The organism is Microcoleus sp. PH2017_08_TRC_O_A (genome assembly GCF_020738665.1).
GTDB lineage: Bacteria > Cyanobacteriota > Cyanobacteriia > Cyanobacteriales > Microcoleaceae > Microcoleus.
This window is the reverse complement of the sequence record NZ_JAEQCE010000015.1, coordinates 1-57,671: the sequence shown is the minus strand read 5'-3', so window position 1 is coordinate 57,671 and position 57,671 is coordinate 1. Positions and strand designations below refer to the sequence as shown.

Here is a 57,671-nt window from a genome sequence, read left to right as displayed (position 1 = left end):
GTGTAGCCGCGGTTTCTAACCGCCGGGGCCTAACTAACAACCAACAACCAATAACTAACAACAACCAACAACAACCAACAACAACCAACAACCAACAAAAACCATGAAAAAAGTAATGTTCGTGTGCAAAAGAAACTCCTGTCGATCGCAAATGGCAGAAGGATTAGCTAAAACCATCGGCAAAGACAAAATAGCCGTCACCAGTTCCGGTTTAGAATCAAGCAGAGTTCACCCGACAGCAATTCAAGTCATGTCAGAAATCGGCATTGATATCACCGATCAAACATCTAACGCCTTAAGCGAATTCAACGCCGAAGATTACGATGCAGTAATTTCTCTCTGCGGCTGCGGCGTGAATTTACCTGAAGCGTGGGTATTGCGAGAAGTATTTGAAGATTGGCAACTCGACGACCCCGACGGACAACCAATCGAAACTTTTCATCGCGTTCGAGGTGAAATTAAAGCAAGAGTTGAGAAATTAGTTGAAACCCTCAAATAAGACTTCTACGACCTATCTGAGTTGTAGAATTACCCGGCGATTGAAATCGCAACTACAAAAACACTCACGCGCCTGCGCGGGTTGAAGAATCAAGAATTTCTCTTCAGTCTGCGGAGGCAGACTTTGCTTGTGTAGCCGCGGTTTCTAACCGCCGAGGCTTTGTACCGAATAATTCAAATCTGTCGCTGTCGCTTCCCTTGAATTCATGCTAAATTATCAGAGACGTTCCACCAGAACGCCTCTAAATTCGTTGCGAGCACAGACTAAAAAATTTAGCACATGATTCAGACCGCAATCACGCCTTTCAAAAATAAACTCAACTCAGCTTTAACTAAAAAGCCGATCGCAGTTTTACAAATTAATCTAGGGAAACGCTGCAATCTCGCTTGCAGTCACTGCCACGTAGAAGCTAGCCCAACACGAACCGAAGAACTTTCCCCAGAAATATGCGAACAATTAATTGAAATCATTCGCCGTTTTCCTCAAATTCAAACTGTTGACCTCACGGGCGGTGCTCCCGAGATGCTTTACGGTTTTAAACCGTTGGCGGAAGCTGCAAGGGCCGCAGGTAAAGAGGTTATTGTTCGTTCTAATTTGACGATTTATTTTGAGAAAGGCTTTGAAGATATTCCCGAATACTGCGCGCAACACCAACTCAGAATTGTGGCGTCGCTTCCCTGTTACCAAGCTAATAATGTTGACAAAATGCGCGGCAGCGGTGTTTTTGACAGTTCGATTCGGGCTCTGCAAAAGCTGAATCAGTTGGGCTACGGAAACAACCCAAATTTAATTCTAGATTTGGTGTACAATCCGCAGGTTCCGACAACAGATAAGTTTTCGCTGACGGCGGAACAGGGCAAGTTACAGCAAGATTATCAGGTGTATTTAGCCGAACATTTTGGGATTTGTTTTAATCACTTGTTCGCAATTACTAATTTGCCTGTGGGACGGACTAAGTTTCATTTGGAACACAAAAAACTGCACAAGCCTTATCTGGGGTTTTTGGAAAATAATTTTAATCCTGGTACTCTGGATCATTTAATGTGTCGGAACGAATTGTCGATCGACTATTTGGGCAATGTTTACGACTGCGATTTTAACCAAATGGAAAATCTGCCGGCGAAAACTGGCAGCGGGGAAACTATAACTGTTGCTAAATTGCTGGAATCTGGTAGTTTAGATGTAATTCAAGAGGTGCAAACTGCTGCTTATTGCTACGGCTGTACGGCGGGTAGCGGTTCTAGTTGTGGCGGTACGTTGATTTGAGAAATACAGGACATGGCAGTGCCATTTCCCTACCCTAGAAAATGAAATACAGTAGGGACACGGCACTGCCGTGTCCCTCCCTACACGGCACTGCCGTGTCCCTCCCTACACGGCACTGCCGTGTCCCTACCCTGGAAACGACGATGTATGCAATTTAGACGGGGAGTTTAGGTAATGAATGATTTGCGATCGCCCGATGACAAAAATCCACCATCAAATAAGTGGAAGCTGTTTTTAGGGATTGGTTTAGCTGTGGCTTTGATTGTGGCGGCCAAGTTTTTCAATTTTCAAGGAATTCTGACAAATGCCCTGGAGTCGATCGCCAATCTCGGCCCTTGGGGCCCCGCAGCTTTTATTCTAATTTACATTATAGCAACAGTTTTATTTATCCCCGGTTCCTTGCTGACTCTCGGTTCTGGCGTTTTGTTCGGAGTTGTTGGTGGCACGGTTTGCGTTTCCATCGGATCGGTTTTGGGCGCTACTTGCGCTTTTTTAACAGGTAGATATTTAACTCGCGATTGGGTTTCCAAACAGATAGCAGGTAATCTCAAGTTTCAGGCGATCGACTCCGCCGTTGCTTCAGAAGGATGGAAAATTGTACTTCTGACGCGGCTTTCGCCAATTTTTCCGTTTAATTTGCTCAACTATGCTTTTGGAGTAACGCAGGTGTCTCTCAGAGACTATTTTTTCGCATCTTGGATCGGCATGATTCCCGGAACCGTGATGTATGTTTATATCGGTTCCCTGGCTGGTAGTTTGGCTGCAATTGGATCGCAAGGGCGATCGCGCACTACTGCTGAGTGGGCTTTGTACGGCATTGGTTTAATAGCAACGATCGCCCTCACCGTTTATGTAACCCGCTTGGCCAAAAAAGCTTTAGACGCAAAAATTTCTCCTTGAAGCCATAGCGCAAATTTGTCAAATTGTCAACAGGGATTTCACCCTACATTATAATACATTGCTAATTTAAAAAACTCCGTATTTTCTCTGTGTTATTTACAAGAATTTTGTTATAAAAACGAGATAGATATTAAAGATATAGCAATTCTCAAGTGATTCAGGTCACAGATTGGCAATTCGTAAGATCACTGACAAGTACCTCACGAAAATTGACAACCACTATATCTTAAATCACTAATATCAAGTAAGCAAAGGGAAAGTCTGAATATCAAGTTGATGCTAAAACCGAATGCTATCGCGCGATCGGAATTTATTTGTCAAGTCAGAAATGTAATGCCATTTCTCTCAAACAACGTCACTTTCAACAGTTGACAGTTGACAGTTGAAAGTTGACAGTTTGAGAGCGACCTCTACCTAGAAGTCAGAGGATTGGAGTAATGAATAGTCTGATTTTCATTTCTCCCGATCGGGGAGAGGCTTTCAACCAATTCTTTCTGGTAAACTCTGTTCTTCATCCCAAGATTAATCAGTCATTTTCAATTGTCTAATCAAAAATCTAAAAACAAAAAGTGGTATAACCCCTGATTGGTATAACCAATGAGGACTCAAACCCTCACTATTTATCTAATATTAATTCTGCCGGATTACGAATAACAAATGCCGTTTGATCTATTAGACTCTCGACGAGAACATTTGATGATGCAAAACCCAGCAAATCAAGCCCGAACTGTGTCTGTGCAGCCACCCCATCAAACAAAAAAGCTGCGCCGCTTGTGGCAAAAAATAAGTAATTCTGCTCAATTGCGGTGGCAGCAAGCGCACAGTCTTTGGCAGCACAGACGGCAGCGCCGCCATTTGCTGACCCTACTAATACTGGGCAGCACGGCTTTAAGCATTAGCACCACTGCTTGCATTAGCTATTTCGTAGTGCGCGGACTAATCCTCGACAATTTAAAGGCAATAGCACTATTAAAATTAGAAAAAGGCAGTGAAGAAATCGATAAGTGGCTCAGCAGTCGCAAAGCAGAAATAGAAACCATTGCTTACTCTCCTACTGTTCGCACTCTCGATTGGAAATTAGTTGAACCAATTTTGCAAGGAGAAACCTACAGGTTAAAAGAGTATTTCTTATTGTCATTAGTTCAAGCCGATGGATCGGTGCAGAACACTTTAGGCACTAACACCAACACCAAAGACCGCCAACACTTTCAAAAGGCGATGAACGGAAATGTCAACGTTTCCGACCCGCTGATCGGACGCAGCAGCAAGCTTTCAGCAATCATTATTGCAGCTCCACTTTGGGCATTGCCCCCCAATCCCAACAAAGTAATTGGAGTTCTTGCAGGCAGCATTAAAGTAGACCGAGTAGCCTCTGTAGCTAACAGCTTGCAATACGGTTCTGACAGCTATGCTTTTGTGCTTAATTCAGCAGGAGTGCCAATTATTCATCCCAACAATAAATTAATCGGAACTATCGACCTGCCAGCCCCAACTTTTTTAAAATCACAAGACCCAGGATTAGCAGCAATTGCGCGCAATATGACCAGCCATCAGACGAATATCGAACTGGTAAAAATAGATGACAAATGGGTGTATGTAGCCTATGCTTCCCTCAGCGAAGTTAACTGGTCAATGGCTCTAGTAATTCCCCGCGAAAATATTGAATCCCAACTCCAAGCATTAAATTTGCTGACATCCGTCGTCGGCGGACTGCTCGTCCCGGCAATGCTAGCAGCAATTTGGCTAATTTACTCCTCCGAAAACAATCGCGTTCAAGCGGAGCGAGAAGCCATGCTAAACCGCATTGCCGGACGCATTCAAGATTCCCTAGAATTAGACAAAATTGTGCAAAGCACCGTGGAAGAAATAGTGAATTTGCTGCACCTAGAACGGGCGGCTTTTGGTTGGCACGAACCGCAAAATAAAACCTTACAAATTTTGTGGGAATCATGCGAATTTGAGTGTCCCAAAGAAGCGATCGAGTTCGACCCTTACTTTTCGGAAAATTCGTCACTCCGCAGCGATAAATGCAAGCTAATTATTCTGTCGAGCGACACTGGGATCCAGAGTGCAAGTCAACCGATCGAACTTAAAGCTAATAGCTATTTAGCCGTCCATGTTCAGACTAAAAACGAGCGACAGGGTTATTTAATTTGCAGTCATGCTACCCATTGGTTTTGGAGCGGGGAGGAAATCCAATTGTTAAAAGCTGTGGCAGACCAACTGGCAATCGCCATCAATCAATCTCACCTTTACAGCCAAACCCAAGACCAAGTAAAACTGCTCAATAGTGCCTTAGATGAACTCAAAAAAACACAAACTCATTTAGTGCAGAGCGAGAAAATGTCATCCCTGGGTCAAATGGTGGCCGGGATAGCTCACGAAATCAACAACCCGGTTAACTTCATTTCGGCTAATTTGCCTCACACCACCAAATATACTAAAGATTTGTTAGATTTGGTGAGTTTATACAAAAAAACCTTCCCAGAAGTGACTCCGGAAATAGAAGAGTTTGCCGAAGCAATTGAGTTGGAATTTATCGAGGAAGATTTGCCGCATATGTTGAATTCTATGAAAATAGGAACCGAACGCATTCGCACCATAGTTCTTTCTTTGCGAAACTTTTCTCGCCTCGATGAATCTGACAAAAAACTGGCGGACATTCACGAAGGTATCGAAAATACCTTGCTGCTGCTCTCCAACCGGATCAAGAATGGGATTTATATAGTCAAGAGATACGGAAAAGTGCCTTCAGTCGAGTGCTATCCCTCTCAGCTAAATCAGGTGTTTATGAACTTGCTGAGCAATGCGATGGATGCTTTGAAGGAGATCGATCGCCTGGATAAAATCATTACTATTTCTACGGGAGTAGTTCGACAAAATGGCGGTAAGTTTCTGAAAGTGACGATTGCCGACAACGGCCCGGGCATTCCCGAAAGCATTCAAGACCAAATTTTTAACCCATTTTTTACTACAAAACCAGTCGGGCAAGGTACTGGTTTGGGATTAGCAATTAGCTACAAAATTGTAGTAGACGGACACGGCGGCAGTATCAAGATTGCTCAGCCTAAGGGCGGGGGGACGGAGTTTTTGATAAAAATTCCGATCGCGGAGGGGTATCAAGAGGCAAGCAGGAAGAGGGAAGGAACGCCACGGATGAGTGCAACGCAGGTAAAGGAGCTTTCATGAATGCTAAATTGGCTGGCTTTGGCTAAAATTAAAAGAGTTGTTGTGCAAGGAGTTTTATGGCTGTTGGCAAGGATACAATTTTTGAGCGCTTTTTGTCGCCCCTGATACGACTGGCGATCGACGAACAAGCACTGAAACGACTCTACGAAGGTATCGACTGGGAAACAGCGGGCGATCGCCACCGACAACCAGACCTAGTTTATCCCGAATATTACAGCAGCCAAAACTTTCACGGCATCGAAGGCGGCTACCTCAACCCCAGTGCAGCGGTTTCCTACGATCCAATTACGCAATACGTTTTGCCTCCCCACGAAACAGTCGTCAGACAAGGCTTAATAGACGGTGTGCGGGTGAAGCCGCGCCGAATCATCGATTTGGGATGCGGCACTGGCTCAACCACGCTGATGCTCAAACAAGCCTTTCCGGAAGCGGAAGTTGTCGGCCTGGATTTGTCGCCATATATGCTGGTAGTCGCCGAAATGAAATCGCAAAAAGCCGGCTTAAATATCGAGTGGTTGCACGGAAATGCCGAAAGCGTTGCTTTTGCTGACGGCAGCTTTGATTTAGTTGCAGCTTCCTTGCTGTTTCACGAGACGCCACCTGCGGTATCGCGGGCAATTTTGCGAGAAAGTTTCCGATTGCTGAAGGTTGGGGGACAAGTGGCAATTTTGGACGGAAACCAAAAAACTTTGCGGCAGACAGAGTGGCTGACTGATATCTTTGAAGAGCCTTATATTAAGTCTTATGCCACTGGTAGTATTGATGCTTGGGCGGGGGCTGCTGGATTCGCGGCGGTGCAAACTCAGGATTACTGGTGGGTGCATCAGGTAACGCAGGGTGTGAAACCTCTTCCTGGGGAAGATTTGGAACCGGTGCGGGCGGCGAAGGTGTGGAATCCGATCGATTTGGTTCCTGATTTGGATGGCGATTTACCGGGAATTCCAGCTTACAGTTGACAGTTGACAGTTGACAGTTGACAGTTGACAGTTGACAATTGACAGTTGACAGTTGACAGTTGACAGTTGACAGTTGACAGTTGACAGTTGACAGTTGACAGTTGACAGTTGACAGCTAACAGCTAACAGCTAACAGTTGAGAGTTGCTATTCAATAACGAATAACCAATAACGAATAACCAATAACCAATAACCAATAACCAATAACGAATAACGAATAACCAATAACGAATAACCAATAACGAATAACGAATAACCAATAACGAATAACCAATAACGAATAACGAATAACGAATAACGAATAACGAATAACGAATAACGAATAACCAATAACCAATAACCAATGACTAATAACCAATAACCAATAACCAATGACTAATGACTCTAAAAGCAGTTTTATTTGATTTTAATGGCGTTATTATTAATGACGAGTCGATTCACGAGAAAATAATCGATCGACTGATGCTAGATGAAAATCTCCAACTCAAACGTGGGGAGTTTCGGGAAGTGTGCTTGGGAAGGAGCGATCGCACTTGTATTACCGAACTGCTGAAGCGCCGGGGACGATATCTGACAGAAACATACCTCGATCGCTTGCTGCTACGCAAGGCCCAAGCTTATCAGGAAACAATCAATAGTTTGGAAAAATTGCCCATTTATTCGGATGTGGCAGAATTTATTGACAAAATTCGGGTTTCCGGACTAAAAATGGCGGTAGTTAGCGCGGCAATGCGATCGGATATAGAATTGGTGTTAGATCGATCGGGTTTGGCTGCAAACTTTGAATTAATTGTCGCAGGCGACGACTTGATGGCGAGCAAACCAGCACCCGACGGCTATCTGTTGGCGGTGGAACTTCTCAACCAGAAATATCCCGGATTTAACTTGCAAGCGATCGAGTGTTTGGCATTAGAAGATACCTTTGCAGGGATAGAAGCGGCGAAAAAAGCGGGGATTCAGGTAGCGGGGGTGACTCACACTTACCCGTTTCACATGATCCAGCGCCAAGCTAATTGGACGGTGGACTATTTTGCTGATTTAGAGTTGGACAGAGTAGCCCAACTTTGCTCGATCGCCCCGACTCCACCAGCAGCATAAAACACTTGACGTTTTTAGCAGTTACGTGCTAACGTAGTTGACTGTCTGCCAAATTCAATACAAATGCGACCTGTAAGCCTTTGAGATTTGGCAATCGGGCATCTAAAATGTTAAATTAAAAGTCAATCAGGGGAATTAGCTCAGTTGGTAGAGCGCTGCGATCGCACCGCAGAGGCCAGCGGTTCGAGTCCGCTATTCTCCATAAAATCAGGGATATTTCTACAAATTTTGGGCGGGTGAGGTGGTTTGAGATTGGCTTGCGTGCGATCGAGCAATTTCTGCCTAACTCCCAACATTCATCAGGTATCGCTATAAAAAAAGCGGGTTTCTAATTTCAGACTGATTCCGGAAAAGACGTATTTGGGTTGACAAACGGGTTTCTGTCGCAGTTACTCTCAATCCCCACCAAACCTTCAATTTGTCAATAACAATAAGTTTTGTATCTAAAGGTACAACATTCTTCTAAAGCGAGTCTTAATATCAAGTCGCTATGTGTTATTATTCTCAATCATCTGACAGAGCTATTCAGGAGTAACTAGAAAAAATGACAAAGCGATTCGATCGGCGGAAATTTCTCTTATACAGTTCTGCTACCCTCACATCAAGTTTATTTCTAAAAGCTTGTAGAACTCCCACTCCAACCGCAACCCCAGCCGCTTCTCCAACAGCAGCAGGAACTACACCAGCAGCACCAGCAGCCAGCAGTGGGAACACGATCAAAGTAGGAATTTTGCATTCCTTGAGCGGCACAATGTCAATCAGCGAAAAAAGCGTTGTGGAGGCTGAACAATTAGCGATAGAAGAAATCAATAAAGCTGGCGGCGTCCTCGGAAAACAAATCCAAGCAATAGTAGAAGACGGCAACTCAGACTGGCCGACTTTTGCCGAAAAAGCCAAAAAATTGATCGATCAAGACAAAGTTGTCACCGTCTTTGGCTGCTGGACATCCGCCAGCCGCAAAGCAGTGTTACCAGTATTTGAAGAAAAAAATCATATGCTCTGGTATCCCGTACAATACGAGGGTCAAGAGTGCTCCAAGAATATCTTTTATACCGGGGCTGCGCCGAACCAGCAAATCGAACCAGCAGTAGACTGGCTGCTAGCAAATAAAGGCAAAAAATTCTTCTTAGTCGGGTCGGACTACGTTTTCCCCCGCACCGCAAACACTATTATCAAAGCACAGCTAGCAGCCAAAGGTGGCGAATTAGTTGGGGAAGATTACATACCTTTGGGCGGTACAGAAGTCACGCCAATTATTACTAAAATCAAGGCAGCTTTACCCGAAGGTGGTGTCATTTTCAATTCCCTCAACGGCGACAGCAACGTCGCATTTTTCAAACAGTTGCAGGGCGCAGGTTTGACCCCGGACAAATATCCGTCAATGTCAGTCAGTATAGCAGAAGAAGAAGTAAAGGCGATCGGCGTAGAATATCTCAAAGGCCATTACGCCGCCTGGAATTACTTCATGACTGTGGAATCTCCGGCAAATAAAAAATTTGTGGAAGCTTTCAAGGCAAAATACGGCAAAGACAGAGTGACTAACGACCCGATGGAAGCAGCTTACATCATGGTTTACCTGTGGAAGCAAGCCGTCGAAAAAGCAGGAACACCAGACGATTTGGAAAAAGTGCGGGCAGCAGCTTTGGGTCAAACTTTTGACGCCCCGGGTGGCAAAGTAACCCTGGAAGTTAACCATCACCTTTCTAAATTTGTGCGGTTGGGCGAAGTGAGAGAAGATGGTTTGTTTAACATCACTTTTGCTACGCCAGAAGCCGTGAAGCCGATTCCTTGGAATCAGTTTGTCGCTGAAACAAAAGGTTTTTCTTGCGATTGGTCTGACCCCGCAAAAGGCGGCAAATTCAAGGCACCATAAGTAGCCAAGACCAATTTTATTTAATGTTGGCAACAGATATTCGATCCCCCCTAACCCCCCTGGTGGGAGGGGGGACAATATCTTGATTTCAAAGTCAACCCCTACTCCCCTTATTAATTAAGGGGGATTTAGGGGGATCGAGACTTGGCTACCAGCGCTATTATACAGATGGTTTTAGTTCTAAGTTGAGACGCATGAAATAAAACCTACCTCTACAAAAAATATTTATTGTATGTAAAAAAGTAAGAGGAAAAAAATGGCGATCGACTTATTGGACGGTTTATTTAATGGCATTAGCATCGGCGCTGTTTTGCTAATTGCAGCCCTGGGATTAGCGATTATTTTTGGGCTGATGGGCGTAATTAATATGGCTCACGGCGAGTTGATGATGTTGGGGGCTTATACAACTTTTGTAGTGCAGAATTTCTTCAAAGGTATCGGAGGATTTGCCTTTGAAACTTATATTTTATTTGCCATTCCCCTCGCTTTTTTAGTGGCGGCATTAGTAGGATTAATTCTCGAACGGGGAGTGATTCGTCATCTCTACGGGCGGCCGCTAGAAACTCTGCTGGCGACGTGGGGCGTAAGTTTGATTTTGCAGCAGTTTGTTCGCAGCGTCAGTTGGGGGCTGGTAACGGGAATTGCGGTGTTTTGTTTGCTGTTTTTTGGCGGCTTGCAGGTGCTGAAACGGCGCCCCGATTTCGATCGCACTCGCAGCACATTTATCGCCATAATTTTGCCTCTGTCTCTCGGTATTTCCTGGGCAGTGAGCGCATTTTTAGGGGAAACTTACAAACTGGCAGTAACTCAACCTTGGTTTGGCGCTCAAAACGTTGATGTGACTGCGCCTGCATGGCTGCGCGGCGGCATCCCGCTGGGAACTTTTCAGTTACCCTACGCCCGACTTTTTATTATTGCGCTGACAGGCATTTGTTTGGCAGGAATTTACCTATTTTTGCAAAAGTCTGTGTGGGGATTGCGGATTCGCGCTGTGACGCAAAATCGCAGCATGAGCGCTTGTTTGGGAATACCTACCGAACAAGTAGATGCGCTGACTTTTGCTTTGGGTTCGGGATTGGCTGGTGTCGCTGGGTGCGCGATTAGTTTGATTGGTTCTGTAGGGTCAAATACCGGACAAAATTATATAGTCGATACCTTTATGGTGGTGGTTGTGGGCGGTGTGGGCAAGATTATGGGGAGTGTAGTTGCTGCAATGGCGATCGGCACTGCAAATTATCTCATCGGATCGGGAACACTTGCATTAATGTTTGCTCCTGTCAAGCCTTTAGCTGATTTTTTCACATTTTTCGCCACCACCAGCATGGCAAAAGTCATGGTATTCGCCTTAATTATGGCTTTTCTGCAAGTGAAGCCGGGCGGAATTTTTCCGCAAAAAGGACGGACTGTTGAGAATTAAAAACTACAGCTTTGAGCGGCAAAAAAATGAAGAATACAGAAAAAAAGGCTCTGTTTAAAGAAGCAGCAATTGTAGGGGCGATCGCCATAATTGCGATCGCGATCGTCCCAGGAATACTTGCTGACGCTCGTCTCAACCAATTGGGACGATTTTTAGCACTAGCGATTGTAGCTCTCGGTATAGACTTAATTTGGGGATATACAGGTTTGCTCAGTCTGGGACATGGCGTATTTTTTGCGATCGGTGGCTACGCCTTCGCCATGCACCTAAAACTGCAAATTCCCCCAACCGCCAGCAGTCAATTACCCGAATTCATGAACCTCTACGGCGTCACCGAACTGCCCTGGTTTTGGCAACCATTCTATTCATTTCCCTTCTCAGTCATCGCCCTATTCCTCATCCCCGCCATCTTGGGCGGACTTTTAGGTTACTTAGTATTCCGCAATCGCATTCGAGGCGTTTACTTTTCAATTCTCACCCAAGCAGCCACAATTGTATTTTTCAACTTCTTTAACGGCCAGCAAAAACTGATTAACGGCACCAACGGACTCACCGACTTTAAAACCCTATTCGGAGCCACAGTAAACGGCAGAGATACTCAATATATTTTCTACATTCTCACCGTACTATTTCTAGCAGCAACTTACGCCCTCTGCCGCTGGCTGACAAGCGGGCGTTTCGGGCGCTTGCTACTAGCAATTCGCGACGACGAAGTGCGCCTGCGTTTCTCCGGCTACAATCCCACAGGATACAAAGTTTTAGTATTTGCAATTTCCGCCGGCTTAGCCGGGATTGCAGGCGCTTTATTCACCGTACAAACGGGAATTATTTCGCCAAAGGCAATGGATATAGCATTTTCCATCGAAATGGTAATTTGGGTAGCAGTAGGAGGTCGCGCCACATTATCAGGAGCAATATTGGGAGCGCTGCTAGTCAACTTTGGCAAAAGTTTCTTGAGCGAACAATTCCCCGAAGTGTGGCTGTTTTTCCAAGGCGCATTATTCCTAATAGTAGTCACCGTGCTGCCCGACGGCCTAGTCGGATGGGTGCAAAATCAAGATTTTGAGCAAATCCGTCGCTTGTTCAGAAAACCGAAGTACGCATCTACTTACCCCAGCCTGGAACAAGACCCCGAAGTGCAGCACGAAAAAGAAGAACTTGAACATTGATTGCAAAAATATCGTGTATATATAAGTAGGCGGACATAAATAAATGTCACCCGGAAGAGAGAAACGAAGCAATCGCCATAGACTTGACACCAGCTTTCCTGCGGCTCGCTTCGCTAACATGACTCGCTCCCCAGATGCAATATATATGTCCACCTACTTAGATATCAGTAGCAAGCAGCTTCGTTTTTTTAACTTGAGGGGAAACGTATGGCAGATATTATTGACTACAAAATCTACGGCGACGATTTGCAACTCATCGAGATTGAACTCGACCCCAAAGAAGGCGTCAGGGCCGAAGCAGGAACCATGACATACATGGAAGGCGACATCCAAATGCAAACATCCACAGGTGGTGGCCTATTTCAAGGTTTCAAGCGGATGCTGACAGGAGCGGGTTTTTTCATTACCACCTTTGTCAACGCCGGAAATCGCAAAGCCCGCGTCGCTTTTGCCGCACCCTATCCGGGTAAAGTAATTCCCCTCGATTTAGGCAAACTTGGCGGTAAATTTTTGTGTCAAAAAGACTCATTTCTCTGTGCCGCCAACGGGATTGAAATTGAGGTAGCTTTCACCAAGCGGCTGGGTGCCGGTTTCTTTGGCGGAGAAGGCTTTATTCTGCAAAAATTACAGGGTAACGGGTTAGCTTTTGTTCATGCGGGAGGAACAATCGTTGAGAAAAATTTGGGAGTTGGCGAAGTGTTGCGGGCGGACACTGGTTGTTTGGTAGCTTTTGCGCCGACGGTAGATTACGATATTCAGTTTGTGGGCGGCTTTAAAAATGCTTTATTTGGTGGCGAAGGCTTGTTTTTAGTCAAGCTAACCGGGCCGGGTAAAGTGTATTTGCAAAGTCTGCCACTCTCGAAGTTGGCTGAGCGGATTATGGCTGCAACTCCAGCTCCAGTAACGAGCAGTTCTAATAGTTTTAGCTTCGAGTAAAAGGTTCGTAGTGAGGACTTCAGTCCGCATTTAGCTCAAATACTCGTTACCAGGCTAAGAGGTTTTTAGTGAAGACTTGAGTCCGCATCTTACCCAAATACTTGTTACCAGGCTGTACCTGATAACCAGCAAAAACCAGCAAAAGGGAAACAGCCTGGGAACAAGTAAATGTATCCAAAACAGGCGAGGCAGAGCCTCTGGACTTGGGATAAGGGGTATAGCGAAAGGAACCAGTAATCGCAGGATGTGACTCATTGAGATTTGGAATGACTTTGGAGAAATTTGATAAGATTTAAATTTCTATTATTTCTACTTACCAGATCCAGTGGAGTTTGACCAGAATCATTTTTAGCATTAACATCAGCTCCTCTTTGAACCAGTAATTCCACTGTCAGAAAGCTCTCTATACTGGCAGCCGCGTGCAGTGGAGTACCAATATCAGCCTTGGCATTAATATTTGCACCTTTGGCTATTAAAAGTTGTGTTAATTTTATGCCATAATATTGAGTCTTAGCTGCTATATGCAGTGGAGTCCGGCCCCGAATATCCTTAATATTGATATCCGCGCCCTTGGAAATTAATAGTTCGGCCATTTGAATGTTGTTAGGCCCGAAAATAGCCACTGACAAAGGAGTTTGTGAACTATTATTTTTCGCATCAACCTGCGCTCCTTTAGTAATTAATAAATCTGCTAATTCGATCGTATCGTTTCCTATCATACTAGCAATCAAGTGAAGTGGAGTTTCGCCGCCTTCCGATCTGAAATTAACATCTGCTCCCTTATCAATTAGTTGTTCGATAAAATATTTGTTTCTATTGACACTCAACAAGGCACATCTCAGCAGGGAAATTTTAATATTTGAACCCTCGGAAAGCGGCTCTGGGTTGCCTCCCCATTTGAGATAATTTATAGCAATATCGCTGTTTCCTGTGCGAATTGAATCACACAGCCTTGAGGGGGTACCTCCCAAGAACTGAATTATTGTATACTTCAATGAAATGGGAAGAACAAAAACTGCAATTATTATTATTAAAGTTCCAGTTCCGCCGGCTATTATTTGCGATCGCACTTTTGGCGATAGATTCAAATTTTTGCATCGATCGCGAAGGATTGTTAGTAACGAACTTTTACCAGTAATGTCAATAGGCTGAAGGGCTTTCAGCGCCGCTTCTGCATTAGGAAAGCGACGTTTGGAGTTAGGCTCCACCATCTTCTTGAGCCACTTAATAAACAGTGGATTCAGTTGGGGTGCTATTCCCTGAAGATTGAAGCGACTGTTGTCATCAACTAAATTCCCAATATTAGCCGATCGAGTATTAGTCACCAAAGCGATTAAACTCGCCCCCAAGCTGTAAACATCTGAAGCTTCGCTGAGGGGACGATTAAATAACTGTTCTGGAGACATAAACCCCATTGTCCCCGCACAGACGCTGCTGATAGCATTTTTTTCTTTGCCAATCCGAGCAAAGCCAAAGTCTACTAGGTAAACATTTTTTTGTTTGTCTATTAAAATGTTTTCTGGTTTGATGTCCCGATGAATCACTGGCGGAACATGACTTTGTAAGTAAACCAAAATTTCTAAAAGAGAAACAGCGATTTGCTTCATTTCCTCTGGTTTAAAAGTACGGCGCTTGTCCAGGGATGAAGCATCTTTGTATTCTTGTACCAAACAAAATCCGGCTGCTGTTTCAAAAGAATCCCTGTAGCCAGGGATGCGCGGATGATTCAATGCTTTGAGGACTTCTATTTCTTGTTGGTAAGCTTTAAATCCCGACCAATTAGAATCTTGTTGGGCGAAGCGAAATTCTTTGAGGACTACCTTGATTGGCGGGTTGACACTGGTATCAAGTCCTAGAGATGTGACGCGCCCTCCTTCTGGGTTGCGTCCTAGTTCTTTGACTGTTTGGTATCGATTTTGCGCCGTCATCTTGCCCGCTCCTCCTATTTTGGCGTTTTCTGCAACAGCCTGTTTCTCCGGCGGTTGAGCGAGAAATGGAGTAGAGGCGATCGCATTTTAAGAGTCTGTATTTTTTTAGCTTGAAAGTACCTGCACCAAGCTGTTGCCATATTATAATACCAGAATCACAGACTCTTCTGAAAAATCAACAATCCTTAACAAAAAGGAGAATAATTACAAAATATCATGTTAAACTGGTTGTAAAATAGTCTTAAATATCTAATCTAGTACGTTGCCTAATGCCAGCACTGTCAAGGTGTAATTAACTTGTTTACGCTATCGCAGCGATTGAACAGTAGCAGTTATGTAGGGTGCGTCAGTCAGTAGATGTTTCGGCTAGCTCAAAGACTATAGGCTGACGCACCTTCCAAAGACAATTAAGGACAAGCAGTTATGTAAGGTGCGTCAGCCCGCAGATTTTTCGGTTTTTCCAGAGACTGTTTACTGACGCACCCTACAACTAAAATTCAGGAAAATCAAGAAAAATCAGTTGTTGTATATTGCGGAATTAAAGTTATGAAGGGAAAAGTATTAGAGATAGAAAATTTGACTGTTAGTTTTGATGGTTTCAAAGCCATCAACGGTTTAAATTTCAGCATGGATGCGGGGGAACTGCGAGTTATCATTGGCCCTAACGGTGCGGGGAAAACAACTTTTCTCGATTCGATTACGGGGAAGGTGCAGCCGACGGAAGGGCGAGTGATATTTAAGGGCAAAAATTTGCGCCAATTGTCCGAATATCAGATTGCGCGTCTGGGTATTGGCCGCAAGTTTCAAACGCCGCGAGTTTACTTGAATTTAACGCCGCGCGAAAATTTGGAGCTATCTTGCAACGGCAATAAAAATGTATTTCCAACTCTGTTTAAGCCTGCTCCTGCTGCTGAAAAGCGCACGGTGGCGGGTTTGTTAGAAACTATTGGTTTGGTTGCTAAGGCTGATGTTTTGGCTGGTTTGCTTTCTCACGGGGAAAAGCAGTGGTTGGAAATTGGGATGTTGGTGGCGCAATCTCCTGATTTGTTGTTGGTGGATGAGCCTGTGGCGGGTTTGACTGATGAGGAAACTGTGTTAACTGGAGAGTTGCTGATTTCGCTGGCCGAAAGTCATTCGGTGTTGGTAATTGAACATGATATGGAGTTTGTGCGGCAAATTGCGCGGCAGGTGACGGTGTTGCATCAGGGTGCTGTTTTGTGCGAGGGAACGATGGATGAGGTGCAAAATGACGATCGGGTAATTGAGGTATATTTGGGAAAACCAGAAGAGTGAAGAAGTTCGGCAACGGATTGTGTAACGGATGTAACGGATTACCGATTACTAATTACTAATTATCAAACATATGCTGCAAGTTTCTGATTTGAATGTTTACTATGGCGAAAGTCACATTTTGCGCGGTGTCGATTTAAGTGTTAATGCGGGGCAAATGGTTTGCTTGATCGGCCGCAATGGTGTTGGCAAAACTACTATGCTAAAAACCCTAATGGGCTTGCTGCAACCTCGCAGCGGCACAATTAATTTTGGCGGACAATCTATTGTCTCTAAGTTGACTCACCAGCGGGCTAAATTGGGGATTGGTTATGTGCCTCAAGGGCGCGAAATTATCCCGCGTTTGACTGTTAAAGAAAATTTATTGTTAGGGTTGGAAGCGAAACCAACTCTGACCAAAAATCCTGAAGTTCCTGATGAGATTTTTGAGTTATTTCCGGTTTTGAAGACTATGCTCGATCGCATGGGGGGCGATTTGAGCGGGGGACAGCAGCAGCAGTTGGCGATCGCTAGGGCTTTGATGGGTGAGCCGAAATTGCTGGTTTTGGATGAACCGACGGAGGGAATTCAGCCGTCGATTATTTTAGACATTGAAGCTGCTGTGCGCCGGGTAGTTGCGACTAGGGGAATTTCGGTTTTGTTGGTGGAGCAACATTTGCATTTTGTGCGGCAAGCTGATTGGTATTATGCTATGCAGAAAGGCGGGATTGTGGCTTCTGGAAGCACTAGCGAGTTGAGTGATGAGGTGGTTCAGAGGTTTTTGGCTGTTTGATTTATATTTTTGGACTTATCAATACCAAAGAAACCGGGTTTTTTATGCGATTAAGGGTTTTGATGCAGTAGCTTCGTAAAAAAAACCCGGTTTCTGCCTCTAGGAAAGATTTTGTGATTAATTTTTTCGGCCGTCTGGCATGGTTGTGCCGGCCATGCTGGCTCGATCGATACTAGCGCCATCTATATTAGCATTCCGGAGGTTCGCATTTGACAGATTTGCGTCTCTGAGGTCGCAAAATCGCAAGTCTGCACCGTCTAAATTGGTTCCTGTCAAGTTGGCTTTTCGGAGGTTGGTGTTGCTGATTCTCGCTCCGATTAACTGGGCTCCGCTTAAGTCTGTGCGAGCCATATTGGTGTTGACAAAATCTGAGATCTCGAAGGTACTACCGCTGAGGCTGGCGTCTGATAAATCTGCTCCTGTGACGATCGCATTTTTTAAGCGTATGTTAACTAATTTTATAGCTCGGAGGTCGCAACGGACGCAGCTTTGGGTTAGCAACAGCGTTTCGACGTTGGCGTTGATTTGGTCAATTTGTTGCTGGGAGAACCTTTCGGCAAATTCTGGGGAGACGTAACCGAGCTTTTTGGGATCTTCTGCTTTTGGTTGGGGTGTTGGTGTTTGGGGTGTTGGTGTTTGGGGTGTTGGTGGTTGAGTTGTCGGTGGTTGGGGTATTTGTGGTTGGATGATTGGTGGTTGAGGTGTTGGTGTTTGGGGCGTTGGTGTTTGCCCGATCGCCCTTAGTTGCAGCCCCACCTTCGGATATTCTAGAGTGGCGGCAGAAATTAGCAGGGCGATCGACAGTATTGTGATTTTTTTCATAAATAAATAACTTCTTGCTTGCAAGAATACCATTTACAGCAAATTCTCTGTAAAGATGGTACACTCAATCGAGTATATTAAGCCAAAAATAAAACATTCCTGATTTCAGTCAAAAGTGTTACGGTATGCGATCGCAAATAATTAACCTATGCCTTACAGTAAATTTACTCTCAGCAAAGCTGTAGAGGATTTCAATCTTACGATCGTTGAAGGCGCGCGTTTCTTCCCCGAAATTGCGCCAGTCACTCCTAGTCTTTTGCTTCAGGATACTCTTAAAGAAACGATTCCATGGGCGATCGCAGTCAGCAGTGAAAAAGCTCGATCTGAGGGGATTATCAATCCTGTGTTGCTGGAAGTCAAACGGCAGCTTCAAGGGCAGATTAGCGTTTTTTCCGGCGAAGAATTCAATGTAGAACCGGAGGCTGAACTCACAGGCTATGTGGACTTTCTCCTAAGTCGTTCCCCGGAACAACTATTTATTAAAGCCCCTGCGGTTGTCTTAGTGGAAGCCAAGAAAGAAGACCTTAAACCAGGTTTGGGGCAATGCCTTGCAGAAATGGTTGCCGCTCAACGTTTTAACCAACAAAAGCAACAGCCGATATCGACTATTTACGGAACCGTAACTAGCGGTACAGTTTGGCGGTTTCTTAAACTAGAAGAGCAATGCGTATCTATCGATCTTACTGATTATTCTCTGCTTCCGGTTGAGCAAATATTGGGCTTCCTCGTTTGGATGATGACTGAAAATTGCTAGATATTAGGTTGGGCTAAATAGAGCCAAATTCAGATAAAAAACTTCGGAACCGTCAGGGGCGCGAATCAACTTTTCTATTACCGCAGGTAGTTGCTGTTGGCGGTACAACTCTGGAATTTCGCAGAAACTTTCTTCGGCAATTTCCAAGATTTTCGGCATATCAGGAATGGGAATTCCCAAGCGATCGCTTTTATTTAAGCTGCAAACAATCAGGTAGTTGCAGTCAGCAATACTCCGACTGCTAGGAAATATTTTAGATAAATTAATCAGGGTAATTAGTTCTTCTTGGTGCCGAACTAAACTTTGACCGCTATCTAAAAAACCGTAGGGATTAAAGTCTTTGACAACACGCTGCACTTTTTCTATAGGAACCGCATAATTAACGTTTCCCAGTTCAAAGGACACAAGTTTTCGAGGAGGAGTTCTGACAGCGCCTTGTTTCTTGCTGCGAAAGCGGCGATTGTAATTCGTGTGAGTCATGCGATTTTTGATTTTAGATTGGGAATCTATTCGTTACCAGGCACTGCTGGGAAATAGTATTTTTTTCTAGGTATGTAGTTGCGCTTCAGCGCTCTTTGTATATATATGAAAGAGCGCTAAAGCGCAACTACGTACCTTTATTTAATGTTTGATTAATTTTGGTATTGCTTCTAAAAGTTGAGATTCACTGTAAGGTTTCGTAAAATATTGATTGGCGCCTAATTCCATTGCCATTTGTCGGTGTTTTTCGCCGCTGCGGGATGTCAGCATGGCTACGGGAATCTTAGCAAACCGCTGGGTCGATCGCATAGAGCGCAATAATTCAAATCCATCCATCCGGGGCATTTCAATATCGACAATCGCCAAACTGCAATCAAGACCATTTTGCAGCTTTTCCAGGGCATCCAAGCCGTCTTTAGCCTGAACTACGCGGTAGCGGGCACGAGTCAGCATCAGAGACAACAACTGCCGAATTGTATAGGAATCGTCCACTACCAAAATCTGGGGCGACTGACTCGAAGTCGGCGCCACTTGTGGCACTTTACCAGACACAGGGGCGATCGAACTATTGGATAAAGGTTGACCCACCAAATCATCCACATCCAAAATAGTTACAACTTTACCGTCCCCCAAAATCGTACTCCCCAAAACCCCGCGAGGCTTGGATAGAGGAGGCGGCAAAGGTTTAACCACAATTTCCTGCTGGCCGATCAGGCGTTCCACGGCCACCGCCAGCATTCCTTCGGTAGAAGCCAAAACCAAGACGGGAATGTGATCTTGAGTCAAAGGGTCTGGAGAGGGGCCATCGGGCCCGACGACGCTGTATTCGAGCAAATCTTGCAGTCGCACCAAACGAATAAATTCATCCCGCCACCACAACATCGGCTGATTGCCGGCGGTGTGAACTTCCGAAGCTTTAATATGCAGAATTTCCTCGACTGCATCTAGCGGTACTGCTATTTTATTGCGATCGGTCTTTACCATCAAAGCCTCAGTAATCGACAGCAACAATGGCAGTTTGATGATAAAACTCGTACCTTTTCCCAGGCGAGAATCCACCTTCACAGTCCCCCGCACAGTCCGCAAATTTGTTCGCACCACGTCGAGTCCGACTCCTCGCCCGGAAAGATCGCTCACTTCCTCGGCAGTGCTGAAACCGGGCCAAAATAGAAAATCATAGAGTTCGGCAATCGAAAATTCTTGGGCTTGTTCTTCCGTCGCTAAACCCTTTTTAACTATTTTGCGGCGAATGATTTCCGGGTCAATACCTTTACCGTCATCGGCGACAGTAATAATAGTTTGGCCGCCTTGGTGGCGGGCTTCGATTTCAATTTGACCGCTGGCGGGTTTGCCAATTGCTTGCCGAACTTCGGGCATTTCGATGCCGTGGTCAAAAGCGTTTCTTACTAAATGTACCAAGGGATCGCGCAAAGCGTCGAGCAAACTTTCGTCAATTTTGGTATCCCTTCCTACTAACAGCAGGTTGACATCTTTATCGTAGGTGAGGCACATATCCCGAAGCGCCCTCGGTAAGTGGTCTACGGCGCGACTGAAACTCACGACTCGCAACTGCATGACGCGGCTGCGAAGTTGTTCGGTGATGCGGCGCAGTTGGTCGGTACTGCGCTCGAATTTCATTGCTAAGGTGTCTAATTTGGTGGCGGATTGAGAAATTGCTTCGGCGGTTTCGATGACTTCTGCGGCGGTTGAGTGGAACTCTGTATAACGATCCATCTCTAAGATATCGAAGTGAGAATGGTCGATCGAGGATTTGTCGTTAACAATCAGTGGAAATTCTGTTTCATATCCTGCAAGTTTTCCTAATCCCGAATTGCCGTTTCCTCCTCTCCAGTCTGCAAAACTCAGTCTGTCGTATTCTTCGCGCAACTGGCCGCCGAATTGATTTAAATCTACGATACTGCGGCGGATGCGTTTGACTTCGCCGCGCAATTCGGATTCTTGCAGTTCCAAATTTGTACGGTTGATGACTAATTCTCCGACCAGATTCACTAATTCTGTTAACCGTTCTAAGTCTACGCGGATTGTTGGTCGCTGCGGGTTGGGGAGGGGGGGAGAGGGAGAGAGGGGAGAGGGGGAGAGGGGGAGAGGGGGGGAGGTTTCGGATGTTTGTGATTCGTTTGGGGGTGGGGGGGAGATTTGGGGGAGTTCGTTAGCGCAGCCCTCGAAGAGGATCGCCCTTCCGTCTAATAGCTGCTGGCGTGCGGTTTGCAACGACTGGGCGATCGCCCAACCCTCCGACTGCAACCGCTGTAAAGTCAAATCTGGAGAGTCTATCAAATCTCTGAGGGGTTCAGCGACTTTCCCAAAATCCGGCAATTGCAGCATTCCAGCCAAGCCGGAGAGTTGGTAATAAACCTGGTTGAGGGCGGTGACGCTTTTTGGCAAATCTGCCTCCGAAGCTTGGGAAAGCTCAGTTTCTAGGCGATTGAAGATTGGCGGCAATTCGTGTTCAAAAATCAGTTTCAGGGTTTCCGGGGCTGCCGATCGACTGGCTGCGGGAACGGGCGGCGGCCCCGGCTTGCCGTACTTGGCCTCGAACTGGGCATGAATTTGGGCGATCGCCTCCAGGTTTGACCTTTGATCGGGAGTGCTGACATCCGAGTGGTGAATTGCTTCGGCCGCTATCTTTTTGAGAGCATCCACCCCTTGCAGCAAAACAGTTATAGTGACCGGTTCCAGGGCCGACAAGTCCGTGCGATCGCGCAAAATGACAAAACAGTCCTCCAGCGTGTGAGCCGCCGCCGACACGTCTTGAAAGCCCAACATCGAACCCGCACCTTTAATCGAGTGAGCGGCCCGAAACATTTCTTTAACACCCGCTTGTCGCCCTTTCAAATCTGCGCCTTCCATCGCCAGCAGGTGAGTTTCCATTGATTGGAGAAACTCTTGCGTTTCTGCGGTAAAAGCATCTATTAATTCGTTTAAATCATCATCATCCATATATAGCAGTTGACAGTTGACAGTTGACAGTTGACAGTTGAGAGCTTGCCGTGAGCGTAGTCGAATGGTTGACAGTTGACAGTTACAAGGTACGGGAATCAAACCGTTTATGCTATAGGGTTCTAAGCTCTATTCATCAGGTTATTTATGTGAGCGCCGGATGTGGCGGTTGCTATAAATATGAATATCGGTGCCCAGTACTTTTGAACTATTACCGATAACCTCGGTTTTTTATTAATCCTTTGAACTCAACGAACTTTCTTTCGTTATTTCCGATTGCAAGCCAAGTTGTTGCCGCACTGCTTGCAATGATTTTCCTCTTTTTGCCTTCGGACGATCGCTTGGAGCCGGCACATCGTCAGCAGAAATAACTGGCTTTTTTAGAGCAGCCAGGAGTTGGTTTAATTCTGCTTGAAGTTCTGCCAATGATTCTCCATAAGGTGCAGTTTCTTTTTCGGCGCAGGCTGCGATCGCACCCGTATCGTCATAATACACCGTGCGAATTGTGTACCCGCCATCCTCAAAAAATACTCGATAATCCCAGTTCATCATAGTTCTTCCTCTTCCCCTTGAAATATGTATTTATTCCCAGGCTTGCCAGCGATGCGCTCTATACTGACAATTTTAACTTGCTGCTCAACGTTGTACAAAACGCGATATAGCCCCACTCTCAATTCCCATTCTGCTGTATTGTTTGGACGCAGGGGTTTCCGGTTGCGCGTCTCCGTAGTGGGTTCATAACAAAGGTTAGCTTCAATACCGTCAACAATTACATTCTGTTCGTGTTTTTTAAACCACTGCAAATCCTCAATTGCTTGGTCTGTAAACTCGATTTCAAACACGATAGCTGCACCTTAAAATATTCCAAATACCGATCTATGCTAGCATTCATCATCGCACACTGTGACTTCTTAACGGGAGCCTCTTAATATCATCTCCGAAAAGGATGACCCTAATAAGATTGGTTTGTAGTGAGGACTTTAGTCCGCATCCATAGAAGGACTAAAGTCCTCACTACAAACCTTTGACTAATAACTAACTGCGGAAATTAGCCACCGACTTTTGCAATTTGCTGACAGAACCGGATAAATCATCAAGCGATGCTTTGACATCGGAACCTTTTTGGGCAGTTGTATTTGCAATCTCATTGACTTGCTGCATACTGTTAGAAATCTCCTCAGCCGAAACAGTTTGTTTAGCCGAAGCGCGAGTAATATTCTGCACCAAAGCATTCATTTCTCGACTAACTTCGATGATGGCATTCAGGTGAGTTTTAGCTTCGCTTGCTAGCTTAGTACCTTCCACTACCTCCAGTGTCCCCGATTCCATTGCCTTCATCACGCGGCTGATTTCTTCTTGAATTGTACCCACAATTTCCGAGATTTCCTCAGTCGCGCCGGCCGATCGCTCTGCCAACTTCCGCACCTCTTCGGCGACAACCGCAAAACCTAAACCTTGTTCGCCGGCTCTGGCTGCTTCAATCGTAGCATTGAGAGCTAACAAATTGGTTTGGGAAGCCAGTTGAGAAATCGAAGTGACAATTTTGCCGATTTGTTGCGAAGATTCGCCCAAACGCTTCATCATTTTTGAGGTAGAGGCGATCGTCAACCGGAGCTCGTTAATGCCTTCGACAGCGCGATCGACCGCCATACCGCCGACTTCTGCGGTGTGAGAAGACTGCTGAGCAACGGTTTCGGCGCGCACCGAAACATCTCGCACGTCGCGGATCGAATTCACGATTCGCTCGATTTCCCGCATGATTGCAGATATTTTTTCTGCTTGAACTTCCGCCTGTTGAGTGAGTTCGCTGGTATTGTTAATTGACTCGCCAGTGGCAGATGTTACCTGTTCGGCTAAAGTTTGAATTCCCGTTACCACCTTCCGCAGAGAACCAATTAAAAAGTTAAAAGAGTCGGCGACAGCACCTAAAACGTCATTCGTTACTTCCGCCCTGACTGTCAAATCCCCTTGAGCTGCGCCTTTAATTTCTCCCAACAGTTTGAGGACTTGCTGCGTCATCGAATCGGCTTCAGCTTTGCGTTCGGCTGCAAATTTTTCCAGTCCTTCCTCTGCCTCTTTGCGCTCGGTAATGTCAAAGCGGATGGCGATATATTTGACTATGGTACCGCTAGTATCGAAGATGGGGGCGATCGTGGAATCTACCCAATAAAACGAGCCATCTTTGCGCCGATTTTTGATTTCCCCTTTCCACACCAAACCGCGAGAAATTGTCAGCCACATTTCGGAAAAAAATGCTTTGGGATGGTAGCCAGAATTGACAATGCGGTGGTCGCGGTGCAGCAGTTCTCCCATGCTGAAACCGGATATTTGGGTGAATCTTTCGTTAACGTAAGTAATTATGCCTTTGAGGTCAGTTTCGCTGACGATCGCAGCTTCATCGAGGGCATTTTGCCGCGTTTTGAGTTCTTGCAGCAAGCGTTCCTGTGCCTCGGCCAACTGCTGCATCTGCTGCTGCGATGCTTTTTCCTGGGTGACGTTGCGGCAAACGACTACACCACCTTTAATTGCTCCTGTTTCGTCTTTGAGCGGCCGGCCGTTAATTTTGACCCACAGGCCCTCAGGCTGGGCTGCGTGGCGGGTGAAAATATCTACATCGTCAACGGATTCTCCTCGAAGCGTGCGTACTAAAGGGATGTCGGCTGTGGGATAGGGAGTGACGGTATCGGGCAAAAATACACCGTATTTTGCCGCCCACTCGTTGGGGAGAGCATCTGTGGAACCCGAGCCAAACATATTTGTAGCGGCGGGGTTGAACAACACAAAATTGCCATTGGCATCGGCAGCAACCACGCCGTCGCTAATGCTGTTAATTAGCAGTTGCAAGAGATTGCTTTGCCCTCTAAATTCCTCTTCAGAACGGGCTAATTGGGCTGTTGTTTCTTGCAGTTGACTAATTGTTTGTTTGCTTTCGGTAATGTCGCGCGCGACTGCATACATGATCTTTTCTTCTATTAGCGGTCGCGATTTCCAGGACAGCCATTTGTAGGAACCGTCTTTGCAGCGGTAGCGATTTTCAAAAGATATTGTTTCGGCACCGCCGGCTACTTTTGCCGTTTCTGCCAAGGTTTTTTCCACGTCTTCGGCATGGACAAAATCGATAAAAGATTGGTTTTGGAGTTCTTCTACTGTGTAGCCGAGGGTTTTTGCCCAAGCGGGATTGAGACGCTTGAATTTGCCTTCAAAATCGGCAATGCAAAGCAAGTCTAGGGACAGGGTGAAAAATCGATCGCGCTCTGCTTCGGCTTTTTTGCGATCGGTAATTTCGATCGCCACACCGCCAACACCGATCGGTTTCCCGTCCTCTCCGGCCAAAGGAAAGTAAGAAGCCAGCCAATCTCGGATTACGCCCGGTTGATTGACGGTTGTACCTGCAACCTCAATATTTAAAAGCGGCTGGTTGTTTGCCAAAACCCCCTGCAAAATCGGCTGTAGAGTATCGACCATTTCCGGTATCACTTCTCTGACGGTTTTGCCTAGGTGTTCGGCAACTGAGACGCCGGTCGTTTCGGCCAAACTTTCGTTGACTTGCACGAACCGCAACTGCTCGTCAAAAATAAACATTGAGGCTGGGGACGCTGCGAAAAATGCGTCAAAGCGGGATTGACGCAAAACTAATTCTCGTTCTAGGGCTTTGCGATCGGTAACTTCCAGAACGAAAGCACCGATACCAAGGGGTTTGCCGTCCTCTCCCGGCAAAGGAAAGTAAGAAGACAGCCAATCCCGCACCACATCTGGGTGGGCAGTGGTAGCGTGGGAGACTTCGAGATTTAAAATCGGTTCGTTGGTACTCAAAACCTGCTGGTACAGCGGGCCGAGAACCGGTGCCATTTCCGGTTCGGCTTCCCATAGGGTTTTGCCGATGTATGCTGAAGCCGGCTGACCTCCAAGTTCGGCAAGCTTTTCGTTGAACTGCATGAACCGCAGTTGGTCGTCGGTGATGAACATTCCCGCTGGTGCTGCGGCGAAAAAGGCATCAAAGCGAGCTTGACGCAAAGAAAGCTCTCGTTCTAGGGCTTTGCGATCGCTCAGATCGCGGCCTTCTGGAATTAATAGCACGACTTTGTCGCTCTCGTCTTTGATGGGTTTGAGGGAGAAGTCAAGGGTTGCGAGGAAACCCCCGGTAAGTAGGACTTCCGCTTCGTAGCGAACTACCTCGCCGGCGGCGGCTTTGGCGACAGCTTCTCGTACCTGTTGCTTGACTTCTGGGGAAATCTGCCACCACGGGGTTTCCCAAAACGGCTTGCCTACTACCTCTTCAATCCCCACCTCAGCGGCAAGGAGGGCTGTTTGGTTGATTTCCAAAACAGTACCGTCTGGCTCTAGCAGCCCCATGAATTGTAACGATTGGTCGAAAATGGCTCGGAACAGTCTTTCGCGATCGCGCAGCATTTCTTCTGCCCGTTTGCGATCGCTGATGTCGCGGGTAACTGTTGCCAACCCCATCGGCTCTCCTGTTTCTGGGTGTTTGACTGTAAATACGCTGTAGTCAACGGGAATGCGATCGCCGGTGCGAAAGTGCTTCAACCGAAACTCGCCCCGCCAAGAGCCAGTCTCCATGACGCACGGCATAATTTCTGCTGTGAATTGCTGGAGGTCTTCTGGAAAAAAGAATTCCCCCGTATTCTTAGTTTTGAGTTCTTCGGGAGAGTTGAGTCCCACTAGCTTAATGCCAGCGGAGTTCAGGTAAAATGGCTCTCCCTCCATTGTTGCCATCCCGATAAAATCCGAGCTACTTTCGACGATCGATCTCAATCTTTGATTTTCGATTTCGGATTGCTTGCGCCCTGTAATGTCGTTGTTGGTTTCTAAAATTGCTTTGGGTTTTCCCTGTTCGTCTCGCTGCAAATTCCAGCGGCTGAATACGGTAATTTTGGTGTGGTACTTCGTGGTGTGAATCAGTTCTCCTTCCCAATAATCCCGCTCTGCTAACTGTGCCGATATTATTTCTAAAGGCTGGGGAAACATGGTGTGAAAAAGAGTGTGGGTCAGTTGACCCAAAGCTTCTTGTTTCGTGAAGCCGTACATTCTCTGGGCGCCTTGGTTCCAATAATTAATCGTGCCGTCAATGTCTCGAACAATCAAAGCATCGCTGGCAAGGTCGAGCATTTGCAAGTTCTGCTGCAAGGCTTGTTCGGTGCGCTTGCGTTCTGTAATGTTGCGGGCGATCGTTGACATAAATTCAACTTCTCCGCTCTGGGATTTGTGGGCAATAATTACTTGGGAAACGGGTATTTCTTCGCCGTCTAAAGTCTGCCAAATTGTCTCGCCGCTCCACACCCCGTCCCGGCAAGCTGCGGGGATACCAACTTCCATCAGAGTGTCCATACTTTTGGGCGATGTTACGTCAGAAATACTAATTCCGGCTAAATCTGAGTCCTTGCCAACTCTCAACATTTCTCTGGCTGCGCGGTTGAGATAGATGCTGCGCTGTTGGGAGTCTGCCATGCCTACCCAGTCGGTGGTGGTTTCTAAGATTGCTTTGAGCCGCAATAGTTCTTGTTCGGATTCGCGCCGTTGTGTGATGTCGCGCGAGAAGCCGAGAACGCCTAGAATCTTGCCTTCTGCGTCTTTGAGGGGCGATTTTTGGGTGTCGAAGATGTGTACTTTGCCGTCTGCTAAGGAGGCAATGTCGTTGGGGTTATGGACTTCCTGACCGTTGAGTACGGCTGTGTCATCAGCGCGCCAGCCTTTAACTTGTCTTTGAGGATCTGTTTGGGTATGGAAGTTGCCGAATATTTGCTCTGTGGGTACGTTGAGTTCTAGGTCATCTTTGCCTAGCATTTCTGCTTGGGTTTTGCCGAAGGCGGCGGCGAAACCTGCGTTGACTAGGCTGTAGCGGAAGTTTCGATCTTTGACGAAGATCAAGTCTGGGGTAGCGTCAATAACTGTTCGCAGCAAGTTTTGGGAGCTTTCAGCCTCGGCGAGTGTCTCCCGCAGTTGTTCTTCCATACGCACCCGGTTGGTGATTTCTCTAATGGCGCAAACGAGGACTTTGCTGCCGCCGGCATCTACAAAGGTAGATTTTTTGACCGACAGAAAACGGGTATTTCCGTCCGGTTCAGTAATGGTTTCTTGGGTTTCGCTGCTGGTGTTTGCCCAGAAAACTAATTGGTTTTTTTCTTCATATATGTCTGCTTGTTCTTTGGGCAAGAAGTCGCGGTAAGCTTTGCCAATTAGTTCCGATCTGCTGCGACCGATGTATTGACAAAAGGCATCATTTAATGCTAGCCAGCGGTGCTGTTCGTCTTTGACATAAATCGGGTCAGGGATGGTGTTGATGATGTTGTTTAAAAATTGTTCAGAGGCTTTTAATTGCTCTTGAACAGCGGTGCGATCGCGAACTTCCTGTTGCAATAGTGCGTTGGTTTGCTGAATCTGCTCGGTTCTGTCATTGACTCGCTGCTCTAGTTCTGCGGTTAGCTGCTGCAATTTGGCTTCTGTCTGTTTGCGCGCTGTTATGTCGCGGCCTTCCGCGAGAATTTGAAATACTTCTCCTGTTTCATTTAACAGGGGCTTAAATGATATGTCAATTACTGTCACCTGGTTGTTGGCTCCGGTGATTTCGTATTCTTCCCGTACAAACTTGCCTGCCGAGACTTGTTTAATGTTGGTTTTGAGGCGCTGCTGGTTGGTTGGGGATGATGCCCACCAAGGTGTGTGCCAAAATTTTAGCCCCAGCACTTCTGATGGTTCCAAATCGCCCAATTCTAATGCTGTCTGATTTGCTTCGATCAGAGTGCCGTCTGGGTTCAATAATGCGATTAGTTGAAAAGCTTGGTCGAAGATTGCCTGAAATCGCTGGGTTGTTTCGCTGAGGGCTTGTTCTGTTGCTTTTTTGGAGGTAAGAATTTGGGTGGAACCTACTAAGAATTGGTAGCGGTTGGACAGACTCAAAAAGGCGATCGCCGGAATGACAGTTATCCAATCCGATACAGTTTGTGCCACATGGGAGTGCGGCAATCCCAGGTATTCGGCTGCGTGGCCGCTGTGGCCGAAAGCGCAGCTCCAAAATATGGCTGCTGTGACTGTGGCGAAGATGTCGAACCCGAATTGACGGTTTCGCCACAAACCTAAGCTGATTAGCGAGGCGATCGCAAAGTAACAGAAACAAATAATACAATTGGCAATCCCAGCTACCAGCGAAATAGAAAAGTCAGGTAATGTCAGGGTGAATGTCGTGGCGATCGAACTATAGATAAAATTCATGATAAAATTAAGAATTGGTAAATTAAAGGCGATCGATTTTAGATTTTAGATTTTAGATTGACTCCATATTCTTCCTTTGTCAATTGTCAACTGCCTAAAAACCTCACTGTCAACTGTCAACTGTCAACTGTCAACTGCCAACTGCCAACTGTCAACTGTCAACTGCCAACTGTCAACTGTCAACTGTCAACTGTCAACTGTTTAATTACCAGCGTTCGGAATGGGCGATCGCCTCGACATCCACTATCATTAGCAAGCGTCCTTCGGAATTGTACAAACCTTTTAAGAAGGGAGCCAAGTCGGGACTGACATCTACTGCTGAGACAGTGCGATCGGGATTTAGAGACAAAACTCCTTCGACACGGGAGACAGCCAAGCCCATCCGCATTTTCGACAATCTCACATCTCGCGGATCGGGCGCTTCCACCACTAAGATGCGGCTGCTTGGGTGGTGGGTGTCAACCGGATCGAGCCCAGCAAACCGTCCGAAGTCTGCTGCTGCTAGGATTTCGCCCCGCAAGTTGGTTAATCCCAACAAAAATGGCAGGGTGTTAGGAACCGGGGAAATCGGTTGTTCGTTGAGGGAAAGAACTTCCCGCACTGCTTCTAACTCTACGCCAAAGAGACTGCCTCCTTGACCGAAAAGGAGAAATTGCTTTGTTCCAGTTGTCTGATTCCCCGCCGCCTGGGTAGCAGTTGTTTTCATTCCTGATTTTTTGTTTCTAGTGTATCTTACAAATGAGGAATTTGCTTTGCTAGGAAAGCCGATCGCTCCGAGAGTTTATCTGGATCGGTTTTACAGGATCAAATGGTTAAATAAATAGCGGGCTGGGCAACTGGAATGATTTCTCTAATATATCTACCACTTTTAAGGAATTTAGAAACCATGTTTGTTGAAAAAAAAACTGGGTTTCTCGCTATGATATTTGGTGAATGCTACTGAACACTTGATATAGCACAAAAGAGTGTGAGTGAGGTCAAGCGCGATTACCAATTACCTATTGCCAATTACCTCACTATTAGGAGAACGGCTATATTAGACCTCTTGCAAAAAAAATATATGTTATCCTTAAAAGTTTGCTCAAGTTTAGGTCAAACTTTGAATTATGGGGTTGATTGGCATCTCCTTAAACTTGTTCAGCCTGCTAGATTATAAAATTGTCTAAACTTTCTATAATAGCACAAAATTATTTTGCAAGAGGTCTATTTTGTTTAAGCCCAAAGCAGTCGCTGCACGATGTTGACGAGTTGCTGAGGCTCAAATGGTTTGCTGACGTAAGCATCGGCGCCTAAATCGGTTCCCCAAGCTTTATCGATATCGGTGTTTTTATGAGTACAAAATACTACTGGCAAGTGTGCAGTGGCGCGATCGCCCCGCAATTCTCTGATCACTTCAAATCCGTTCATTCGCGGCATCACTACGTCTAACACCACGAGATCCGGCGGCACTTCTCGGATCAGCGCGATCGCTTCTTCGCCGTCACCAGCCCGGATCACCTGCATTCCGGCATCTTGAAGAATGCGACAGATGATTTCCAGTTCGCTGGGAACATCGTCCACTACTAAAATTTTTGACATAATTTCACACTTCCTTACTATTGTTCACGGCGGATAATCTCGCTCCAGAAGCTGCTGGGGTGATGGCTTTCGCCCCGCTTCACTACGGTTATTTGATTGCGCCATTTTGCAAACAAATCAATGCACTTCTAAATACAATATAGCCGGTCACATAGCCTCAGCGAAGAAGGAAGAAGGAAGAAGGAAGAAGGAAGAAGGAAGAAGGAAGAAGGAAGAGGGAAGAAGGAAGAGGGAAGAAGGAAGAGGGAAGAAGGAAGAGGGAAGAGGGAAGAAGGAACAAGAAAGAGGGAAGAATAAGCCAGAATAAGCCAGAATAAGCCAGAAAGAAGAAGTCCGATGAAGTCGGAAGAGAAAAAAAGCTATCCCTGCCTCCGTGACTTCCGTGTCGCGAATCAAGGGAATTGGGAATTCCCAATTCCCACTTAAGAATGAGAATTAAATAACTTACACAAGTTTGTGGGGTGGGCGGGAGAGCCCGTCCAAAAAGGGCGGGATCTCCCGCCCACCCCACAATAACAATTAAAATTGTAAGTTATTTAATTTGCGATCCTTAGCCGCATTTAAGCTTCGATAATTACTCGCAAATTGCCGCGTTTTTTCATCACCCGACAAGCGGTTGAGGAACCAGATCTCTCAAATTCCAAATCTAGCAAAGTTGAGCCTATCCTTAAGTTGTTTAGCGACAACTTATTAATCGATTCTGGTAAGGCTGGATCGATAATTCGCAGTTGGTTGTTAGGGGCATCGGGAACTAAATTTAACATCATTTGCAACAGTTGAAAAATGCTGCCAGTTGCCCAAGCTTGGGGCGAGCAAGCTACAGGATACTGCACGGGGCGATCGCTCTGGCTGTTGCGCTCGTAGCCGCAAAAAAGTTCGGGGGGACGCTCGTAGGGTTGCAGCAAAGTCATGTCAAATAAGCCTTGAGCTACTTCTAGGGCTTGTTCGACTCGGCCGAGCGATCGCAATCCCATAGCTGTCAAAGCGTTGTCGTGCGGCCAGACTGAGCCTGTGTGGTAGCCTATGGGATTGTAGGCGGGAGATAAGGAGGATAGGGTGCGAATTCCCCAACCGCTAAACATATCTAGGGCTTGCAATCTTTCAGCTACGCTGCGAGCTTTTTCTCGCGACAAAATGCCGAGGTGCAAACAGTGTCCCGGATTTGATGAAATGCTGTCTACAGGTTTGCCTTGGCCGTCTAATGCTAGGGCGCAATAATCTAAATCTTCGATCCAAAAATCGCGGTTGAATCGGGTTTTTAGGTCTTTTGCTTCTTCTAGCCAGCGATCGCATAAATCGATGCGTTTCTTGATGCGGGCAATCTCTGCCAGCCTGGTTTTGGCAGCGTAAACGTAGGCTTGGACTTCGCAAAGGGCGATCGCTCCTTCTGCAATGACGCCCGATCGGTTGACGATGCAATCTCCCGAGTCTTTCCAGCCTTGATTTGCTAAGCCGCGCTGGGATTTTTTGTAATAGCTGAGGTAGCCTGTGGCGGCACATTTGCGATCGATCCATTCCATCGCTGCCAAAGCATTTGGCCACAAAAGATCTAAAGTTTGGCTGTCGTATGTCCAGGCGTAATATTCAGCGTAAAGCATCAACCACAAAGGCGTAGCATCGACTGTTCCGTAATAGGGAGTGTGGGGAATTTCGTTGCAGCGAGCCATTTCTCCCATGCGAATTTCATGCAGTATTTTGCCCGGTTCTTCGTCGCGCCAATCGTCGTCGGTTTTGCCTTGATAGTGAGCTAAGGTTGTCAGAGTTTGTCTGGCTAAACTTGGATCGAGAATTAAGATTTGAGCAGCGGCGATGATGGAGTCGCGCCCGAATAATGTCGAGAACCAGGGAACTCCGGCTGAAATTGCTTTGCCTTTGCCAAAGGTTTGTCGTAGGGAATAAATGTCTTGTTCGGCGCGTTTTAGGAGTCGATTAAAGGTGTTTTTATCTGACTTAATTCTGGTAATTTCGGTCAGCCATTCTCGCTCTTCTAAAAGTTCCGCTGCTTTGGCTTGAACTAGGTTTACGGGAGTGGTAACTTGGGAGATCGATTTGCCGTCGATCAGCATTTTGAGCCGATATCCCAATTTGATTGCTTCGTGGGATTTTAGGGAGATGCGCCATACTGCTGTATTCCCCTGAAACAGTGATGGTGGCTGGTTGTAAAACTCGATCCGAGATTCCATTACTAAGCCGTCTAAACCTTGGTAGGCAAGGGTTAAATCTTGTTGAAGATCGCAGAAAGGATATGGGGCGATCGCTCGATCGCCGATCGAGTTTTTTGCTGATTCTTGAATTGGCACATTTGGGTTTTCTACTGCCGGATTTTCACCGTGGCTATTGCCGTTTGCAGCGTCAGGAAAAGCTGCTTTGTCTGCAAATTCGCTGGGGGATGCTCCGTCGGTTTTTTGGGGCATCAGGCGCAGGAGTTTCCCGCGCTGGGAGCGGCCGTAACCCCGGACTTCAAATAAGTCTAAGAAATCTGAGCTGAAGCTGAGACTTATTTCAAAGCTGACTGGTTTTGTGGTGAAGTTGGTGATTTCTATTTCTTCAAATAAACCGCCGTTGAGCACCATTTCTCGCCTGATGCCGATGGTTTCTGCCTGGATGCGATCGTCAATGCGGGGATTGGAGCATAAAACTGTTTGCAGGTAGCCTTTTTCGGCGTTGCTGCTGAGCAAAATTGGCGATCGCCCTTCTATTTGCAATTCTAGGCGGCTGAGGAAGCGCGTGTCGTGGCAAAACAACCCAAAGCTAGACACGTTGTCGTCTTCTAAGCAGCCTGAGATGTTGCCGAGGGTGTCAGTAATCAGAAATAAATCATCGTCTTTGAGGGTGAGTGTTGGTTGAGGTCGATCGGCGATCGCGCAAGGCCACTCGGTTACGGGTAACTCCGCAGCAGCGACAAATGTTTTTCCTTCTATTTCATAGGTATCGGTCATTGTTTACAAAAAGTGGATTCCCAGCTTTCAAAAGTTTAATTTTCTTGAGCTTTTGACTCTTGACTTTTTGGCATTAAATTTTGAGACGAAGCACCCTGATGTAATGCTTCACTATTGAGATCATACCATTTTTTTTCAACTGATGCCAGCAAATAGTTGACTTCCTAAAATAAATTTCATTTTTCTTAAATCCGGACTAAAAAGTGAAGTGCTCGGTAAAAAATCAGCATGATATCGACCAACTAATACAGCAGTTTTTAATAGACTTATTGCAAAAATAGCTAGGACGGGCTAGAAGCCCATCCCACATTTTTTTCTTGTGGGATGGGCTTCTAGCCCGTCCCCAAAATAGCTAGGACGGGCTAGAAGCCCATCCCACATTTTTTTCTTGTGGGATGGGCTTCTAGCCCGTCCCAAAAAATTAATTAAAAAAACTTTTGTAATATTATCTAATCTTCTGAAATACATTAGGGACATGGCAATGCCGTGTCCTTCTTCCTCTTGCTGCTGAGAATCTTCTACTGAAAGTTCGAGCCTGTTTTACGACAACTAAAATGACAATTAATTAAACTCAGGTAAAAACCGGGTGTTTCCATAAAACAACCCGGTTGATTGAATGTGGTAAGTAAATTTTCGATAACTAAACCTGCCTTGCGTTTAATTTGTCCTCGCCCAGCTATCTGCCGTGCAGTTCTAATTCTGTCAAATGATGCGCGTGACCGTTTTGAGAAAATCGCTCTTTTAAAATTTGTCGGTAAACTGCTTCATAGCCATCGACCATTGTTTTAACGCTGAAGCGATCGATCGCGTGTTGGCGACAAGCGCTGCGATCGAGTTCTCGGGCCGGCTCGATGGCGGCGATACATTCTGCCACGCTTTCGCACAGAAAACCCGTTTTTTCGTGAACAATAACTTCGGAAGTCGAGCCTAATTTCATGGCAATTACGGGCGTTCCCGTTACCATGGACTCAATCATGACTAACCCGAAAGGTTCGCGCCAAGTAATCGGAAATAATGTGGCGACTGCACCGCCCATCAGCACGCTTTTTTGGGCGTGGTTGGCTTCGCCTAAATATTCTATTTGCTTGCCGTCAATGTGCGGCTTGATTTCTTGCTCGAAATATTCGCGATCGACAATATCGACTTTGCCGGCAATCTTTAAATGCCAGCCGGAAGCCTTAGCAATTTCTATGGCTAAATGAGCACCTTTTTCGGGCGAAATACGACCGAGAAAAGCTAAATAAGGAGGATTGTCCGGCTGCGGGTGAAATTCGTAAGTCGCCGGATCGATGCCGTTATAAACTGTGGCGACGTAGTTGAGATTTAATCTATCTTCCCGCTGAGAGTTAGAAATACTTAGATAGGGCTGAGTGCGGGCCAAGCTAAACATCTTCTCGTTGTCTGGGGTAAAAATGCCGTGGAGGGTGTGAACTGTGGGCGTTTTTACTAAGTGCGAGTAAGACAAAGCTGTGCAGCCTACGTGGGAATGAATGATATCAAATTCTCCGGCTTTTCCATATACTTTGCTCAGTTGCATCATATCGTAAATGCCGTATTCTTTAACAGTGGGATCGAGACGCAGCGCTCTGGGGTGAACTGATTCTAAAGTAGCAGAAGTAATTGAATCGCCGGAGGCAAATAAGGTGACTTCATGTCCCCTTCTGACTAATTCTTCGGTCAAGAGGCTGACCACCAGTTCAATTCCTCCGTAAGCTGGGGGCGGAACTCGCTCGAACAGGGGGGCAATTTGGGCAATTCTCATCACAAACCTTCTAATTTTATTTACTGTAAAATTTCCTACGCGATTGAGGATTGTTACACTAGGTAGTGTTAGCAACTTCTCTTAACTTTTAAGTTACTGTCGCGCACAACTAAATTTAATAACAATTTACAAATTTAGTCTATGCTACTTGAGAGGGAGATTGTGATTTCAGTTGACAGTTGACAGTTGATAATTGACAGTTGAGTGCGACCTCTACCTGGAAGTCCGAGGATGGGAGTAATGAATAGTCTGATTTTAATTTCTCAAGGGCGATCGGGCTTTGGGCTTTAAACCAATTCTTTCGGGTAGGGCGATCGCACTTTTGTTCTTCTTTTTTGAGTTCACAGGGCTACTGCTGCACGGACAAGTTGAGTTGACTTCTGCCGAAAGAGAGAATAACACGCAAGCGATCGATTTTTCCCAGTCGTACCTTCCCTGAATATCGAAAATTGTGTAAAATATTACAATCACAGGACAGACGCGCGGGCGAGCCAATCAACCGGGTTTTTCAATTATGATCGATCGCACACTTGCGAGAGATTTCTCTACAAGAGTCGGTTGAAAGTTGACAGTTGACAGTTGACAGTTGAAAGTTGACAGTTGACAGTTGACAGTTGACAGTTGACAGTGACTTCTACATGGAAGGAATATAGTGCAATACCGTTTACTTAAGACAGATCCCCCCTAACCCCCCTTGAAAAAGGGGAGTAGGGGGTGGGACAAGAATGCTCTCAAAGTCCCCCTTCTTAAGGGGGATTTAGGGGGATCTCCGGCGCATAAATAGTGTTAAGTCAACCGTATTGGAATATAGTGCTGTCGCGAACTCGCAAGTTGTAGAATACGCGAGCTCTTGCGTGCTCGCACTATAATAAAAAAATGCTTTTCGCAAAACAGAGATGCTCCCCTTTAAACCAATTCTTTCTGGTCAAAAATTGCATCATGCTAGTGCAGCAACTTTATAGCAAACAAATTATAAATATGAGCGTTCAGTTTCGCCAAATTCAACTACCGGAAAATCCCACCCAGCCACTGCCAGAAAAAACAAAAAATGCGGGAAGCTTTGTACAGAAAAGCAAGCCAAATGTTCCCGAAGTGAAAGCAAGTGTTTTGCGAGAAATGGCAGAAATTATAGCAGATATTGAGAGCGATCGAGCTGACAGTATTACTCCTCTAGAATGGACTTATTGTCTCTGGGCTAAATCTCAATGGGATCTAAAAAATCCCGTGAAGCGAAGCTATCCCGTAGGGAATCGCACCAGAGAAATATCTCAAGCTATTTGGCTGGTAGCTCAGAACAATGTGCGCCTGAAACAGCAGTTGTTGTGGCGTTTGGCGCTGCATTACAGCCACCAGTTAGAAAATCCTGTTTCTAGCAATGCTCCCGCCCTCGATCGAGCTTTGGTAGAGTGCTTTGCCGACTTTGCCAATACAGCGACTGGCACCGATGCTTTGCCAGTACAAATCATTAAAATACTGACCCGCGATTTACCGGATTACGAGCTAGCAAAATTGACTTGGCAATACCTAAAAACCCCAGTAGAACTATTAGGAAAAGCTCAGTTACCCGCAAGTATCCCCGTAGTCGATCGCGCCGGGCCACACCTTGCCGGAATTTTTGCCAAAAATCAGGTTGCCGATTTGTCGGGTGTAGAATGGCTGCTCAGGTGCTTGAAGGAAATGCCACCAGCGTCGCAACTTGCAGCAGTTGAAGAGTTGTTAGTTAAAATTTCGAGCGATATTCTCAAAAATCAACGGCCGAAATTGGTTGAGTGGGTGCGAGACGAATATTATCCGAAATTGCAGTTACTTTCGGCTCCCGCTCAAGAGTCGCTGAGGCGATGGATTGGCGGACTAAATTACAGTTATTTCCAGAAAACAATCGATTTGGTGGCCCGGATGCTGCGGCTGTCTGATGCGGAAATTAAGCAGTTGGAGGAGCGCCGGGATTTTTGGGCTAATTATACCGATCGCCTGCTGCGGGTGCGGTTGCTGTTGCCGCAGTCGTCTGTGAGCGCGATCGGCTACCAGTTGCCCTTTGATGTGGATATCTTGCCGGAAGACGGCAATCCTCCAACGGAAGTTTGCATTTTTCAGTTGGAGGGCTATTGCGCGATCGAGTTTTTCCGGGGCACCGGCGCCGAAATTCGGTTGATTAAGCGTACCAAAGAGAGCGATCGGCTGTTGTTTGTCAAAAAAGAACTGTCTGTTAAGCGCATCAGAAAATTAGGTGGCGAAGTGCACGATCGCGTTTTCATGTGGCAAAGTTCTTGCGAAAAGTGGCTGAAGCAGAAAAAAATTATGCCCAATGAGGGGACTAAATCTTTTCAGGGAATGTCGCAGTATTACGGCAAATATGATTCTACAAATGGCTTGAGAATGCCGGAACCTCAGGAACAAAAAGAGCGGGAAGTTTTATTGAAAAAGTGGCAGAAAGAAATGGAAAGTTTGGCAGCAGAGAGCAAATAGTCAGTTGCCAATACTATCTAAAGTAATAGTTGAATCGGGAGAATCTCAGTTTAGTATTACTTAAGCGCACAAAAAAGATGAGATGACATCAAATGTTTGAGCGTGGTTGTACCGTAAAATTTTGCACCGCATTCATCTCCTCGTGCGAGACTTGCAGTCCGAAAAATTTTAGCGAGGGACGTTGGGGGCGATACCGCTGTCAAGTCTCAACCTTTTTCCTCTCTACGGCTGCTCGGTTCAAGCTGTGGATGCGTTTTTGATCTAGCGTGCGATTCATCGGTGAGAAAGATACTGCGATCGGCTATAATCAAGAGTTAGAAAAAAAGAACACCGATCGCGCAAAAATATGGTTGCCACTCAGAAGAATCTCAACATAGCCGCCCTGGAAGCAGAATACAGTCAAAAAACACCGCGAGAAATTCTCAAATTTGCCCTAGACAATTTTGACAATATTTCAATCTCTTTCAGCGGTGCCGAAGATGTAGTTCTGATCGACATGGCATCAAAAATTACCAAAAACTTCCGCGTTTTCACCCTAGACACGGGACGGTTGCACTCAGAAACCTATGAGTTTCTGGAGCGAGTTAGAAAACATTACGGCATTAAATTAGAAGTAATGTTTCCCGATTCAGCAGAAGTACAAGCCCTAGTAGATGAAAAGGGATTGTTTAGTTTTTATGAAGACGGCCACAAAGAATGCTGTGGCGTGCGGAAAGTCAAGCCGCTTCGCCGCAAATTAAATACTCTCGATGCTTGGATTACCGGTCAGCGCAAAGACCAAAGTCCCAGTACCCGCAACGGTATTCCGGTGATTGAAGTTGACGGTGCTTTTTCAACTCCAGACCATGAATTAATTAAATTCAACCCCTTAGCAAACTGGTCTTCGGCAGAGGTTTGGGAATACATTCGCGCTTTGGAAGTGCCTTACAATAAGTTGCACGAACGCGGTTTTGTCAGCATTGGTTGCGAACCTTGTACGAAACCTGTATTGCCAAACCAACACGAACGCGAAGGTCGTTGGTGGTGGGAAGAATCGACGATGAAAGAGTGCGGTTTGCACGCTGGTAATGCACAAAAATAGTTGACAGTTGACAGTTGACAGTTGACAGTTAACTAATGGGAGCATCTCAGTTTTGCATTTATTATAGTGCTGTCCCCGCTCGCGAGCTGTACAATACTCGCGAGCTCTTAAGCTCGCACTCAAAGAAAAAATGCTTTTTACAAAAATGAGATGCTCCCTAACTAATGACTGAGGACTGATGACAACTAACAACTAACAACTGACAACTGACAACTGACAACTGACAACGGAAAAGTTTTTAAGCCAGGTACTTATGCTCGCCTCAACTAGCGAATTGCTGAACACAGCCCGGAGAAATGCTTACGCGATCGGCGCTTTTAACGTGTACAATCTCGAAGGAGTAAAAGCCGTCATCGATGCCGCCGAAGCGCTGCAAAGTCCTGCGATGCTGCAACTTCACCCCAGCGCCCTCAAATACGGAAAATCGCCTTTAGTTGCGCTTTGCATGGAAGCAGCGCGCAAGTCCTCCGTGCCGATCGCAGTACACTTAGATCACAGCACCTCAGAAAAAGACATTCACCTCGCCCTCGCCGCCGGTATCAAGTCCATCATGGCTGACGGTTCTCCTTTGTCTTACGAACAAAACTTGATATTTACTCGCGAAATGACTGAGTTATCCCACGCTAACGGTGCGGTAGTTGAAGCGGAAATCGGCAGAATTAGCGGCACGGAGGACGGTTTGACAATTGAAGAAAAAGCGGCCAAGATGACCGATCCGGTGGAAGCTGTAGAGTTTATTGCAGCAACTAAGGTGGATTTTTTAGCGGTAACAATTGGCAACGTTCACGGTAAATATTTCAGCGAACCGAAACTCGATTTTCCGCGTTTGGCAAAAATCCGGGCTTCTGTTTCGGTGCCGTTAGTGTTGCACGGCGCTAGCGGTTTGCCGGAATCGATGATTAATCAATCTATTAAATTAGGTGTGTCTAAGTTTAATGTAAATACGGAAGTTCGCGATGCTTATATGGATGTGTTGAAAACTAGCAATTCTTTGTCCGATCCGGATTTGTTGGAAGTTATGGAAAAGGCGATCGCTGCTATGCGATCGGTGATTGCGGGTAAGTTGCAACTTTTTGGTTCTGCTCGTAAGGCTTATTTGCATCAATCTCCTTACGCGGAAGGATTTACGGCAAATAGTGTCAGCAAGAAACAAGAAAATCGGGCGGTTCAAATGAAAAACCGGGCGGTTCAAACCGCGTCTACACAGACAAAACCTGCCTCCGCAGGTTGAAGAAAACCGGGCGGTTCAAATGAAAAACCGGGCGGTTCAAACCGCGTCTACACAGACAAAACCTGCCTCCGCAGGTTGAAGAAAACCGGGCGGTTGAAACCGCTTCTACACAGACAAAACCTGCCTCCGCAGGTTGAAGAAAACCGGGCGGTTGAAATAGAAAACCGGGCGGTTGAAACCAGGTTTACACAAACACTCACGTGCCTCCGCAGGTTGAAGAAAACCGGGCGGTTGAAATAGCTTAATTCCAAGCATATTGGGTTAAACTTACGCGATCTTCTTCAGTCCGCGGAGGCGGACTTTGTTTGTGTAGACGCGGTTTCAACCGCCGTCTTTTCTAACGGTTTAAAAACGGAGGCGGACTTCGTTTGTGTAAACCTGGTTTCAACCGCCGTTTTTCTAACGGTTTAAAAATCGATCGGGATCGATGCCAGATTCCCGCAACCGCTGAATCAAAGACTGCAATTGAGCTTCCGCTGACTCAGCGCGCTGCCGTTGCTGTTCCGCTTCAGTCAGAATCCAGTTGCCATCAACATCATACCAGCGCAACCACAGGCGATCGATTCCCTGAAACTCCCCTTGCCACAAACCCAAGCCCAAACCTAGATCCGGAATCCAGACTCGCGAGTCAGATAATTCTAATTCTTGATAGTGTCCGGCATTCAATACAAATACTCGCAACCTGTTAGTATAGCGGCTGAAAACAGCATAAACAGGAACCCGCAAAATCTGCTCGTAAACCTCCCATTTACTGGGCGGTTTCTCATTTGTCTGGGCCTGTAAAACTTGCCCGTTACCCGCAGCATTCGGCTGATTTCCTGAATTTTCGTCATCGATATTTGCACCTAAATCTTCTTTTTCGGTTCCCGGTGAAAGCAGTTCCACAATTACAAAAGGATTCACGCCTTCCTGCCAAGTAACGTAACTCATCCGCAGTTCAGATCCATCGTACAGTCTCGGAACTCCCACAACTCCAAACCAATCGGGGCGTTTGTGCCACAGAGGGTGCTGCACGTCATAATAAAGGTTCATGTCAGTGCCGCTAAATATCTCAGAAGCCTGATAATTGCGAGGGCGAAACGCCAGGGTTAACAACTGCGGCTGCCAATCGTGAAATTCGTCTGGCTTCCCAGGTTCCTCCGAATCTTCGCTAGGTAAATCGTACATCGTCGGCAGCGTTTCTCTGGGCGATCGCGGCGGATCGCTTTGCGGCACTGGATATTTAAAAGGAAACATATAATATTGAGAAATGACTGCATTTATGCTAACATCATTTTAATACTGCTAAGGCGTTCCAGCAAACCTTCTCAAAGTCTTATTGATCTCATTTCCTCCTCTGTGTCCTCTGCGCCTCTGCGGTTCATTTTCCTATTAATTCGCGGAACTCATAAATATTTTATTAACTGCCAGTAATTGACTCAAACTTCTGTACTATGCTCAACATTCCTCAACTGATTGCTCAAGAACTTTCCATCAATCTTTCTCAAGTCAATAATGCTCTGGAACTTTTTGCGGAGGGCGCAACTATTCCGTTTATTGCCCGCTACCGCAAAGAACGCACCGATTTGCTGAACGAAATTCAGTTGCGGGATATTTCCGATCGCTTCACCTATTTGACGGAAATTGAAGACCGCAAAAAGTCGATTTTAGAGACGATCGCCTCCCAGGGCAAACTTACGGCCGAATTGCAAGCCAAAATTGAGTCGTGCTTGCAAAAAAATGAACTCGAAGACCTTTATCTGCCTTACAAACCCAAGCGGCGGACGCGGGCGACAATTGCTAGAGAAAAAGGTTTAGAACCGCTGGCAATTTTTATTAAGTGTCTGAATTTGCCGACTGCTAAACCAGCCGATATCGAAGCGGAAGCAGCTAAATATATTTCGGAAGAAAAGGGAGTGAAGACAACAGAAGAAGCTGTCAAAGGTGCTGGGGATATTTTGGCGGAAGCAATTTCCGAAAAAGCTGAATACCGAGCTTATTTGCGAGATTTTTTAATGAAGACGGGGGTTTTTGTCTCGAAAATTAAAGATGATTTCCCGGAAGGAAGTACGAAATTTGAAATGTACCGCAGTTACCAAATTGCAGCGAGAAATGTTCAGTCGCACAATATGTTGGCGCTCTTCCGCGGGGAAACGGAGGGGGTTTTAGATTTAGATTTAGCCTTTGATGAATCGGCGGTGATGGCTTATTTGGAATCTCAGGAAATTAAAACTAGGATACCTGAAGTTAAGGAGTTTTATCGATCGACCTTGAAGGACGCTTTCAACCGCCTGATGAAGACTTCGCTGATGACGGAAGTGCGATCGCACCACAAAGCAGAGGCTGATATCGAGTCCATCACCACCTTTGAAACCAACCTCCGCGAGTTGCTGCTGTCGGCGCCGGCGGGCATGAAGCCCACACTCGCGATCGATCCGGGATTTCGCACCGGGTGCAAAGTTTCCGCCCTCGACGAAACCGGGCAGTTTTTGGAATATCAAGCCATTTTCCCCCACCAAGCCGCAGGCCAGAGACAACAAGCTGGTAAAATTGTCAAGCATTTGCTGGAAAAATATAAAATTGAATTAATCGCGATCGGCAACGGTACAGCTTCCCGCGAAACCGACGACTTTGTGTCGGAAGTTTTGGCAGATATGGACAAAAAACCGATTAAAGTTATGGTGAACGAATCCGGCGCATCGATTTATTCAGCGAGTGATGTGGCGATCGCCGAATTTCCAGATCTCGACATCACAATTCGCGGCGCAGTCAGCATCGGTAGGCGTTTACAAGATCCTTTAGCCGAACTTGTCAAAATAGACCCGAAATCGATCGGAGTCGGTCAATATCAACACGACGTTGACCAAAAACTGCTCAAAAAGAAACTCGACGAAACAGTCGAAAGCTGCGTTAACTACGTCGGAGTTGACTTAAACACAGCCTCGAAAGAACTGCTGACCTTTGTATCGGGAATGACAGCAACAGTTGCCAAAAATATCGTCAATTACCGCAACGAAAACGGCGCCTTTAAAAATCGCCGCCAACTCCTGAAAGTTCCCAAACTCGGGCCAAAAGCTTTTGAACAAGCAGCCGGATTTCTCCGCATTCGCGGCGGCGAAAACCCGCTGGATAATACAGCAGTTCATCCTGAAAGTTATCCTGTTGTCCAGGCGATCGCCAAAGATTTAAGTTTGCCGCTGACCGAAATAACACAAATATCGGCAAAAGTCAAGACTGTAGATATCAAGAAATATGTGACCGAGAAAGTCGGAGAACCAACACTCCGAGACATTATTTCCGAACTAGAAAAACCCGGAAGAGACCCGCGCGCCGAGTTTAAATATGCTACTTTCCAAGCCGGAATTAACGAAATCTCCGATTTGCTAGTTGGGATGGAATTGGAAGGCATTATCACGAATGTAGCTAACTTTGGGGCCTTTGTTGATGTGGGAGTTCACCAAGATGGTTTGGTTCATGTTTCTCAATTAGCCGATCGCTTCGTGGACGATCCGAAACAGGTTGTGAAAGTCGGACAAGTTGTGAAAGTGCGGGTTTTGGAGGTGAATGAAAAGTTAAAGCGGGTGAGTTTGACCATGAAGCTGCAAGAAAAACCGCAACCGTCAAATAGCGCGAGGCTTCCCGCCCCGCGCCGGCGTTAAAACTAGCGATCGTATCGTGTGCGATCGATTAACCCCAATAAATAAAGTTCGTAGTGCGGACTTCAGTCCGCTCTTAGGATCGCAAATTAAATAACTTACAATTTTAATTGTTATTGTGGGATGGGCGTCCCGCCCGTTCAAAAAGGGCGGCTCTCCCGCCCACACCACAAACTTGTGGAAGTTATTTAATTCTCATTCCTTAGACTGCGGACTGAAGTCCGCACTACGAACCCTTTTTGTTATAGTAATCTACCGGATATGGTATCCACACGACAGACAGATTTTATCGAGCTTTTTCAGATTTGCCAACGAGATCGAACAACCCTTCAGCAACAGCTTGATTGCCGTCTTTATCAAGGTGGACACTATCAAACTTAATGTACATCGGAGCAGAACGACCTTCTTTTTCGGCAATTTGCGATCGACCCCGACGAACTGGTTCCGTACCATCGAGATAGGCTACACCGAGTGACTGACTAATTTCCCCAAGTCTCTTACCCGCGTCGATAGTCAGCCGATTTTTTGGCACTCGCTGCTCGTTGTCAAAAAAACCGTCAAAAGCAATAAAGCGAGCAGGTAAGTAAACTACAACGAGCGATCGACCGTCAGCAGCAACGGAGTCTCGGAGTACGCTCAAATCTTCTTCAAACTGCTTCCAAACGCGTTCGGGGAGATCTGGAGGCACATTAGCCTGCTTCCAGCCAGAGGCTACCGTTGCGCCCAAAGGAACTTCCGGGTTGATGTTGTTATTTGATAAACCTAGCAAGTACAAGCATTTTTGGGAGTTGATTCTCAGCCAGGAAGGAGAAGCTAAGACGTGAGTAACTTGTTTTAATCCGTTTTTAAAATTGTCCAGTTTGGATTGAGGGGCAGGATCTAGATAGGGGTTTTTCGGTGCACCTTTGTCCTCGCGGCGAAACCACGTCATTGAGACCATGTTGTTGTCTACAGCCAGCACTACTATATCTGGTTTGTAGGCCGACCACTGGTTGCGATAAACATAGTTAATTTCTTTGACCGTATAACCTTCTATAGCGCTGTTGATATAGGTTGCTTTGGCACCATTTTTCTGAAAAACAGTTGCTAGTTGAGCTGGCCAAGTATCTTCTGCACCAATCCCAGTCCCAAATGTTGTTGAATCCCCCATCCCGAGGATTCGCACTTCGCCAGGGGGTTTCTGAACCGGCAGCAGGGGGCCGCGATTTCCCGCACTGCTCATCGCGATGGGACGACCTCCTGTAAATTCGCGATCGTAAACGTTATTTTTGTACTCAGGAGCAATAACTTGCAGCATTCCTTCCAATAATAAAGCTGCTAACAATAGCTTTGACAAGTCTACGGTCGTGCGGCGAAATGCGGTTTTTATATGGGAAAGTGCTTGGTCATTAAATATTGGGAGCATAACTGATCGATCCGATTAGAACTGGAAGTAAATGAAATTTGAACTTGAGGCGCCGGCAAAGGTAAATATCAGCGCAATTGCGATCGTACAAACAATCCACTTGAGCAAATTTGGGTGTAGCTGAGCCCAGCTCATCCATCGTTGCTTCACATCCCCCCATTGAATTAGCAAAACTAGCGCCAGGTAGAATATCGGGCGATAGTCAATAGGTATCCGGCCATCAGCAAAAGTCAATATCCGCTGAAATACCACACCCGCACTGTTCAAATCAGATGATGCAAAGAGTACCCAAGAAGTACAAATCACAAAAAAGGTCAACAGCCAGTGCAGGAAATAACTGGCTTTCGACTTAGGTGCAGAGGAGAGTCCAAACGCTCTTTCCATTGACAGCATTGCCCCTTGCAAACCTCCCCAAGCAACCCAGTTCCATCCAGCACCGTGCCAGAGCCCTCCCAGCAGCATAGTGATCATTAAGTTTCCATAGGTACGGAGTTGGCCCTGCCGGTTGCCACCCAGGGGAATGTAAAGATAGTCGCGCAGCCAATTTGACAGTGAAATGTGCCAGCGGCGCCAGAAATCAGTAATGCTGTAGGCCATATAAGGCTTGTCAAAATTTTTCGGCAGTTCTATTCCGAATAGACGGGCAGAACCGATCGCCATATCTGAATAACCAGAAAAGTCGCAGTAGACTTGAACTGTAAAGGCGAACGTAGCTAGTAACAACCCCAACCCGGAAACGCTCTGGGGCCCACTAAACGCCTCACTGGTAATTGATGCCATCGGGTCAGCTATATAAACTTTTTTCAGCATCCCCCAGATGATTTGGGCAATGCCACTGCGGATCCCAAGCCAGTCTACCGGTGACTCGCACGTCAACTGGGGCATGAGAGTCTTGGCGCGGACGATCGGGCCAGCAACCAGATTAGGGAAGAAAATGACGTACAGTGCTAGGTCGAGAAATGACTTTTGGGCAGGTGTAACGCCCTTGTAGACATCGACTATGTAACTGATCGTCTGGAATGTGTAAAAAGAAATACCCAGAGGTAATAGTAGATTTAGTTTAGGCCAAGGATAAAATCCAAACAGGGAGTGTGCCGAAGCCGAGAAGAAGTTTGCGTATTTGAAAACGCATAGAGTGCTTATAACTACAACCAAAAAACCAATTAAGGCAGTAGTTTTATCTCTGTTTTTAGTTGATGACTCTATAATGCGAGCTGTTGTATAAGCTAGCAGGGTATATAAAACCATTAGGAGCGAGTACGGTACGCTCCACACCCAATAAAAGCAGTAGCTAGCGAATAACAAAAACCAACGTCGGTATTGCGGTGTCAGCAAGTAATAGACATACACCACCACCACCAAAAAGACCAAAAATAATGTGGAGTTAAACAGCATTTTTTGAAATCTGAAATTTTAGCGATCGCTAAGTGAATCGTATCTATAGAGATAGCAGTTGTCAATGATTGGAACATTTATTTTTCGTAACAAACCCCAAAGACGCTTTAACAGTTGACAGTTGACAGTTGACAGTTGACAGTTGACAGTTTGAGAGTGACCTCTACCCTTAAGTCCGAGGATTGGAGTAATGAATAGTCTGATTTTAATTTCTCCCTCAAGGGCTTGGGGCTTGCAACCAATTATTTTTGGTAACGTGCAGCGTCCGAACGGAGAGTATAAAACTTTACGATTTATTGAGAATTGCTATTATTCTTGATAAGAATGTTCTCTGACATTTTTAAAAGAGCAGACTGCGGTGCAAATCACCAAAGGGTCAAATGATGCCCGAGGGAGGGACTCAGTTGACAGTTGACAGTTGACAGTTGACAGTTGACAAGACCTCTTGCAAAAATCGGAAAACACCCTGAAATTATCTGCGTTTACCTGTGTTTATCTGTCTGACATCTGCGGTTGCAGGATCGATCGAAGACTTATGCAATCTTGTCTACAGTTGACAGTTGACAGCTTGCCGTGAACGTAGTCGAATGGTTAACCTAGGACATCAGTTGACCTAGAAGGAAGAGGATTGGAGTAATAAATAGTTTTCTTTTTATTTCTCCTTATAAGGGATAGGCTTTCAACTAATTCTTTCTGCTAATTTTAACCGCTCTTCAACCCCTCTGGGTTGGGATGAGAGTTTGTACAGACGCCGTTTCAACCGCCTGGTATTCTGAGCGATCGCGCATCGACGAGCTATAATTGTGTAATCCTCACCCACCTCAAAATTATATGGTTGCAAGTAAAAGCGACACCTACGTCTCCCCCGAAGACTATTTAGCAGGCGAGAAAGTCAGCCCCATCAAACACGAGTACAGACAAGGAAAAGTCTATGCAAAAGCAGGGGCAAGCAAAGCTCATGTCATTATTATGGGGAACGTATCTGTACTTTTGAGAAACCATCTTCGGGGAAGTGGCTGTATACCTTACATGGCAGACATAAAAGTTCGGATTGAGGCAGCAAATTGTTATTACTATCCCGATGTAGCGGTGACTTGCGATGAACGGGACAGTAATACTGCTGAAGATTTCATTATCTACCCGCGCTTAATTGTGGAAGTTTTATCGCCGACAACAGCGGCTTTTGACAGAGGCGAAAAGTTTGCCGATTACCGTACTTCCGAAAGTTTGCAAGAGTATGTATTAATCAATCAAGAAAGAGTTAGTGTAGAGTGTTTTCGCCGGAATGCAGAGGGTTTGTGGGTGCTTTATCCTTACAGTGAAGGGCAAGACGTTCAGTTGGCGAGCGTTAATTTTAGCTGTGCGATCGAGGCTTTGTATGAAGATGCGATACTACTCTAGTTCATCAAAATTGTTCGATCGTTCGGACTAAAGTCCTGATTGACTAAACGGCAGAGAGCGGACTAAAGTCCTCACTACAAACTTGATTTTTTCTTGCTGGCTTTCCAAGTGCCGCCGTAGAAGTAAAAAGGATTGTTTTTACTTACCGATTCCCAACATTTAAGGCACAGAAAAAACCACTGCCCCGACTCGTCATACCGGGCGCGGTAGAGAGTCGGGGCAGATTGGGAACAGCGATCGCAATATTTAACCCTAATTCCTCTGGCCATTGTTTCTCAGTTTCAAGCAATAACGGACTCTTGAGGGCGGGCAAAAATCATGCGGCCCGCGCTAGTTTGCAAGGCGCTAGTAACTACGACTCGGGCTTCGGCGCCGACGTAGCTGCTACCTGCTTCTACGACAACCATTGTGCCGTCATCCAAGTAACCGATTCCCTGAGACGGTTCTTTGCCTTCTTTGCGGATTTTTAGTTCGATCGTATCTCCCGGCAAATAAGTCGGGCGCACTGCATGAGTCAAATCGTTGATATTTAAAACGGGCAGTTTTTGAACGGTAGCTACTTTCGACAAGTTGTAATCGTTGGTGAGCAAAATGCCGTCGATATCCAAAGCGAATCGGACTAATTTAGCATCGACTGTGGCAATCTCTTCGTAGTCAGCCGAGTGAATTTGAATCCGTTCTGGATATGTTTCTTTGATGCGGTTGAGTACATCTAAGCCGCGGCGCCCGCGCACTCGCTTTTGATCGTTAGCGGAATCAGCTACCAGTTGCAGTTCTTGCAGCACGAATTGCGGGATGATAATTTGACCTTCGAGGAAGCCTGTTTCTAGCAGGTTTTCAATCCGGCCGTCAATAATGCAGCTTGTATCGACAACTTTGGCACTTGTTGGCTTGAAATTACCTTCGCCTATCAACACTGTGGTGTCTAAGCTTTTGGGGTTGATCAGTCGCAGGAAAGCGCGGCCGTGGGTGTCTGTCAAACTGACGCCTGTGAAGCCGAACATGACGCTTCCCAATACTGCGACTAGGGGTTTGATGAAGCCGAACTCGCGGGGAATTGGCAGCAGGAACAGCGGAGCCAGCATTAAGTTGGCGACTAGCAGCCCGATGATTAAGCCGATCGCCCGTGTCAGCAGCATTTCCACCGGCATATCCCGGACTTGCTTTTCTAACCGCCGGTACGTTGTTTGAGCGACTAATCCCAACACGAAGCCGATTAATGCTCCAAACGAGCCCAGTACCGAACTTAGGCCTTGTATATTTGTAACTTGCTCCAGCAGGTTGTTTGGCAGGAGCTCGACTCCGTAATAGCCGATTCCTCCGCCTGCAATTATGAATGAGATAATTATGATTGCGTCTAGCATTTAGTTCTAGGTTAATGAATGTGTTTATATTATATCTTTCTAGTGCTGATAGTTTTTTCGTGGTTGCGGTCGGATATCGCTATCTTTACTTACCAATTTTTATGAACTTATATTTCGCGCCAGTACCGTGCAGGGGGATATGCTACCCCTGCTTCACGGCATTGAGCGCGCCCCTTCACGGGCAGACACGAGGTGCGAATAGACCGCCCTGCAACCTGTTCGGGAATTACTGCCGATCGCCATCGCTAGGAGATTAAGCTAGAATAGCAGATCGTTCGCAGTGCGTTATTGCTAAGAAAATGTCACAATATACATAATTATTTATAACGGTTTAATTAAAACTTTAGATTTGAAGTTGCACTTTTAGCTGGAAATGTAATGAACCCTACCACAGATTATTTAACATTTGAATTCCCAAAAAGTGGGCAGGTGGCAAATTCCGGCATTCCCAGTTCGGCTTACCTGCACGTACCTTTTTGTCGCCGCCGCTGTTACTACTGCGACTTTCCGGTTTTTGTGGTGGGCGATCGCAAAAATGGCGAAAATTCCGGCACAATTGTCCAATACGTTGCCGTACTGTGTCAAGAAATTGCAGAAACTCCAAATTTAGGTACATCTCTAAAGACAGTTTTTTTTGGTGGTGGCACGCCTTCGCTGCTTTCTGTCAGTCAATTGAGCCATATTTTAGAAACTATCGACGGCAAATTTGGCATTGCTGCTGGGGCAGAAATTTCAATAGAAATTGACCCTGGAACGTTTACTTTAGAACAGTTGCGGGGATATGCCGCAGCGGGAGTAAATCGAGTTAGTTTGGGAGTGCAAGCTTTTCAGGATGAATTGCTGCAAGCTTGCGGGCGATCGCACTCGGTGGCAGAAATTTTGGAATCAGTAGAAATAGTGCGATCGGCTGGGATTGTCAATTTCAGTTTAGACCTCATTTCTGGACTGCCGCACCAAACCTTAGAACAATGGGAAGCTTCCCTAAAATCAGCGGTAGCAATTAGCCCGACTCACCTGTCGAGTTATGACTTAATTGTTGAGCCCTTAACAGCTTTCGGGCGATATTTTGAAGCAGGTTCCCAGCCGCTACCAGCCGATGAAACTGCTGCTCAAATGTACCGTTTAGCGCAGGAAATTCTGACTGATGCTGGCTACGAACATTACGAAATTTCCAATTATGCTAGGCCAGGCTATCAGTGTCAGCACAACCGCGTTTATTGGGAAAATCGCCCTTATTACGGCTTGGGGATGGGGGCGGCGAGTTATGTGGAAGGCCGGAGGTTGACAAGGCCTCGCAAAACTCAAGAATATTATCAGTGGGTGCGAAATCTTTCCGAGACAACTTCTGCTGCTACCGCCCAACTGGGGGGGGAGACCCAGACCGATATTCACCCAGCAATTGAACCCAATTTTCAAGTCTCAGACAATGACGTTTTGTTAGAAACGCTGATGCTAGGTTTGCGTTTGGCAGAAGGGGTTAGCCTGTCGGCGCTGACTGAAAAGTTTACTCAGCAAACGGTTGATAAAATTTGGCATTGCTTGCAGCCCTACTGGCGGCAGGGATTGGTGGAAATTGTGAATGCTGGGGCGATCGCCACTTTAGCCGAAGGTGAAAAACTGCTCCTTTCGGGAAATTTGAGATTGAGCGATCCCGAAGGTTTTTTGTTTTCTAATACAATTTTAGCCGACTTGTTCAGCAAGTTAGAAGAGGATAATTAGCTTATGTCTGAGGAAGTATACACAGCGCTAAGGCGATCGCCCGTCCAGCCACACCCAGCAATTCGACAATCAGAAAATTAAATTGCTCCCTGGGTTTATAATGTCAAAAATAATGTGTTTTATATCGATCCTTAATAAAACTTAAGTAACGAACTAAGCCTTGAGATAGACGCGACGACTGAAATCCGGCTGTCATACTTGAGAGTGACGATTTAAAAAAGATCTTGATGGAAACCCTGACTCTCGAACGCCACAACATTCACAGCAATCCCAATCGGGTAATTAGCGATCGCGGCTGCAATCAAACTTCTAAGTGTAAATTTTGCGGTCACTACAAGATGCAAAGAGGTGCCGTGGGTCACTGTCAATTGTTAGGCGCACCAGTGCGAGGAGGATGGAAATCTTGCACTTTAGCACTGCCACCTTTTGCACCTTCTTGGGAACAGGTGGAAGGCGCCACTATTTCCTCAGGGACATTTATTAATTAATTATTAATTAATCTAAAGAATGTCGGGAAAATTTGATTTTGACAGGCGAGCGGATATATATTAGACTGAGGCTGGTGACAGATACCTTGCACAATTTCACAAACAAGTTAAAAACATGAATATGACACTTACTCAGGTAATTTCGGAACGTGATGCGCGTATTTTGTGTTGGTATCTCAATACTACTAGCCAAATGCAAATTGCTCGGATTACAAATATTCCGAATTGGTATTTTGAGCGGACGGTGTTTCCGGGAGAACGTTTTTTGTTTGAAGCGCTCCCGTCCGCTCAGTTAGAAGTTTGCAGGAGTGCCGAGACGGGTGCTATTGTGTGCGAGCGAATTTTGTGCGATCGACTGCGAGTTGAAGAATTAAGCGCACCTGATTAAATCATATAACAAATAGTAGGGTGCGTCAGGTGTGACATTTTCAATCACCACAGAAAGTCTCATGCTGACGCACCATTGATTCCGGGGATAAGCTGTCGTGCAAATAAACATTGCATATTCGGGACGGGCTAGAAGCCCATCCCACAAGACTTAGATTATTTCTTGACATACAGTTTAAATGCCGCAACAGCTTACCTCAGTCTGAGATGGTTGGTTTGTCGCCAAAATCATCCTAGCTGACCAAGAATTTCACAGGTGGTACCCGCCACGTGATTTATCCGTGGAATCAATCCCAAATCGAAAATCATCAAGCCCCCGAATTTATCCGTGGGTCGCCTCTAAAATCTAAAATCTAAAATCGATTGACGCACCCTACCGATCGGGAACGGGAGCATCTCAGTTTTGCAAGAAGCATTTTTTCTTCACAGTGCGAGCGTCCCCGCTCGCGTGCGTATAAAAGCACGCGAGCGGGGACGCTCGCACTGTAAATGCAAAACTGAGATGCTCCCTCGGGAACTCTTGTGGGGTGGGTCGGAGAACCCGCCCAAAACTTAAATTTAAATGCAGACCAGATTCTAAGCTAAATTATATAAAATTAACCGCTCTTAAATATTAAAATCCCATGTCCCTCACCGAAAAAATTCTCTCCCAAGTGCCGGGAGACGCCCTTGGAGGCCTGCGAAAGGTCGATCGACTCTGGGAAAACCTCAAACAAAACACCGCCCCAACACCCGCAGCCGTCAAACACAGCCAACAACCCCTAGAAACCCTCGACTTCGACATAGTTATCAGCGGCGGAACCCTAGGAATATTAATCGGTACAGCCTTAGCAGTACGCGGTTGGCGAGTAGCCTTACTCGAACGCGGCATCCTGCGAGGGCGCGAACAAGAATGGAACATTTCACGCAAAGAATTAGACGCATTCTTAGAACTAAACTTGCTTTCAGTTGAAGAAATAGACAAAGCAATTGCCACCGAATACAACCCAGCCCGCATCAGCTTTACCAACACCCCTGACATCTGGATTCGCGACGTACTCAACATCGGCATCGACCCTATTTACCTCCTCGAAACCCTCAAACATAAATTTCTCCATTTCGGAGGAAAACTATTTGAAAATACACCATTTAAAACAGCAACAATTCACCCCAACGGAGTTATAGTAGAATCAGAAAATACCGATTCACCAAATGTCAACACTTCATTTACAACCAGATTATTATTAGACGCAATGGGATATTTTTCGCCCATTGTCCGTCAGGCAAGACAAGGCAAAAAACCCGACGCCGTATGTTTAGTAGTCGGCAGTTGTGCCCAAGGATACCCCAAAAATGACACTGGCGATATATTTGCATCCTTCACCCCAATGCAAAATCAGTGCCAATATTTTTGGGAAGCATTTCCCGCCAGAGACGGGCGCACGACTTACTTATTTACCTATATAGACGCCGACACAAAAAGATTTAGTTTAGAAACATTATTTGAAGACTATTTGCGCTTGCTTCCCGAATATCAAAACGTCGAACTCGAACAGTTAAAATTCCAAAGAGCACTCTACGGATTCTTTCCCTGCTACCGCCAAAGCCCTCTAAAAATGCCTTGGAATCGGATACTTCCAGTCGGAGACAGCAGCGGCAGCCAATCGCCCCTCAGCTTCGGCGGTTTCGGGGCAATGGTGCGCCACCTCAAACGCTTGACTCTCGGAATTGACGAAGCTTTAACCAGCGAAAGTCTAGACAAAAATTCCCTGGCACTTTTGCAACCGTATCAACCAAATCTATCAGTTACTTGGTTGTTTCAGCGTTCGATGAGTGCTGCGATCAATCAGAAAATAGACCCCAATCAAATCAATCAACTTTTGGCTGCTGTATTTGGGATAATGGAAGAATTGGGAGAACCAGTGCTCAAGCCGTTTCTTCAGGATATCGTGCTGTTTCCGGCTTTGTCGCAAACTTTGTTTAAAACTGCAATCAGCCATCCGGGATTGGTGATGAAAATTATCCCGCAGGTGGGGATAGCTAATTTGCTCGATTGGATGGTTCATTATGTGAATTTAGGGATTTATACAGGATTACAGCCTTTAGGGAAAGCGGTAGAACCGCAGGTAAAAAATTTAGGAACCCAACAGCAATACTATTTTCACCGATTAGTTGAAGCCTGGAAATACGGCGCTGGAGGCGATTATTAATTCTCAGTATTTTTATTCGTAGTAAGCACTTTCCTTTGGGCGAAGGTACGTAGTTGCGCTTCAGCGCTCTTTATAATATTAGGAAAGAGCGCTGAAGCGCAACTACGTACCTAATTTGTCTGATGACAATAAAACTGGGTTTGTAGTGAGGACTTTAGTCCTTCTTCTATTAAGGAATAAAGTCCTCACTACGAACCTTTTTTACTATGGTAATCGAGCGGATATGATATTACCGGGCGCTTAGCCTGGAAGTTATACCAATTATCTAAAATTGTGCAACACTCTTTGACCCCCCCCTAGCCCCCCCTTGCTAAGGGGGGGGACAAGAATACTGTTGCATTCTTCTGAAAAATTGGTATTAAATTAATCTTTTGTGGAACGGGCATCTTGCCCGTTACTGATATATGAGTTATCAGTTATGCAGGAGCGATAACGGCCAAAGCTTGGGGAATCACTCGGAATTTTGCAGGCGTTTGAGTGGTAATTTCACCGTCGGTATTAATCGGACGGCGCTTGCTAGTATTGATCTCAATTTCTTGAGCGTGCAAGGCGCGAACGTTGGGCCAACTGTTATGATTTCCTTGCCTCATCGCTGGCAGCAAAGCAATGATTTCCCACCAATTTTTTGTCTCTAAACTATACAAATCCAGCCGCCTGTCGTCGATGGTGGCATCTTCGGCAACTGTCATGCCACCGCCGTAATAGCGGCCGTTGCCGATCGCAATTTGAATGGTTTTCACATGAAAAGATTGGTTGTTTACTTTAATTTCGGCTCTAAATGGTCGCGATTCCCAGATTGTTTGTAAGGCGGTAAAAGCATAAGCTAAAACTCCCCACCGCTGTTTCACGTCTTTAGTAAGTCTCTGGGTAATTTGCACGCTCAATCCTAAACTAGCTACGTTAAAAAAATGCTGGCCGTTCACCCAACCTAAGTCTATGAGCCGAACTTTACCGCTGGCAATTAATTGACAAGCTGCGGATAAATCTGTTGGAATTTCGAGAGTGCGGGCTAAATCGTTAGCAGTTCCCATGGGCAAAATACCTAAGGGTAATTTAGTGTCGATCAATCCTTCGATGGCGCAGTTGAGTGTGCCGTCGCCTCCGCCGATTATTACTAATTCGACTTGATTTTGGTGGCGCCGAATTGTGTCGGAAATTTCATCGGCGCGGTTGGTTGATTCGACAATTAAATCAAAACCAAGTGCTTGTAATTTTACAGTGGCTTGAGATAATAAATTTTGCCCTTTGCGGGAGTGCTGGTTTACTAAAAGGAGAGCTTTTTTCATGAATAATTGGGAATTGGGAATTGGGAATTGGGAATTGGGAAAAATAATTAGGTCATGGTTGGGTGTGGTTGTTTTTATCTGGGTTGTCTAAAAGCTGTACTCAACTGCGATTTTGGTTTTTCAAATTAAGAATTTAACAGGTGGATGACTTAAGTGCATGAATTTAATGCTTTAATTACATTTTACCCATGGTGATGGATTGACATTAATCTTAAATAATTGATAATTGTAGCAAAAGATTGCTGAAAAGTCTCTCGCATTCTGCGCTAGCTGTCATCTACCTTCTTGAAGCTAAATTAAAATCATGTCGAATATTTTAGAACAAGCGCAAGCTGCTGCCGATCGCCAAAACTGGCCTCTTTTAGTTGAATGCTTGCAGCAATTGACAGCAAACGGTAGTCAGCAGCCGGAAGAACATATTTTAGAAAAGGCTGTCAGTTTAGCAATCGCAGCCTTAAAATGGGGGGATTTTCAAGACCGCTGGGAAATTGCTAAGGTATTACCCAATCTGGGAAATGGCGCGATCGCACCTTTAATCGCCTTGCTTGAAGACGAAGATGCAGATACAGAGCCCCGGTGGTTTGCCGCCCGCATCCTCGGAAAGTTCGTGAAGCCTAGCTATCCCAAAGGGAATCGCCCGGAAGTGATGCAAGCTTTAGTAAAATTAATCGAAAATTCTGATGAAGAATTGAGCCAAATTGCGGCGGAAACTCTAGGAAATTTCGGCACGAGTGCGATCGAATCCCTGACAACTCTCCTACAACAAGCAGACTCGCGACAGTTTGCTACAGCAGCCCTCGCCCAAATTCGGCGCCCCGAAATTATCCCACCGCTGTTGAGTGTAGTCACGGATTCTCAAGTTGCGGTGCGTGCTTGCGCTATTGAGGCGTTGAGTAGTTTTCACGACTCTCGGATTCCGTCGGTACTGGTAGGTGCACTCAAAGATCCGGCGACAGCAGTCAGAAAGGAAGCGGTGCGGGCTCTTGGGGTGCGCGCCTATTTAGATGCAGAATTAGATTTAGTTAAGTTGCTCAAACCTTTGCTTTGGGATATCCGTTTAGAAGTTTGTCAGGAGGCGGCGATCGCAATTGGGCGACTGAAAACCGATGCTGCGGCGGCAGCTTTATTTGAATTGTTGCGATCGCCCGCAACTCCCCTTGAATTGCAAATCGAAACTGTGCGCGCCCTCGGCTGGAGCGAAACCGCTGCCGGTTTAGAATATTTGCAAAAAGCGCTGATCTGGCGATCGGCTGATGATTTGGAAGGCGAGGGATTGACAAGTAATTCTGCAATTCCAATTGTCGGCGAACACCGATTAATTCAAAACATGAATCCTGCTGTTTGTCAAGAGATTGTCACTGTTTTGGGGCGAGTGGAAAAGCCGGAATTAAAAGCCAAGGCTGCTGAAATTGCGATCGATTTGCTAGAGGGCAATCATCCCGCGGTGCAGTCTTCCCAAATCAAACAATCTTTGGCTTTAGCGTTAGGACAATTAGGAGATATCAGAGCGGTAGATGTGTTGATTCAACTGTTGGCAGATGCCGATAACAGCGTCAGACTGCATAGTTTATCAGCACTCAAACGGCTGGGTGGGGGAGAGGTTCGGCAGCAATTAGCAAGTTTAGTCGATCGTCCAAGTCTCGAACCCAGATTAAAACAGGGAATTGCGATCGCCCTGCAAGAATGGCAAGAGAATTAGGATGCAATAGTAGCCCACATTCCGCAGATGTGGGTCGGATTTTTTTATCAGTTGTGAAAACTTGGAAGCCAAACGCTTTTGGGCTGAAATTATGCAGTGTTAGCCTTACA

At 46.0% G+C, this 57,671-nt stretch carries 43 protein-coding genes and 1 tRNA gene; 26 read left to right on the top strand and 18 right to left on the bottom strand.

The window, feature by feature from the left end:
• Positions 1–103: 103 nt before the first annotated feature.
• The 11 genes from arsC to JGK22_RS06655 all read left to right on the top strand — a co-directional run bounded on the left by arsC (position 104) and on the right by JGK22_RS06655 (position 13,302).
• Positions 104–499 (top strand): arsenate reductase, glutathione/glutaredoxin type, encoded by a 396-nt coding sequence (arsC, locus tag JGK22_RS06705; RefSeq protein ID WP_293175195.1) that lies wholly within the window; start codon positions 104–106, stop codon positions 497–499.
• 279 nt (positions 500–778) lie between these two features.
• The gene (arsS, locus tag JGK22_RS06700) at positions 779–1,765 is read left to right on the top strand and encodes an arsenosugar biosynthesis radical SAM (seleno)protein ArsS (protein WP_293175193.1); all 987 of its coding nucleotides are present in this window, start codon (positions 779–781) and stop codon (positions 1,763–1,765) included.
• Positions 1,766–1,939: 174 nt separating this feature from the next.
• On the top strand, positions 1,940–2,665 hold the full coding sequence (locus JGK22_RS06695) for a TVP38/TMEM64 family protein (protein WP_293175191.1): 726 nt from the start codon (positions 1,940–1,942) through the stop codon (positions 2,663–2,665).
• Positions 2,666–3,361: 696 nt separating this feature from the next.
• On the top strand, positions 3,362–5,854 hold the full coding sequence (locus JGK22_RS06690) for an ATP-binding protein (protein ID WP_293312577.1): 2,493 nt from the start codon (positions 3,362–3,364) through the stop codon (positions 5,852–5,854).
• A gap of 56 nt (positions 5,855–5,910) precedes the next feature.
• Complete coding sequence (locus JGK22_RS06685; RefSeq protein WP_293312575.1) at positions 5,911–6,810, top strand: class I SAM-dependent methyltransferase; 900 nt, start codon at positions 5,911–5,913, stop codon at positions 6,808–6,810.
• 377 nt (positions 6,811–7,187) lie between these two features.
• Positions 7,188–7,907 (top strand): HAD family phosphatase, encoded by a 720-nt coding sequence (locus JGK22_RS06680; protein WP_293175185.1) that lies wholly within the window; start codon positions 7,188–7,190, stop codon positions 7,905–7,907.
• A gap of 129 nt (positions 7,908–8,036) precedes the next feature.
• Positions 8,037–8,109: transfer RNA gene (locus JGK22_RS06675), tRNA-Ala, on the top strand.
• 342 nt (positions 8,110–8,451) lie between these two features.
• On the top strand, positions 8,452–9,780 hold the full coding sequence (gene urtA / locus JGK22_RS06670) for an urea ABC transporter substrate-binding protein (RefSeq protein WP_293175183.1): 1,329 nt from the start codon (positions 8,452–8,454) through the stop codon (positions 9,778–9,780).
• Between the two features lie 256 nt (positions 9,781–10,036).
• The gene (locus JGK22_RS06665; RefSeq protein WP_293175180.1) at positions 10,037–11,197 is read left to right on the top strand and encodes an urea ABC transporter permease subunit UrtB; all 1,161 of its coding nucleotides are present in this window, start codon (positions 10,037–10,039) and stop codon (positions 11,195–11,197) included.
• Between the two features lie 26 nt (positions 11,198–11,223).
• Entirely contained in the window at positions 11,224–12,366 is a 1,143-nt protein-coding gene (urtC, locus tag JGK22_RS06660) for an urea ABC transporter permease subunit UrtC (protein ID WP_293195980.1), read from the top strand.
• 207 nt (positions 12,367–12,573) lie between these two features.
• The gene (locus JGK22_RS06655; protein WP_293312573.1) at positions 12,574–13,302 is read left to right on the top strand and encodes a TIGR00266 family protein; all 729 of its coding nucleotides are present in this window, start codon (positions 12,574–12,576) and stop codon (positions 13,300–13,302) included.
• 251 nt (positions 13,303–13,553) lie between these two features.
• On the opposite strand, the gene JGK22_RS06650 is transcribed toward JGK22_RS06655, so the two are convergent.
• On the bottom strand, positions 13,554–15,230 hold the full coding sequence (locus JGK22_RS06650; RefSeq protein WP_293312571.1) for an ankyrin repeat domain-containing protein: 1,677 nt from the start codon (positions 15,228–15,230) through the stop codon (positions 13,554–13,556).
• Between the two features lie 546 nt (positions 15,231–15,776).
• Between JGK22_RS06650 and urtD the strand changes: the two genes are divergently transcribed.
• Complete coding sequence (gene urtD / locus JGK22_RS06645) at positions 15,777–16,523, top strand: urea ABC transporter ATP-binding protein UrtD (protein WP_293175173.1); 747 nt, start codon at positions 15,777–15,779, stop codon at positions 16,521–16,523.
• Between the two features lie 70 nt (positions 16,524–16,593).
• Positions 16,594–17,292, top strand: a complete 699-nt coding sequence (gene urtE / locus JGK22_RS06640) for an urea ABC transporter ATP-binding subunit UrtE (RefSeq protein WP_293195982.1) — start codon at positions 16,594–16,596, stop codon at positions 17,290–17,292.
• A gap of 117 nt (positions 17,293–17,409) precedes the next feature.
• On the opposite strand, the gene JGK22_RS06635 is transcribed toward urtE, so the two are convergent.
• Positions 17,410–18,114, bottom strand: a complete 705-nt coding sequence (locus JGK22_RS06635) for a pentapeptide repeat-containing protein (protein WP_293175169.1) — start codon at positions 18,112–18,114, stop codon at positions 17,410–17,412.
• Between the two features lie 148 nt (positions 18,115–18,262).
• On the opposite strand from JGK22_RS06635, the gene JGK22_RS06630 reads away from it, so the two are divergent.
• Positions 18,263–18,868, top strand: a complete 606-nt coding sequence (locus JGK22_RS06630; RefSeq protein WP_293175167.1) for a hypothetical protein — start codon at positions 18,263–18,265, stop codon at positions 18,866–18,868.
• A 3-nt stretch (positions 18,869–18,871) separates the two neighbouring features.
• On the opposite strand, the gene JGK22_RS06625 is transcribed toward JGK22_RS06630, so the two are convergent.
• From JGK22_RS06625 to JGK22_RS06595, 7 genes are all read right to left on the bottom strand, one after another.
• Positions 18,872–19,348: a chemotaxis protein CheW gene (locus tag JGK22_RS06625; protein WP_293206266.1), complete on the bottom strand. Its 477-nt coding sequence runs from the start codon at positions 19,346–19,348 to the stop codon at positions 18,872–18,874.
• A 141-nt stretch (positions 19,349–19,489) separates the two neighbouring features.
• Positions 19,490–22,309 (bottom strand): hybrid sensor histidine kinase/response regulator, encoded by a 2,820-nt coding sequence (locus JGK22_RS06620; RefSeq protein WP_293191482.1) that lies wholly within the window; start codon positions 22,307–22,309, stop codon positions 19,490–19,492.
• 234 nt (positions 22,310–22,543) lie between these two features.
• The gene (locus tag JGK22_RS06615) at positions 22,544–22,861 is read right to left on the bottom strand and encodes a hypothetical protein (protein ID WP_293191484.1); all 318 of its coding nucleotides are present in this window, start codon (positions 22,859–22,861) and stop codon (positions 22,544–22,546) included.
• Positions 22,858–23,151 carry a type II toxin-antitoxin system RelE/ParE family toxin gene (locus JGK22_RS06610; protein ID WP_293175159.1) on the bottom strand — a complete coding sequence of 98 codons (294 nt, stop codon included), beginning with the start codon at positions 23,149–23,151 and terminating at the stop codon, positions 22,858–22,860. Before JGK22_RS06610 ends, JGK22_RS06615 begins: the two co-directional genes overlap by 4 nt.
• 193 nt (positions 23,152–23,344) lie before the next feature.
• Positions 23,345–29,536 (bottom strand): PAS domain S-box protein, encoded by a 6,192-nt coding sequence (locus tag JGK22_RS06605; protein ID WP_293216430.1) that lies wholly within the window; start codon positions 29,534–29,536, stop codon positions 23,345–23,347.
• Positions 29,537–29,741: 205 nt separating this feature from the next.
• Positions 29,742–30,242: a chemotaxis protein CheW gene (locus tag JGK22_RS06600; RefSeq protein WP_293142860.1), complete on the bottom strand. Its 501-nt coding sequence runs from the start codon at positions 30,240–30,242 to the stop codon at positions 29,742–29,744.
• Positions 30,243–30,748: 506 nt separating this feature from the next.
• A complete protein-coding gene (locus tag JGK22_RS06595) occupies positions 30,749–31,114 on the bottom strand; it encodes a response regulator (protein WP_293175153.1) in 366 nt (121 codons plus the stop codon).
• A 106-nt stretch (positions 31,115–31,220) separates the two neighbouring features.
• On the opposite strand from JGK22_RS06595, the gene JGK22_RS06590 reads away from it, so the two are divergent.
• Complete coding sequence (locus tag JGK22_RS06590; RefSeq protein WP_293175151.1) at positions 31,221–31,421, top strand: hypothetical protein; 201 nt, start codon at positions 31,221–31,223, stop codon at positions 31,419–31,421.
• A 253-nt stretch (positions 31,422–31,674) separates the two neighbouring features.
• Here JGK22_RS06590 and JGK22_RS06585 read toward each other — a convergent pair whose 3' ends face one another.
• The 3 genes from JGK22_RS06585 to JGK22_RS06575 form a co-directional block, all read right to left on the bottom strand.
• A complete protein-coding gene (locus JGK22_RS06585) occupies positions 31,675–34,053 on the bottom strand; it encodes an amylo-alpha-1,6-glucosidase (RefSeq protein ID WP_293191489.1) in 2,379 nt (792 codons plus the stop codon).
• A 676-nt stretch (positions 34,054–34,729) separates the two neighbouring features.
• Complete coding sequence (locus JGK22_RS06580) at positions 34,730–35,815, bottom strand: glycosyltransferase family 4 protein (protein WP_293312568.1); 1,086 nt, start codon at positions 35,813–35,815, stop codon at positions 34,730–34,732.
• A 255-nt stretch (positions 35,816–36,070) separates the two neighbouring features.
• Positions 36,071–36,286 carry a hypothetical protein gene (locus tag JGK22_RS06575; RefSeq protein ID WP_293206270.1) on the bottom strand — a complete coding sequence of 72 codons (216 nt, stop codon included), beginning with the start codon at positions 36,284–36,286 and terminating at the stop codon, positions 36,071–36,073.
• Positions 36,287–36,793: 507 nt separating this feature from the next.
• Here JGK22_RS06575 and JGK22_RS06570 point away from each other — a divergent pair.
• From JGK22_RS06570 to JGK22_RS06560, 3 genes are all read left to right on the top strand, one after another.
• On the top strand, positions 36,794–38,281 hold the full coding sequence (locus JGK22_RS06570; protein ID WP_293191491.1) for an EH signature domain-containing protein: 1,488 nt from the start codon (positions 36,794–36,796) through the stop codon (positions 38,279–38,281).
• Between the two features lie 346 nt (positions 38,282–38,627).
• On the top strand, positions 38,628–39,362 hold the full coding sequence (locus tag JGK22_RS06565; protein WP_293175141.1) for a phosphoadenylyl-sulfate reductase: 735 nt from the start codon (positions 38,628–38,630) through the stop codon (positions 39,360–39,362).
• A 253-nt stretch (positions 39,363–39,615) separates the two neighbouring features.
• Complete coding sequence (locus tag JGK22_RS06560) at positions 39,616–40,593, top strand: class II fructose-bisphosphate aldolase (protein ID WP_293206272.1); 978 nt, start codon at positions 39,616–39,618, stop codon at positions 40,591–40,593.
• A gap of 399 nt (positions 40,594–40,992) precedes the next feature.
• On the opposite strand, the gene JGK22_RS06555 is transcribed toward JGK22_RS06560, so the two are convergent.
• A complete protein-coding gene (locus tag JGK22_RS06555) occupies positions 40,993–41,829 on the bottom strand; it encodes a Uma2 family endonuclease (RefSeq protein WP_293175137.1) in 837 nt (278 codons plus the stop codon).
• Between the two features lie 197 nt (positions 41,830–42,026).
• Between JGK22_RS06555 and JGK22_RS06550 the strand changes: the two genes are divergently transcribed.
• Positions 42,027–44,231, top strand: coding sequence for a Tex family protein (locus tag JGK22_RS06550; RefSeq protein WP_293312566.1), 2,205 nt, complete (start codon positions 42,027–42,029; stop codon positions 44,229–44,231).
• A gap of 283 nt (positions 44,232–44,514) precedes the next feature.
• Here JGK22_RS06550 and JGK22_RS06545 read toward each other — a convergent pair whose 3' ends face one another.
• Complete coding sequence (locus JGK22_RS06545; protein ID WP_293175133.1) at positions 44,515–45,633, bottom strand: GDSL-type esterase/lipase family protein; 1,119 nt, start codon at positions 45,631–45,633, stop codon at positions 44,515–44,517.
• A 15-nt stretch (positions 45,634–45,648) separates the two neighbouring features.
• On the bottom strand, positions 45,649–47,028 hold the full coding sequence (locus JGK22_RS06540) for an MBOAT family O-acyltransferase (protein WP_293175131.1): 1,380 nt from the start codon (positions 47,026–47,028) through the stop codon (positions 45,649–45,651).
• A gap of 190 nt (positions 47,029–47,218) precedes the next feature.
• Here JGK22_RS06540 and JGK22_RS06535 point away from each other — a divergent pair, with 190 nt between their 5' ends.
• Together JGK22_RS06535 and JGK22_RS06530 are read left to right on the top strand one after the other, a co-directional pair.
• Positions 47,219–47,347: a hypothetical protein gene (locus JGK22_RS06535; RefSeq protein WP_293175129.1), complete on the top strand. Its 129-nt coding sequence runs from the start codon at positions 47,219–47,221 to the stop codon at positions 47,345–47,347.
• A 512-nt stretch (positions 47,348–47,859) separates the two neighbouring features.
• A complete protein-coding gene (locus tag JGK22_RS06530; protein WP_293175127.1) occupies positions 47,860–48,429 on the top strand; it encodes a Uma2 family endonuclease in 570 nt (189 codons plus the stop codon).
• A gap of 74 nt (positions 48,430–48,503) precedes the next feature.
• Here JGK22_RS06530 and JGK22_RS06525 read toward each other — a convergent pair whose 3' ends face one another.
• The gene (locus tag JGK22_RS06525; RefSeq protein ID WP_293175125.1) at positions 48,504–48,698 is read right to left on the bottom strand and encodes a hypothetical protein; all 195 of its coding nucleotides are present in this window, start codon (positions 48,696–48,698) and stop codon (positions 48,504–48,506) included.
• Positions 48,699–48,710: 12 nt separating this feature from the next.
• Positions 48,711–49,793: a PIN/TRAM domain-containing protein gene (locus JGK22_RS06520; protein WP_293175123.1), complete on the bottom strand. Its 1,083-nt coding sequence runs from the start codon at positions 49,791–49,793 to the stop codon at positions 48,711–48,713.
• 378 nt (positions 49,794–50,171) lie between these two features.
• Here JGK22_RS06520 and hemW point away from each other — a divergent pair, with 378 nt between their 5' ends.
• The 4 genes from hemW to JGK22_RS06500 all read left to right on the top strand — a co-directional run bounded on the left by hemW (position 50,172) and on the right by JGK22_RS06500 (position 54,576).
• Entirely contained in the window at positions 50,172–51,512 is a 1,341-nt protein-coding gene (hemW, locus tag JGK22_RS06515) for a radical SAM family heme chaperone HemW (RefSeq protein ID WP_293175121.1), read from the top strand.
• A gap of 227 nt (positions 51,513–51,739) precedes the next feature.
• Positions 51,740–52,000: a hypothetical protein gene (locus tag JGK22_RS06510; RefSeq protein ID WP_293175119.1), complete on the top strand. Its 261-nt coding sequence runs from the start codon at positions 51,740–51,742 to the stop codon at positions 51,998–52,000.
• 121 nt (positions 52,001–52,121) lie between these two features.
• Entirely contained in the window at positions 52,122–52,388 is a 267-nt protein-coding gene (locus JGK22_RS06505) for a DUF1830 domain-containing protein (RefSeq protein ID WP_293175117.1), read from the top strand.
• Between the two features lie 622 nt (positions 52,389–53,010).
• Positions 53,011–54,576: an FAD-binding oxidoreductase gene (locus JGK22_RS06500; RefSeq protein WP_293175115.1), complete on the top strand. Its 1,566-nt coding sequence runs from the start codon at positions 53,011–53,013 to the stop codon at positions 54,574–54,576.
• Positions 54,577–54,992: 416 nt separating this feature from the next.
• On the opposite strand, the gene JGK22_RS06495 is transcribed toward JGK22_RS06500, so the two are convergent.
• Positions 54,993–55,862: a lipid kinase gene (locus tag JGK22_RS06495; protein WP_293206276.1), complete on the bottom strand. Its 870-nt coding sequence runs from the start codon at positions 55,860–55,862 to the stop codon at positions 54,993–54,995.
• A gap of 304 nt (positions 55,863–56,166) precedes the next feature.
• Between JGK22_RS06495 and JGK22_RS06490 the strand changes: the two genes are divergently transcribed.
• Complete coding sequence (locus JGK22_RS06490) at positions 56,167–57,561, top strand: HEAT repeat domain-containing protein (RefSeq protein ID WP_293312564.1); 1,395 nt, start codon at positions 56,167–56,169, stop codon at positions 57,559–57,561.
• Positions 57,562–57,671 lie beyond the last annotated feature (110 nt).

Coding starts and splice junctions, on each gene's coding strand:
- JGK22_RS06620 (WP_293191482.1), bottom strand. CDS start 22,309: ATGGATGATGATGATTTAAACGAATTAATAGATGCTTTTACCGCAGAA.
- JGK22_RS06500 (WP_293175115.1), top strand. CDS start 53,011: ATGTCCCTCACCGAAAAAATTCTCTCCCAAGTGCCGGGAGACGCCCTT.
- JGK22_RS06600 (WP_293142860.1), bottom strand. CDS start 30,242: ATGAAAACAACTGCTACCCAGGCGGCGGGGAATCAGACAACTGGAACA.
- JGK22_RS06625 (WP_293206266.1), bottom strand. CDS start 19,348: ATGACTCACACGAATTACAATCGCCGCTTTCGCAGCAAGAAACAAGGC.
- JGK22_RS06510 (WP_293175119.1), top strand. CDS start 51,740: ATGGAAACCCTGACTCTCGAACGCCACAACATTCACAGCAATCCCAAT.
- JGK22_RS06695 (WP_293175191.1), top strand. CDS start 1,940: ATGAATGATTTGCGATCGCCCGATGACAAAAATCCACCATCAAATAAG.
- JGK22_RS06665 (WP_293175180.1), top strand. CDS start 10,037: ATGGCGATCGACTTATTGGACGGTTTATTTAATGGCATTAGCATCGGC.
- JGK22_RS06530 (WP_293175127.1), top strand. CDS start 47,860: ATGGTTGCAAGTAAAAGCGACACCTACGTCTCCCCCGAAGACTATTTA.
- urtD (WP_293175173.1), top strand. CDS start 15,777: ATGAAGGGAAAAGTATTAGAGATAGAAAATTTGACTGTTAGTTTTGAT.
- JGK22_RS06570 (WP_293191491.1), top strand. CDS start 36,794: ATGAGCGTTCAGTTTCGCCAAATTCAACTACCGGAAAATCCCACCCAG.
- JGK22_RS06545 (WP_293175133.1), bottom strand. CDS start 45,633: ATGCTCCCAATATTTAATGACCAAGCACTTTCCCATATAAAAACCGCA.
- JGK22_RS06540 (WP_293175131.1), bottom strand. CDS start 47,028: ATGCTGTTTAACTCCACATTATTTTTGGTCTTTTTGGTGGTGGTGGTG.
- arsS (WP_293175193.1), top strand. CDS start 779: ATGATTCAGACCGCAATCACGCCTTTCAAAAATAAACTCAACTCAGCT.
- JGK22_RS06595 (WP_293175153.1), bottom strand. CDS start 31,114: ATGTCAAAAATTTTAGTAGTGGACGATGTTCCCAGCGAACTGGAAATC.
- JGK22_RS06505 (WP_293175117.1), top strand. CDS start 52,122: ATGACACTTACTCAGGTAATTTCGGAACGTGATGCGCGTATTTTGTGT.
- hemW (WP_293175121.1), top strand. CDS start 50,172: ATGAACCCTACCACAGATTATTTAACATTTGAATTCCCAAAAAGTGGG.
- JGK22_RS06550 (WP_293312566.1), top strand. CDS start 42,027: ATGCTCAACATTCCTCAACTGATTGCTCAAGAACTTTCCATCAATCTT.
- JGK22_RS06655 (WP_293312573.1), top strand. CDS start 12,574: ATGGCAGATATTATTGACTACAAAATCTACGGCGACGATTTGCAACTC.
- JGK22_RS06690 (WP_293312577.1), top strand. CDS start 3,362: ATGATGCAAAACCCAGCAAATCAAGCCCGAACTGTGTCTGTGCAGCCA.
- JGK22_RS06615 (WP_293191484.1), bottom strand. CDS start 22,861: ATGATGAACTGGGATTATCGAGTATTTTTTGAGGATGGCGGGTACACA.
- JGK22_RS06680 (WP_293175185.1), top strand. CDS start 7,188: ATGACTCTAAAAGCAGTTTTATTTGATTTTAATGGCGTTATTATTAAT.
- arsC (WP_293175195.1), top strand. CDS start 104: ATGAAAAAAGTAATGTTCGTGTGCAAAAGAAACTCCTGTCGATCGCAA.
- JGK22_RS06685 (WP_293312575.1), top strand. CDS start 5,911: ATGGCTGTTGGCAAGGATACAATTTTTGAGCGCTTTTTGTCGCCCCTG.
- urtE (WP_293195982.1), top strand. CDS start 16,594: ATGCTGCAAGTTTCTGATTTGAATGTTTACTATGGCGAAAGTCACATT.
- JGK22_RS06635 (WP_293175169.1), bottom strand. CDS start 18,114: ATGAAAAAAATCACAATACTGTCGATCGCCCTGCTAATTTCTGCCGCC.
- JGK22_RS06525 (WP_293175125.1), bottom strand. CDS start 48,698: ATGGCCAGAGGAATTAGGGTTAAATATTGCGATCGCTGTTCCCAATCT.
- urtA (WP_293175183.1), top strand. CDS start 8,452: ATGACAAAGCGATTCGATCGGCGGAAATTTCTCTTATACAGTTCTGCT.
- JGK22_RS06555 (WP_293175137.1), bottom strand. CDS start 41,829: ATGTTTCCTTTTAAATATCCAGTGCCGCAAAGCGATCCGCCGCGATCG.
- JGK22_RS06580 (WP_293312568.1), bottom strand. CDS start 35,815: ATGAGAATTGCCCAAATTGCCCCCCTGTTCGAGCGAGTTCCGCCCCCA.
- JGK22_RS06650 (WP_293312571.1), bottom strand. CDS start 15,230: ATGACGGCGCAAAATCGATACCAAACAGTCAAAGAACTAGGACGCAAC.
- JGK22_RS06535 (WP_293175129.1), top strand. CDS start 47,219: ATGAATAGTCTGATTTTAATTTCTCCCTCAAGGGCTTGGGGCTTGCAA.
- JGK22_RS06490 (WP_293312564.1), top strand. CDS start 56,167: ATGTCGAATATTTTAGAACAAGCGCAAGCTGCTGCCGATCGCCAAAAC.
- JGK22_RS06560 (WP_293206272.1), top strand. CDS start 39,616: ATGCTCGCCTCAACTAGCGAATTGCTGAACACAGCCCGGAGAAATGCT.
- JGK22_RS06585 (WP_293191489.1), bottom strand. CDS start 34,053: ATGACCGATACCTATGAAATAGAAGGAAAAACATTTGTCGCTGCTGCG.
- JGK22_RS06495 (WP_293206276.1), bottom strand. CDS start 55,862: ATGAAAAAAGCTCTCCTTTTAGTAAACCAGCACTCCCGCAAAGGGCAA.
- JGK22_RS06605 (WP_293216430.1), bottom strand. CDS start 29,536: ATGAATTTTATCTATAGTTCGATCGCCACGACATTCACCCTGACATTA.
- JGK22_RS06520 (WP_293175123.1), bottom strand. CDS start 49,793: ATGCTAGACGCAATCATAATTATCTCATTCATAATTGCAGGCGGAGGA.
- JGK22_RS06630 (WP_293175167.1), top strand. CDS start 18,263: ATGCCTTACAGTAAATTTACTCTCAGCAAAGCTGTAGAGGATTTCAAT.
- urtC (WP_293195980.1), top strand. CDS start 11,224: ATGAAGAATACAGAAAAAAAGGCTCTGTTTAAAGAAGCAGCAATTGTA.
- JGK22_RS06565 (WP_293175141.1), top strand. CDS start 38,628: ATGGTTGCCACTCAGAAGAATCTCAACATAGCCGCCCTGGAAGCAGAA.